This window comes from Vibrio japonicus (assembly GCF_024582835.1).
Lineage (GTDB): Bacteria > Pseudomonadota > Gammaproteobacteria > Enterobacterales > Vibrionaceae > Vibrio > Vibrio japonicus.
Window position 1 is genome coordinate 692,057 of record NZ_CP102097.1, and the last position, 57,671, is coordinate 749,727.

Annotated in this window: 44 protein-coding genes (2 of these 44 running past the window's edge); 28 read left to right on the forward strand and 16 right to left on the reverse strand. The window is 45.0% G+C overall.

Annotated features, from left to right (window positions below):
• From NP165_RS16310 to NP165_RS16360, 11 genes are all read left to right on the forward strand, one after another.
• Positions 1 to 680, forward strand: the end of a protein-coding gene (locus NP165_RS16310; RefSeq protein ID WP_257086807.1) for a hypothetical protein. Its footprint begins 805 nt before the window's first position; the window shows 680 of its 1,485 coding nt (coding positions 806-1,485); its start codon lies beyond the left edge, outside the window; it ends in the stop codon at positions 678 to 680.
• Complete coding sequence (locus NP165_RS16315; RefSeq protein ID WP_257086808.1) at positions 661 to 2,241, forward strand: GGDEF domain-containing protein; 1,581 nt, start codon at positions 661 to 663, stop codon at positions 2,239 to 2,241. The genes NP165_RS16310 and NP165_RS16315 overlap by 20 nt, the downstream gene beginning before the upstream one ends.
• 484 nt (positions 2,242 to 2,725) lie before the next feature.
• Positions 2,726 to 3,214: an IS630 family transposase gene (locus NP165_RS16320; RefSeq protein WP_257083891.1), complete on the forward strand. Its 489-nt coding sequence runs from the start codon at positions 2,726 to 2,728 to the stop codon at positions 3,212 to 3,214.
• Positions 3,114 to 3,761, forward strand: a complete 648-nt coding sequence (locus NP165_RS16325) for an IS630 family transposase (RefSeq protein ID WP_257085587.1) — start codon at positions 3,114 to 3,116, stop codon at positions 3,759 to 3,761. The genes NP165_RS16320 and NP165_RS16325 overlap by 101 nt, the downstream gene beginning before the upstream one ends.
• Before the next feature lie 556 nt (positions 3,762 to 4,317).
• Positions 4,318 to 5,409: a PfkB family carbohydrate kinase gene (locus NP165_RS16330; protein WP_257086809.1), complete on the forward strand. Its 1,092-nt coding sequence runs from the start codon at positions 4,318 to 4,320 to the stop codon at positions 5,407 to 5,409.
• Positions 5,406 to 6,344 (forward strand): pseudouridine-5'-phosphate glycosidase, encoded by a 939-nt coding sequence (locus NP165_RS16335; protein WP_257086810.1) that lies wholly within the window; start codon positions 5,406 to 5,408, stop codon positions 6,342 to 6,344. Before NP165_RS16330 ends, NP165_RS16335 begins: the two co-directional genes overlap by 4 nt.
• A 112-nt stretch (positions 6,345 to 6,456) precedes the next feature.
• Complete coding sequence (locus tag NP165_RS16340; RefSeq protein ID WP_257086811.1) at positions 6,457 to 7,728, forward strand: NupC/NupG family nucleoside CNT transporter; 1,272 nt, start codon at positions 6,457 to 6,459, stop codon at positions 7,726 to 7,728.
• Complete coding sequence (locus tag NP165_RS16345) at positions 7,725 to 8,225, forward strand: DUF1097 domain-containing protein (RefSeq protein WP_257086812.1); 501 nt, start codon at positions 7,725 to 7,727, stop codon at positions 8,223 to 8,225. Before NP165_RS16340 ends, NP165_RS16345 begins: the two co-directional genes overlap by 4 nt.
• 153 nt (positions 8,226 to 8,378) lie before the next feature.
• Positions 8,379 to 9,326 carry a pyrimidine-specific ribonucleoside hydrolase RihA gene (rihA, locus tag NP165_RS16350; protein WP_257086813.1) on the forward strand — a complete coding sequence of 316 codons (948 nt, stop codon included), beginning with the start codon at positions 8,379 to 8,381 and terminating at the stop codon, positions 9,324 to 9,326.
• A 405-nt stretch (positions 9,327 to 9,731) separates the two neighbouring features.
• Complete coding sequence (locus tag NP165_RS16355; protein ID WP_257086814.1) at positions 9,732 to 10,124, forward strand: DUF3302 domain-containing protein; 393 nt, start codon at positions 9,732 to 9,734, stop codon at positions 10,122 to 10,124.
• Positions 10,124 to 11,254 (forward strand): HlyD family secretion protein, encoded by a 1,131-nt coding sequence (locus tag NP165_RS16360; protein ID WP_257086815.1) that lies wholly within the window; start codon positions 10,124 to 10,126, stop codon positions 11,252 to 11,254. The genes NP165_RS16355 and NP165_RS16360 overlap by 1 nt, the downstream gene beginning before the upstream one ends.
• Positions 11,255 to 11,311: 57 nt before the next feature.
• Here NP165_RS16360 and NP165_RS16365 read toward each other — a convergent pair whose 3' ends face one another.
• Positions 11,312 to 11,617, reverse strand: a complete 306-nt coding sequence (locus NP165_RS16365) for an acyl-CoA synthetase (protein ID WP_371133756.1) — start codon at positions 11,615 to 11,617, stop codon at positions 11,312 to 11,314.
• 352 nt (positions 11,618 to 11,969) lie between these two features.
• Between NP165_RS16365 and NP165_RS16370 the strand changes: the two genes are divergently transcribed.
• Positions 11,970 to 13,403, forward strand: coding sequence for a methyl-accepting chemotaxis protein (locus NP165_RS16370; RefSeq protein ID WP_257086817.1), 1,434 nt, complete (start codon positions 11,970 to 11,972; stop codon positions 13,401 to 13,403).
• 42 nt (positions 13,404 to 13,445) lie between these two features.
• Here the strand turns inward: NP165_RS16370 and NP165_RS16375 are convergent, their stop codons facing one another.
• Positions 13,446 to 14,210 carry a ferredoxin--NADP reductase gene (locus tag NP165_RS16375; protein ID WP_257086818.1) on the reverse strand — a complete coding sequence of 255 codons (765 nt, stop codon included), beginning with the start codon at positions 14,208 to 14,210 and terminating at the stop codon, positions 13,446 to 13,448.
• 195 nt (positions 14,211 to 14,405) lie between these two features.
• Here NP165_RS16375 and NP165_RS16380 point away from each other — a divergent pair, with 195 nt between their 5' ends.
• Entirely contained in the window at positions 14,406 to 15,110 is a 705-nt protein-coding gene (locus tag NP165_RS16380; protein WP_257086819.1) for a DUF445 domain-containing protein, read from the forward strand.
• A gap of 55 nt (positions 15,111 to 15,165) precedes the next feature.
• On the opposite strand, the gene NP165_RS16385 is transcribed toward NP165_RS16380, so the two are convergent.
• The 7 genes from NP165_RS16385 to pdxH form a co-directional block, all read right to left on the reverse strand.
• Positions 15,166 to 15,642, reverse strand: coding sequence for an Lrp/AsnC family transcriptional regulator (locus NP165_RS16385; protein WP_257086820.1), 477 nt, complete (start codon positions 15,640 to 15,642; stop codon positions 15,166 to 15,168).
• A gap of 107 nt (positions 15,643 to 15,749) precedes the next feature.
• Positions 15,750 to 15,980 carry a hypothetical protein gene (locus tag NP165_RS16390; RefSeq protein ID WP_257086821.1) on the reverse strand — a complete coding sequence of 77 codons (231 nt, stop codon included), beginning with the start codon at positions 15,978 to 15,980 and terminating at the stop codon, positions 15,750 to 15,752.
• 182 nt (positions 15,981 to 16,162) lie between these two features.
• The gene (gene putP / locus NP165_RS16395) at positions 16,163 to 17,650 is read right to left on the reverse strand and encodes a sodium/proline symporter PutP (RefSeq protein ID WP_257086822.1); all 1,488 of its coding nucleotides are present in this window, start codon (positions 17,648 to 17,650) and stop codon (positions 16,163 to 16,165) included.
• Between the two features lie 100 nt (positions 17,651 to 17,750).
• On the reverse strand, positions 17,751 to 18,449 hold the full coding sequence (locus NP165_RS16400; RefSeq protein WP_257086823.1) for a 1-pyrroline-5-carboxylate dehydrogenase: 699 nt from the start codon (positions 18,447 to 18,449) through the stop codon (positions 17,751 to 17,753).
• Positions 18,450 to 18,471: 22 nt separating this feature from the next.
• A complete protein-coding gene (gene putA, locus NP165_RS16405) occupies positions 18,472 to 21,591 on the reverse strand; it encodes a bifunctional proline dehydrogenase/L-glutamate gamma-semialdehyde dehydrogenase PutA (protein WP_257086824.1) in 3,120 nt (1,039 codons plus the stop codon).
• Between the two features lie 190 nt (positions 21,592 to 21,781).
• On the reverse strand, positions 21,782 to 22,597 hold the full coding sequence (locus NP165_RS16410) for a helix-turn-helix domain-containing protein (protein WP_257086825.1): 816 nt from the start codon (positions 22,595 to 22,597) through the stop codon (positions 21,782 to 21,784).
• 516 nt (positions 22,598 to 23,113) lie between these two features.
• Complete coding sequence (gene pdxH / locus NP165_RS16415) at positions 23,114 to 23,749, reverse strand: pyridoxamine 5'-phosphate oxidase (protein WP_257086826.1); 636 nt, start codon at positions 23,747 to 23,749, stop codon at positions 23,114 to 23,116.
• 210 nt (positions 23,750 to 23,959) lie between these two features.
• On the opposite strand from pdxH, the gene NP165_RS16420 reads away from it, so the two are divergent.
• The 4 genes from NP165_RS16420 to NP165_RS16435 are packed head-to-tail and all read left to right on the forward strand — an operon-like array spanning position 23,960 to position 30,117.
• On the forward strand, positions 23,960 to 25,351 hold the full coding sequence (locus NP165_RS16420) for an HlyD family type I secretion periplasmic adaptor subunit (protein WP_257086827.1): 1,392 nt from the start codon (positions 23,960 to 23,962) through the stop codon (positions 25,349 to 25,351).
• A 55-nt stretch (positions 25,352 to 25,406) separates the two neighbouring features.
• Positions 25,407 to 26,069 (forward strand): transglutaminase-like cysteine peptidase, encoded by a 663-nt coding sequence (locus tag NP165_RS16425; protein ID WP_257086828.1) that lies wholly within the window; start codon positions 25,407 to 25,409, stop codon positions 26,067 to 26,069.
• Between the two features lie 5 nt (positions 26,070 to 26,074).
• Complete coding sequence (locus NP165_RS16430) at positions 26,075 to 27,985, forward strand: bifunctional diguanylate cyclase/phosphodiesterase (protein ID WP_257086829.1); 1,911 nt, start codon at positions 26,075 to 26,077, stop codon at positions 27,983 to 27,985.
• A 17-nt stretch (positions 27,986 to 28,002) separates the two neighbouring features.
• On the forward strand, positions 28,003 to 30,117 hold the full coding sequence (locus NP165_RS16435) for a type I secretion system permease/ATPase (protein WP_257085607.1): 2,115 nt from the start codon (positions 28,003 to 28,005) through the stop codon (positions 30,115 to 30,117).
• A 162-nt stretch (positions 30,118 to 30,279) separates the two neighbouring features.
• On the opposite strand, the gene NP165_RS16440 is transcribed toward NP165_RS16435, so the two are convergent.
• Entirely contained in the window at positions 30,280 to 32,832 is a 2,553-nt protein-coding gene (locus tag NP165_RS16440) for a glycosyl hydrolase family 18 protein (RefSeq protein ID WP_257085608.1), read from the reverse strand.
• Positions 32,833 to 33,182: 350 nt separating this feature from the next.
• A complete protein-coding gene (locus NP165_RS16445; protein WP_257085609.1) occupies positions 33,183 to 34,580 on the reverse strand; it encodes a tryptophanase in 1,398 nt (465 codons plus the stop codon).
• Positions 34,581 to 34,998: 418 nt separating this feature from the next.
• On the opposite strand from NP165_RS16445, the gene NP165_RS16450 reads away from it, so the two are divergent.
• From NP165_RS16450 to sstT, 5 genes are all read left to right on the forward strand, one after another.
• On the forward strand, positions 34,999 to 35,628 hold the full coding sequence (locus NP165_RS16450) for a DUF2057 family protein (RefSeq protein ID WP_257085611.1): 630 nt from the start codon (positions 34,999 to 35,001) through the stop codon (positions 35,626 to 35,628).
• Between the two features lie 128 nt (positions 35,629 to 35,756).
• Positions 35,757 to 36,185, forward strand: coding sequence for a hypothetical protein (locus NP165_RS16455; protein WP_257085612.1), 429 nt, complete (start codon positions 35,757 to 35,759; stop codon positions 36,183 to 36,185).
• The gene (locus tag NP165_RS16460) at positions 36,182 to 36,778 is read left to right on the forward strand and encodes an SCO family protein (protein ID WP_257085613.1); all 597 of its coding nucleotides are present in this window, start codon (positions 36,182 to 36,184) and stop codon (positions 36,776 to 36,778) included. Before NP165_RS16455 ends, NP165_RS16460 begins: the two co-directional genes overlap by 4 nt.
• On the forward strand, positions 36,775 to 37,218 hold the full coding sequence (locus NP165_RS16465) for a copper chaperone PCu(A)C (protein WP_257085614.1): 444 nt from the start codon (positions 36,775 to 36,777) through the stop codon (positions 37,216 to 37,218). Before NP165_RS16460 ends, NP165_RS16465 begins: the two co-directional genes overlap by 4 nt.
• Positions 37,219 to 37,443: 225 nt before the next feature.
• On the forward strand, positions 37,444 to 38,667 hold the full coding sequence (gene sstT, locus NP165_RS16470; RefSeq protein ID WP_257085615.1) for a serine/threonine transporter SstT: 1,224 nt from the start codon (positions 37,444 to 37,446) through the stop codon (positions 38,665 to 38,667).
• A gap of 101 nt (positions 38,668 to 38,768) precedes the next feature.
• Here the strand turns inward: sstT and NP165_RS16475 are convergent, their stop codons facing one another.
• A complete protein-coding gene (locus tag NP165_RS16475) occupies positions 38,769 to 39,899 on the reverse strand; it encodes a tetratricopeptide repeat protein (protein WP_257085616.1) in 1,131 nt (376 codons plus the stop codon).
• Positions 39,900 to 40,274: 375 nt separating this feature from the next.
• Here NP165_RS16475 and nagB point away from each other — a divergent pair, with 375 nt between their 5' ends.
• On the forward strand, positions 40,275 to 41,075 hold the full coding sequence (gene nagB, locus NP165_RS16480; RefSeq protein ID WP_257085617.1) for a glucosamine-6-phosphate deaminase: 801 nt from the start codon (positions 40,275 to 40,277) through the stop codon (positions 41,073 to 41,075).
• Between the two features lie 93 nt (positions 41,076 to 41,168).
• Here the strand turns inward: nagB and NP165_RS16485 are convergent, their stop codons facing one another.
• Positions 41,169 to 41,345, reverse strand: coding sequence for a hypothetical protein (locus NP165_RS16485; RefSeq protein ID WP_257085618.1), 177 nt, complete (start codon positions 41,343 to 41,345; stop codon positions 41,169 to 41,171).
• 180 nt (positions 41,346 to 41,525) lie between these two features.
• Here NP165_RS16485 and NP165_RS16490 point away from each other — a divergent pair, with 180 nt between their 5' ends.
• The 3 genes from NP165_RS16490 (at position 41,526) to NP165_RS16500 (ending at position 44,489) form a co-directional block, all read left to right on the forward strand.
• Positions 41,526 to 41,948, forward strand: a complete 423-nt coding sequence (locus NP165_RS16490; RefSeq protein WP_257085619.1) for a hypothetical protein — start codon at positions 41,526 to 41,528, stop codon at positions 41,946 to 41,948.
• Between the two features lie 230 nt (positions 41,949 to 42,178).
• Positions 42,179 to 42,976, forward strand: a complete 798-nt coding sequence (locus NP165_RS16495) for a Cof-type HAD-IIB family hydrolase (protein WP_257085620.1) — start codon at positions 42,179 to 42,181, stop codon at positions 42,974 to 42,976.
• Between the two features lie 190 nt (positions 42,977 to 43,166).
• Positions 43,167 to 44,489: an IS4 family transposase gene (locus NP165_RS16500; RefSeq protein ID WP_257085621.1), complete on the forward strand. Its 1,323-nt coding sequence runs from the start codon at positions 43,167 to 43,169 to the stop codon at positions 44,487 to 44,489.
• 52 nt (positions 44,490 to 44,541) lie between these two features.
• On the opposite strand, the gene glgB is transcribed toward NP165_RS16500, so the two are convergent.
• The 3 genes from glgB to NP165_RS16515 all read right to left on the reverse strand — a co-directional run bounded on the left by glgB (position 44,542) and on the right by NP165_RS16515 (position 51,610).
• The gene (glgB, locus tag NP165_RS16505; protein ID WP_257085622.1) at positions 44,542 to 46,725 is read right to left on the reverse strand and encodes a 1,4-alpha-glucan branching protein GlgB; all 2,184 of its coding nucleotides are present in this window, start codon (positions 46,723 to 46,725) and stop codon (positions 44,542 to 44,544) included.
• A gap of 161 nt (positions 46,726 to 46,886) precedes the next feature.
• A complete protein-coding gene (malQ, locus tag NP165_RS16510; RefSeq protein WP_257085623.1) occupies positions 46,887 to 49,067 on the reverse strand; it encodes a 4-alpha-glucanotransferase in 2,181 nt (726 codons plus the stop codon).
• Between the two features lie 89 nt (positions 49,068 to 49,156).
• Positions 49,157 to 51,610, reverse strand: a complete 2,454-nt coding sequence (locus NP165_RS16515; RefSeq protein ID WP_257085624.1) for a glycogen/starch/alpha-glucan phosphorylase — start codon at positions 51,608 to 51,610, stop codon at positions 49,157 to 49,159.
• Between the two features lie 554 nt (positions 51,611 to 52,164).
• Here NP165_RS16515 and malT point away from each other — a divergent pair.
• A complete protein-coding gene (gene malT, locus NP165_RS16520) occupies positions 52,165 to 54,873 on the forward strand; it encodes an HTH-type transcriptional regulator MalT (RefSeq protein WP_257085625.1) in 2,709 nt (902 codons plus the stop codon).
• A gap of 186 nt (positions 54,874 to 55,059) precedes the next feature.
• Positions 55,060 to 57,671, forward strand: the 5' portion of a protein-coding gene (locus NP165_RS16525) for an alkaline phosphatase family protein (protein ID WP_257085626.1). 268 nt of this gene lie beyond the right edge of the window; only the first 2,612 of its 2,880 coding nucleotides appear in the window; it begins with the start codon at positions 55,060 to 55,062; the stop codon falls past the right edge of the window.

Sequence of the window (57,671 nt, forward strand, 5' to 3'; positions counted from 1 at the left end):
TTCTAAACAACGCTGAACAGCTAGCAACAACCTTTGATAACGGAGAATTACTCTCTCAAATTTGTTATCAACAATCGGTTGTTGCAGAAGAGTGTAACGATAGCCAAGCCGCACTGCTCGCGTTTAAAAATTACCGTAAGTACTCAATAAGCATGCTGCGTGAACAAACGGAAAAAGTGAGTGGAGACAAAGCAAAGACGTCAAAACGCCAGATGGAACAACGAGCGCGTAAACTCATCAATCGTATTAGAGCGCAGCATGAATTCGATTCTGATAAGCCACTGTCTAAACTCGTATCTGAGATCTATTGGTGGGAGCAATTAGTTCTCTTCAAAACAGAGCTCAAGCAGTCCAACTATTCCGTCATCGTGATTCAACACAACGATCCGTGCTACTTGGAGGTGTGCGCAGAGCTTACACATGCGCTTTGCAACCAGAAAGACATTCTATCTCGCTTAAGCTCAGACAGACTAGGGCTACTTTTGGCAGACAAAGGGGAAGCAGCGGAAAACATTTATCGCATATTATGTAGCATGATAGAAAACTATCCTTGGCAACGTAAAGGATTGAATAAACCGCTACCTAGAGTGAGTTTACAAGATATTCTTTCTTTCCCATTCACTTTAGAACAACTCGACGAAGCGCAGCAGGAAAAGCACAATGGAAGCATTACTCAATAAGATCTCCGACTCAGGGTTAGATGCTTCCGCTGTCTCCGCTCAGGAAGCGTTGGCGTTTTGGGAGAACGTGCGTCAAAACATTGCATCAACCCCCCAAGAAGAAGCGCAGTGCCTTATCATCAGCTCGACATATAACAGTGACCTAAAATCCCTAAAGTCCAGTATCGACGAACTAAAGCAAGCATTAGATCTACTTACTTTGCCAGGCGACGCTAAACTTATCCTTGAAATTAAAAACAGCATCGCTGAAAAACTGGTAGAAAGTGGTCAATACAGCCGCGCGTTAAACGAATACATTGACTCGTGCAACATTGCGGTTGAACACAGCTTTATCGATGAATACGTTTTCTCGGTTCTTGGTATGGGCAACCTGTGCGATACCTATGGCGAGCACAATCGAGCCCTGCGTTACTATCAAAAAATCGACAGTATCGATCATGCCATTACAAGCCGTGCCTTACGATTACGTTATAAACTGAATAAACTCGCTTGCTACATTGATCTAAACCGTTTGAGCGCCGGAAAAAACCTCATCCGAGAATGCGAAGAATTAAGTATTCTTGTCAGCGATAAAATCTTAACTGCCCAAGTTTTACTCTATCAAGCGAAAATACATCGCCTTGAAAGGAATCTAGACTTGGCAATGCAATCGCTTTGTGGAATTCAAAACGCATCAAGAAATGCGAACTCTACTTGGCTTTCAAATATGATTCGTATGGAACTTGCCTGCTTCCTGAGTGAGTTTAACAAGCCGCACTGGGCAAAGTTGTTATTAGAAGCAGCAGATAAACGGATCCAAGTATCTGGTCCACCTATTTTGAATTTAAAAGTCTGTGATACGTTAGCCGCTGTTTGCGAGCAACAAGAATCTTATCAAGACGCTTTAAACTACCAGAAGCGTGCCTATGATGCAGAGCACCTGCTGATCAAGCAAATACCAATTGGAGAGCTTGGGGCGAGCCAGTTAAGGCGCTTGTCACGTTTTGAGCCCCAACTGAAGCTCATTCTTTCTGAAATCGAAAACAAAGAGCTGAAAGAGACGACTGAAAATCAAAAGCATACCGTAGAGAAACTCCAACAAGATGTGTTCACCGATCCGCTGACACAACTGCATAATCGTCGATGGTTAGAAGCTAAGCTAAAAGACCTTCTTATAAACGAAGTGCAGTTCTCGCTTATGGTCATTGATATTGATCACTTCAAATCGATCAACGATGAATTGAGTCATTTAGTCGGTGACAAAGCCATTGTAAATGTTTCGTCTGAATTAGCCTCGTACTTTAATTTTCATGATGCATCATGCGTTCGATTCGGGGGAGAAGAGTTTCTTGTCATCCTTGAAAATACAGAAATAGAACAAGCGGAAGCGCACGCGGAGTCATTTAGAAAACAGATCTATAACTTTAATTGGCAAGATATCTTAGGCGAACGAGGGTTAACGATCAGCATTGGAATAACGCTGCATAAAGATGCCGAAAACACGCAACGTACGTTCTATCGAGCAGATAAAGCACTGTATCGAGCAAAAGCAAACGGCCGAAATCAGGTATGCACTGAGTGATCTCTCGCATAGTGAGATCGAGTCTGAATTCTATCTATCTGCTCTGCAGACACTACGTAATTGGATAAGAGCCATATATAATGGTTTTAATTAACACTACCCCAAGTTTTGATAGTGTGGTTCATACTAGCAAGGTATATCTGTCCTGCTGGTTCAAACCAATCCTAGCGAAAATCAAACCAACCTGCGCGTTTACTGGATCGTTAAGACACATCCAATGGTGAAATAGTGACTATCAATAAGCAGAGTAGTGGGTGGACAGATTCCATTACGGAGGGAGTTGCCAGAGAGGACTTTGAGGAGATCTGTCGTGTGTAAGTAGCACGGGCAAACATACGGCAATGCGGTGTGTTTGTTGACTCACTTCAAGATCCATTATTAGTGTCTGTTTTGAAAAAAGAGTATTGTCAAATTAACTTCTAATACCAATCTAAGAAAAAATATGATCTAATTTAAGGCCATTCAACAATAGAATGTATTCGCTATGGATAGCCTCAAGAATATTGATTTTAAAAAGCTCGCAAGCCAGCAGAAATCCATCCAGATGAAAATGAGATTGCTCGCACTTGCTCATTTCAAAGATGGACACTCTCGTACCCAAATCGCCAAGTTTCTTAAGGTGAGCCGAACCAGTGTTAATCGATGGGTTCAAATCTTTCTTGAAGAAGGATTAGAAGGGCTGAAGGAAAAGCCAAGAACGGGAAGACCACCATTATTAACTTCTGAACAAAGGGAGCAATTGAGCCAATACATCAAAGATAAAGCTCATGATACTCAAGGTGGGCGACTGACCGGCGCCGATATCCATGCCTATATTGTGAAAGAATTTGGCCAGCATTATCATCCTGATTCTATCTATTACCTACTCGAGCATATGGGTTTCTCATGGGTCACTTCCCGTTCAAAACACCCACAACAATCCCAAGCGATACAGGAAGATTTTAAAAAAACTCCAAGACGAAACGATCCTTAAGATCCCAGGTCATGTCGCTTTAAAGCATGTCGATATCTGGTTTCAGGATGAAGCTCGATTTGGGCAACAAAATACAACAACACGGTTATGGGCTGAAAGAGGCACACGTCCCAGAGCAGTGAAGCAACAACAGTTCGAATATGCGTATCTATTTGGTTCTGTCTGTCCTCAAAAAGGTATTGGTGAGGCTATCGTTGTCCCATGGGTCAATAAAGACCTCATGATTGAGCATTTAAAGCAAATATCGGCGGTCACTGAAAAAGGACGTCATGCCGTCATCATTATGGATGGCGCAGGATGGCATACAGAAGATATCGCTAATGGCTTTCAGAACATCAGTGTCATCAAACTTCCCCCCTATTCTCCAGAGCTAAACCCTATAGAACAAGTATGGAGCTGGATGAGACAACACTATCTCGCCAATCAGTCTTTTGCGGATTACGAAGACATTGTCTCCAAAGTGTGTAGGGCTTGGAATCGTTTTTTGGCATGCTCCAACAGAGTCACCAAGATGTGTTCGAGAGAATGGGCAGACCTGACCAGTTAATTTTCCAGATTGGTATAACCTACTTATGTTGTTTTTAACCACAAGAGTCAACTCTCATCACTTCGCAACTCCGGTATTTAATCTGTCACCATTTCGCTCAGCTTGACTCCTTTTTTATGTTTCCAAATGAGCACCATGGTGCATATTAAATTACACCTAAATATTAATTTACCTCCCTATCAATGTAATGTCTTTCATCTCGAATTTTAATGAAAACTTCGTCTTTATAAGACTCATACTTTATATCACTCATTAAAACAAACATGTGTTTGCCTGGTCATTGATATCATGTAAGCATATGAATAAAAAGAGTTTTCTACAACATATAATTCTTCTTGATTTTTTCCTTTTTTTGATTAATTTATTTTACTCTGAATATTTTTAATTTATAAATTTTTATTCTTTATTTTTAATTTAATTAAAATAAAAAACTGGAAAATAAAGTATCGATCATGTTCACGATGTTATATTTAAGACTATTAGTTTGCTTTACTTTATTAATCGTCAGGCGTAAAACAAACAAACGTTGAATAACAAACATATATTTGGTTTTTATATGACTGGTCGAGAACGGGAAATATTACACCTACTTAGGCGGGATCCACTTATTCAGCAGCAAGAAATAGCTGAGATGTTGGGTATTAGCCGTTCAGGTGTTGCGGGGCATATTATGAATTTGATAAAGAAAGGATACATCAAAGGTAAAGGCTATATTTTATCTAATCATAGTTATGTTGTAACTGTGGGCTCTACAAATATGGATGTGTGTGGATATGCAAAATCCAAATTAGTTTATGAGGATTCAAACCCTGGAATTATTAAATGTACGCCTGGTGGTGTTGGTCGAAATATTGCTCAAAACATTGCTTTACTAGGTTATGAAAGTCACCTAATTTCTGTTATTGGCAATGATTTTTATGGTGATACTTTATTAGACCAGATTAAGACATCCGGTGTTTACATTGATAACATTCACCGTTTACATGGCGAAAATACCTCAACTTATCTTTCTTTACTTGATGATAAAGGGGAAATGCTCGTTGCTGTTAATGACACTAGAATTATTGACAAGTTAACACCTTCATTATTATCGACGTCTAAAGATCTTATTCAGCATGCAGGCGTGTTAGTAGTTGACTGTAATTTAACAGAAGATGCACTGGCCTGGATTTTTAGCAACTCGGGTAATGTTCCTATATTTGTAGATACTGTATCTGCATTTAAAGCTCCTAAAATTCGTCACTGGCTTTCCCATATAAATACATTAAAACCGAACCGACTGGAAGCCGAAGTATTAAGTGGTATATCTATCCGTACTCCACAAGATCCCCCCTCTGTAGCGGACTGGTTTCACGAGCAGGGAGTTCAACGACTGGCGTTAAGTATGGGGAAAGAGGGAGTCTATTATAGCGAGATGGACGGTCAGCGAGGCTGGTCAAAACCATTAACCATGGACATCGTAAATGTCACTGGAGCTGGTGATGCCATGATGGCAGGTTTGGCAAGTGGCTGGCTGGATGATCTGTCTCTAGCTGAAAGTATCCGTTTTGCTCAAGGATGTTCTGCTTTAACCATTTCATCCGAATTCACAAATAATCCTAATCTGTCAAATGACAGAGTTCATCAACTGTTGGAATTACAATCATGAAAAAAGAACTGACGTATAACGAATACCTAGACGTGTCACCAGAAGTATCAAAAGCTTTGGAAAACAATCAGCCGATCGTCGCCTTGGAATCTACGATTATTTCACACGGCATGCCATATCCTCAGAATGTAGAAACAGCATTACAGGTTGAGCAAATCGTAAGAGAAAATGGTGCAGTACCTGCCACGATTGCAATTATAAATGGTCGGATGAAAGCCGGTTTGTCAAGGGAAGAGATTGAGCTTCTGGGTCGAGAAGGCCATACAGTCACAAAAGTCAGTCGTAGGGATCTTCCTTTTGTTATGGCAGCAGGAAAGCATGGTGCAACCACCGTTGCATCAACGATGATTATTGCGGCTATGGCGGGGATTTCAGTATTTGCGACAGGGGGTATCGGTGGTGTCCATCGTGGAGCAGAGAAGACGTTTGATATTTCTGCAGATCTTCAGGAACTAGCAAAAACTAGCGTAGCAGTTGTCTGTGCAGGTGCCAAGTCTATTCTAGATCTGGGGCTTACAACAGAATACCTAGAAACACATGGCGTACCGCTAGTTGGTTATCAAACTCAAGTTTTACCAGCATTCTTCTGCCGCACGAGCCCGTACTCTGTCAGTATTCAGCTTGATAAATCGCATCAAATTGCAAAAGCAATGGTTACTAAATGGCAGTCTGGTCTGGACGGGGGAATGGTTATCGCCAACCCAATCCCTGAAGAATTTGCGATGTCGGAAGACAAGATCAACACTGCAATTAATCAGGCTGTACAGGAATCCGTTGAGCAAGGGATCCACGGTAAAGAGAGCACACCGTTCTTACTGGCTCGTGTCGCAGAGCTGACCGGAGGAGACAGCCTGCATTCTAATATTCAGCTGGTATTTAATAACGCACAGTTGGCAGCAAAAATTGCCTGTGATTACCAAGCATTGAAAGCATAATAGGCTTGCTTTCGATTAGGAATTGATTCTTTATTTATTAACACTAAACCTGAAAGGTAAAAAATATTTTATAAGAATATCCTTTCAGGTTTTATTTTTAAAGGGATTATATATGGAGTTATTTCGTAGTGTTATAGGTATCGCTATACTTTTATTTATTGCTTATATTTTTTCCAATAACAAAAAGTTTATCAGTTTAAGAACCGTGGGAGCCGCCTTATTTCTTCAATTAATGTTAGGTGCATTTATGCTCTATATTCCTGCGGGGAAATGGTTAGTTAATGCCGTAGCAAGTGGTGTTAACCGTGTCATATCATATAGTGAAGTTGGTAGCTCATTTATTTTTGGTGGACTAGTTAGTCCAAAAATGGATGTTATTTTCGATGGCGCAGGGTTTGTTTTTGCATTTCGTGTTTTACCTGCCATTATTTTTGTCACCTCCCTTATCTCAATTCTTTATTACTTGGGGGTAATGAAATGGATGATAAACATATTAGGGTACTTTTTCCAAAAAGCGATGAAAGTCAGTAAAGTTGAAGCTTTTGCTGCAGTGACGACAATATTTCTTGGTCAGAATGAATTACCTGCAATCCTTAAACCTTTTATTGGAAAAATGAACCGCAATGAACTCTTCACTGTAATATGTAGTGGTATGGCATCGATTGCGGGGTCTATGCTGATTGGTTATGCCAGTTTAGGGGTTCCGCTCGAATATCTTTTGGCTGCATCATTAATGGCTATCCCGGGAGGACTGCTTTTTGCCCGGATACTGAGTCCGGCTATGGAAGACTCTAAGGTTGAATTCAGTCATATTTCATTTAGTGAAAAGCAACCCGCCAGTATTATAGAGGCGGCCGCAAGCGGCGCTATGCTTGGGTTAAAAATTGCTGTCGGGGTAGCAACAGTAGTTATGGCTTTCGTCGCTCTAATTGCACTGGCCAATGGGATTATTAGTGGTGTCGGAGAGCTCTTTAATCTTCATGATTTAAGCCTTGAGAGATTATTTGGCTACATTTTCGCACCCCTAGCTTACTTAATGGGTGTCAGTTGGGACAGCTCAACGTTGGCAGGCAGTTTGATGGGGCAAAAGCTCGCAATTAATGAATTTGTAGCTTACGTTAGCTTCAGCCCATACCTGACTGATAATACTAGCATGATTGAGCCAAAGACTATTGCCGTCATTTCATTTGCTTTGTGCGGTTTTGCAAATTTTGGCTCGATTGCTGTTGTTGTTGGAGCTTTTAGTGCTGTTGCCCCGGATCGTGCGTCTGATATTGCTCGTTTAGGGCTACGCGCTTTACTAGCGGCTACGTTATCTAATTTGATGAGCGCCACGATTGCCGGCCTGTTTATTGGTTTAGGCGCCGTCGCAGTTATGTCATGAATACACCTGATCGCACATTACTCATTTCCCTAGCACTTACGACAGGATTATTATCCGGTGCTTGGGTTTGGTTGTCAGAGCAGCTTCAGCTGATTAGTTGGGTCGGGTTCTTAGGCTGTACAACTTATTTTTCAATTCCCCGTCAAGGGCTCTTGGGCTTGATAAGATCAATGGCTGCAAATGTGAGCGGAGTGTTATGGGCAACTTGTGCTTCCTTATTTACGCTATTTAGTGACCCGCTTTATAGCGCGGTAATAGGCACTGGGCTTGTTTCATTCGTAATGTGTATACAGTCACGCCTGCGTTTACTTTGCTACGTTCCCGGAAGCTTTATCGGGGCATCTGCTTTATTCGGTGCTCAGGCCGAAGAAGTGGAAGTGATTGCAACCCTTTGTCTGGGAGGCGTAATGGGTTTTATGATGCAAAGTAGCGGACAGCTACTGGTCGATCTCTATCTACGCCTGACAAGGAGATACAAGCAGGAAAGAGTGTATTAAAGAGCAAAGTTTAGGAAGGCATTAGGCTTGATGTAGGCCTCACCCTGACTGATACATTTCTTTGTTATTCACTTAATATTAAACCTCATAAGCACTTTATTGGGGAAAACGAACTCAAAACAGGTCATCTAATTAAACAACAAGGAGTACTAAATGAGCCGACCTATTATCATTGATTGTGATCCAGGACACGATGATGCCATCGCCTTGATTCTCGCTTGCGCTTCTCCTGAGCTTGATCTCAAAGCAGTCACTACAAGTGCTGGTAATCAGACCCCAGATAAAACTTTGCATAATGCTTTACGTATCCTCACTTTGTTGGGTCGGGTAGACATCCCAGTTGCTGGTGGAGCGAAGCAGCCTTTGGCTAATGATCTTATCGTTGCTGATAATGTTCATGGTGAGAGCGGATTAGATGGCCCAAACCTTCCTGAACCTGAATTCCAATCAGTCCATAAGCATGCAGTCGAATTGATGGCTCAAGTGCTGCGGGATAGTGACCAGCCGGTGACTTTAGTACCGACCGGACCGCTTACTAATATTGGGCTGTTACTCTCCACTCATCGCGATCTAATCAATAAGATAGAGCGTATTGTCCTAATGGGAGGGGGTGCTGAAACCGGGAATTGGTCCCCTGCTGCGGAATTTAATATCTACGTGGATCCGCAGGCTGCAGATATTGTGTTTAAGTCAGGGGTACCTATCACAATGTGTGGACTGGATGTCACCCATCGAGCGCAGATTATGAATGAAGATATCAACCAAATTCGGGCTATTGGCAACCCGGTCTCAGATGTCGTCGCAGATTTACTTGATTTCTTTATGATCTATCATCGGGATCCCAAATGGGGTTTCGATGGGGCGCCTCTGCATGACCCGTGTACAGTCGCCTGGTTATTAAATCCGGGACTTTTTACCGCTCAGGCGTGTTGGGTTGGTATTGAAACACAAGGAGAGTATACGAAAGGCATGACGGTTGTTGATCGTTACCATTTGACTGGTTATGAAGCGAATGCGACAGTCTTGTTTGATCTCGACCGTCAGGGGTTTGTTGAGTTATTGCTTAGTCGATTGAAATTTTACAGTCATACTGAGTCTTAATGGCTTACCCTTTATAAGTTATCCAATGATGACCTCTTGAAGAGGCCGTTTTATTGCACAAAGGTGTTTTGGGGAAGAAGTAAGTTTCTTCGCAAAACACTTTTGCATGAACATTCATATTAATTGAATATCGACCACTACTTGCAACAAAGCGATATCCAACTGCAAGATGAGCACGGTCCTCACTTAACTCAATGCCTACAGTTTCTGGTAAGGCTCAGATCAAGCATAAATCAGCCTCCCTGGTAGTCACACCTGAAGATCTAAGCATGGCTTCCCCTTAAATCTCGGTTCGTTGATGTAAAAACCGGATTAGGTATGCACCTAGTCCTTTGTTTTCTTTCTATACTTTATCTTGGTTTCATCTCCTTACTCTCTTCATTCATGAACCAAAAGGATATAAGTATGTTCCTAGATTACTTTGCCCTCGTTCTGCTGGTCTTTGTCGCACTGGTGATCTTCTACGGCATTATTGTGATTCATGACATCCCCTATGAGATAGCGAAAAGCCGTGAGCACCCTCATCAAGATGCCATTCACTACGCGGGGTGGGTTAGTCTGTTTACCCTTCACGCGCTGTGGCCGTTTCTTTGGATCTGGGCGACGCTGTGGCGAAAAGAACGGGGGTGGGGTTTTCAGAAGCTGCAAGCAGAACAACACGATATTCACCATCGCGTTGATGTGTTAATCGATCAGGTGGAGCGATTACAAGCTGAAGTTAAGGCACTAAAAGCCCAACAAGCGACGCCAGAGCGCGCACCGAACCCAGATGCTGAACGTGGCGAGGAGGAAAACTGATGGATCTATTGCTCATACTGACTTATGCCGCCATCTGTATCACCATTTTCAAAGTTTTTAAGATCCCCTTGAACAAATGGACTGTACCTACTGCTGTGCTCGGTGGCGTGGTGTTGATTGGCACCTTAATCCTTTTGATGAATTACAACCACCCTTTTACTCAACTCGGCAACCAAGTCTTTTCATCCACACCGATTGTCTCGGGTGTGCGTGGACGTGTGATTGACGTGCCAGTGAAACCCAATCAAGCACTGAAAAAAGACGATGTGCTATTTAAGATAGACCCTATCCCTTACGAGGCGGAAGTCGAGAAAATTAAAGCGCAGATTAAAGAAGCAAGCCAAAGTGCGCTTGGACTCGAATCGGAGTTGCAGGCCGAGATAGCGCAAGAAGCGCAAGCCGTGGCAGAACGCGACAAAGCGAAACGCGAGTTCGACCGCTACAGACGAGGCTTTGAGAAAGGCGCGTTTACTGAACAGCAACTCGATACCAGAAGACAGGCGTATAAAGCCTCTCAAGCTGCGCTGGAAGCCGCCAAAGCTCGAGTCGAGCTGGCTCAGTTGTCACTGGATTCAGAAATTGGTGGTGAAAACACCACTGTTGCACGCCTGCTGGCCGAACTGCGCCAAGCCGAGTTCAACCTTGAGCAAACAGTGGTTTACGCTCCTACCGATGGTTTTGCGACTCAGTTAGCGCTCAGACCTGGGGTGATGGCCGTTCCCCTACCACTTGCTCCGGTCATGACCTTTGTTCATACAGAAGACGTCATTTACGCTGCTGCGTTCAGACAAAACTCACTGCAACGACTGCAACCCGGTTTTGAGGCAGAGTTCCTGTTCCGTGCCATACCCGGCAAAGTGTTCAAAGGGGAAGTGATTGACGTACTGCCAGCAATCGGCGAAAGCCAGTTTCAGGCCAGAGGCTCGCTGGTTGGGACAGAAGCCCTGAGAACCAGTGGCCGCGTATTTGTCACCCTAAGAATTAATGACGACTTATCCCAATACCATTTGCCATTAGGGACGGCAGTAGAAGTGGCCGTCTATTCCGATCAATTCAGCCACGTCTCAATTATGCGTAAAGTACTGATTCGGATGAAGAGCTGGCAAAACTATCTCTATTTGGATCACTAGACAAACACAGCCCTACCCTCCCGACTGGGAGAGTGGGGCAAACCGATACCGGGTGGGTTAAGCCAAATTAAGAAAGAGCTCGTCGTCGGTCATGTATTTGTGTTTAGGACCTAAGTTACGCAAATGCATAAACATAAAATCGGGAAAACCTGGCGCAAGCAAATCGTTAGGCAGCCAAACAATGCCCCCAACAAACACGTACTTCCCTTGCTTTTCCTCACTATGAAGTGGATTATTTATCTCCGTTGACAGCTCGGGTCTCACCCCTTCAACCACACAGACGATCTGCCCTTTGGCGACCCCAACAACCCGTTTGACTAAGTTTGCTTTGATGCCACACTTCCATGCCTGACGAGTCGCCATCTCAAATCCATACTTTCGGACATTTTTGTGGATATTTACGATCAAATTCACTTGTGTGTTCCTAATTCAGGATCGGATGCGATCAGAGTAATTTTCCTGCTCCGCGATTGCGAGGGAGCGATGACGGTCTATTCTCGCTCGGTGAAAATACATAAATAGACAACCCCTTCAGTCTCGCACGTCATTTACCCATCAATATAGATCAATATCTCACAATTGATATTTACAACCCGAGCAATTACAAATTTATTTGAAATAAATCTCATAAAAACACAACATTTAGCGATAATTTTATATAGTCATAAATACCTTATCTGACTTTTGTGATAGGGAACACACATAGGATGTACACATGAAAGAAGTAGACTTTCGAACGATCGACAGGCTGTTTATTAAAATGTCGATTAACGACAAGTTTTGGGTCATTCTGGCCCTATTCCTAGTTACGGTGACTTTTCTCGCTGGAAGCCGCTACATTTCAACTGTCGATCATGCCAATTTATCTGCAATACAAAGCGCAGAATCCAAACTCGAAGGTATGCTCGCGACGGGAACCCCAGCAACCCTAGGGTCACAAAGCAATCTATCCGTGGTTTCTAGCATTCAAGACTCAGGCATCAAAAATGGCCTGGTGACGGTTTTCAAATCCTCGCGTGACGGCACTCGCTATCAATTGACGCACAATGCGCAGTCAGAAATCGATAACATCCAAACCCAAGCCCGAAACACCTTTTTACTGAGTTACCTTTGGGCTCTCCCATTTGCCCTGTTTTGCTACTGGGTTTCAACGTTCATCGGCGGTGCATTGTGGGTGCTATACACAACGACTCAACGCATCGGGGAAGGCGATTTAACATCTCGACTCGGATTTCATCCAGGACGTGATGAATTCGGCACGATTGGTTGTGCATTGGACAAAGCGATGGATACGCTTAGCGATTTGGTGGTTAACGTCAAACAGAATACTCAAACCTTAACCGATACCTCAGCCTCTTTTGAAGAAGAGATGAAACACAGCGAGTCACAAGTGCGCAACCAGTACGCGTCATTGGACTCTGTAGCGACCGCGATGGAACAGATGACGGCATCAGCGAGAGAAGTGTCAGTGATTTCACAGCAAGCAACGCAGCAAACCGAAAATGACTCACAACATATTGAAGGCAGCCACAAACGTGTGCAGTCCGCAATTCAAGAGATCGACACACTCTCAGACTACATCGCTCAAACGTCCAGCTCTGTCACCAGTCTGAACGAAAATACGACCCAGATTAATGAAGTGATCACCACTATTAATGCGATTTCAGAGCAAACCAACCTGCTGGCTCTCAACGCGGCCATTGAAGCGGCACGCGCTGGTGAGCAAGGCCGAGGCTTTGCAGTAGTGGCTGATGAAGTGCGAACGCTCGCAAGCCGGACTCAGGCCGCGACGGTCGAAATTCAGACGATGATTGAGAAGTTACAGACTGAGAGCCACAACATCGCGTCGATCACGTCAAAAACCGTCTCTCAAGCACAAACCAGTAGTGAGCTTGTCGCCGAGATCGGCCGCAATGTGCAGGCGATTGCCGAATCGGCTCACGCGCTGACAGATATGAGTATTCAGATCTCGACCTCTGCGGAAGAGCAAAGTGCTGTGGCCAATGACATAGCCGCAGAGCTCACCGACATTCGAGCTCACTCCAACGCGTTAAGAGCTGGGGCCGAGCAATCATCATCAGGTATCGCAGAACTGACTCAGACTGCTAAATCGTTGTCTGAAATCCTCAAACAGTACCGCACTCAATAACCTAGGATCAGTTGACCTAGCAAATTTGTACGAACGTTATAACTACCAATAACGTTCGTACAATATATTTCCACCCGTCGCTTGCCGATATTTCTCTAACCCACTTTCCGTCAGCACTGCTATGGTTTCTTTGATCATATCGGGGTTACCACACAGCATTGCGAAACTGTCTTTCGGGCTTAACGCCACACCTGATTTTTCCTGCAAAGTCCGCTGCTGCAACAGCTGTGGAATACGGCCACGCAATACATTAGGAATTTGCTCTCTGGAGACGATGGGGAGATAGGTCAATCTGCCTTCATATTGCTGGATAAGCTGCTCAATCAAATACTGGTAAACGAGTTCGCGTTCACGCCGAACAGCATGGACCAAAACAATGTTCTCGCAACTTGGGCGAAAGTTAATATCGTCCAGCAAGGACAAAAACGGCCCGATTCCCGTTCCGGTTGCGAGCAGCCACAAATTCTCGGTCGATTTAGGAATACTGCGGAAGATAAGATCGCCATGCGCACGTTCGCCCACGTAAATCTCATCGCCTTCTTTAAGATTCTGCAAGCGGTGAGACAATACGCCCTCTGGATGGGCGACGATAAGAAACTCAAGCATGTCGCTACTGTTTAACGGAGCATTAACGATGGAGTACGGGCGGCTGACCAGTTCACCATTTTCGCTCAGTAACGCAAGCTTAGTGTATTGACCCGCTTCAAAACTCAAAGACGCCCCTGTTACTCTTAAGCTAAACACATCGGCAGTCCAGTCGATACGACGCTCCACCTTAGCCATGGTAAAACCTTTGGGTACACTCATCACAGTTCCTCCAACCGTTCATCTTGCTTTAAACGTTACGCCTACTGCTTGAGTATGTAAAATCCCTTGTTTACCAAACCATTGTTGGTCACATTTTTCTAACATTAACCACTCTAACTGTAGTAGAAACTGTTTTCTCTATTCCTAACCATTTGCGATATACTGCGCGCTTTCTATCTAATCTAATTATTAGCAATGAATAAGAGCTTACTGACGAATATCATCGCCCTTTCTCTCCTTGCGGGCGGCTACCAAACGGACAATCAAATCGCTTTCTATGCCGGTCTATTTGCCTTTTCCGGAGCAATCACTAATTGGCTTGCCATTCACATGTTGTTTGAAAAGGTACCCGGTTTATACGGTTCAGGTGTTATCCCTGCACGTTTTGAAGAGTTCAAGCGAGCGATTAAAAACTTGATGATGGAGCAGTTCTTCACTCAAGAAAACATCGATAAGTTCTTAAGCCAAGAGATGTCGAGTGGTAAAACATTAGAGCTAGAACCGATTATCAACAAAGTCGATTTCAATCCAACATTCGACTCATTAGTCGATGTTCTTGCGGCGTCTTCGTTTGGGGGAATGCTGGAAATGTTTGGCGGTGCACAAGCACTTCAACCGTTAAAAGAGCCCTTTGTTGATAAGATGAAGGAAGCAATGGCAGAGATCAGCCAAAGCGAAAACGTGAAACAAGCACTTAAAGAGCAGCTAGAATCACCAGCGATGATGAGTGAGATTGAATCAAACATTGAAGCGATCATTGACCAAAGACTGAACGAGTTAACGCCTCAGCTCGTGAAAGAAATGGTGCAAAAAATGATTAAGCAGCACCTTGGCTGGTTGGTTGTTTGGGGTGGTGTTTTTGGTGGCTTAATTGGTATCGCGTCTTCGTTTATCGCTTAATAACAATAACCACAACACAAACTTAGAGGGAAGCCACGGCTTCCCTTTTTAATTATTACAACTTCGCAATTAAATCTGCATTCACACCAAAGCTGGTTTTATGCTCTTCGATCACCACTTCACTACGTGTCTGGATAACACCTGGAAGCGTGCCTAACTTGGCAGACATAAAGTTCTGGTAGGCTTTCATATCTTTGACTCGGACTTTAATCATTGTGTCGAAGTCACCAGACAACGAGTAACATTCTTCAATTTCTGGCATGTCTTCAACGGCCTTAGCGAACTTATCAAAGATAGAAAAGCTGGTTTGATCCAAACGAATATGAATAAATACCTGAACATCCAAGCCAAGCTTTTCAGGATTGAGTTCGGCGTGGTAGCCCTTGATGTAGCCTTCTTTTTCAAGGCGTTTTACTCGGTCTGAACAAGGGGAAGTGGTCAAGTTAACTTGTTTCGCTAACTCAACAATAGGCAATCGGCCTTTGAGGTTTAGAGTTCGTAAAATTTCGCGGTCGATTCTGTCTAAGTCCATTTAACGCTCTTGTGATTATCTTTGCTTTTCCGCTAATAATAATCCAAAAGCACTAGATACACCTAGCGCCAATTCGTATCAATATTGGGGCAGTTTTCGAGTCCCGATTAAGCGACTTCAACATCAGAGAAAGAGTTTGTACTCACTAACTCTGACTGCGTATTGCATACACGGCAAAAGCACTGCTTTTCCATTTTCATGTAATGAGCGCCCTGAAACAGCGTTGAAAAGAAACAAGCCATGCTTTTGACCATTGAATGATGTTCTTCTTCACATCGCTTCATCACAACCTTGTGTGCAGTGACTTTTTCGCAGCAATGGCAGTACACCTGTGGCATGTCGTTCTCTCCCTAAAAATTATATGGTCTTTATAACTGACACATTTGTAAGCGTTTGGTTCTCCAGTCTCAAACTTTAGTTAATTATTTGTGACACTGTTCCAAATTAGCCACTACCAAACAAAAAGCCCCTGAAACCTTTTTGGCTTCAGGGGCTTATCTTTCACGTCGTTTAAAGCATTTTAGTCTAGTTCAGCTAAGTGCTTTTTGTATGTTACGTGCTGCGCTTTCACGCTTTCTTCTGGCTCACCAGTCAACAAACTGACTGAGATAATAGCGATCGTTGAGAAGATAATACCCGGTACGATTTCGTACACATCAAACCAACCGCCAGAAAGCTGTTTCCAAACCACGATAGTCACACCACCGATGATGATACCCGCCAGTGCACCGTTACGGTTCATACGTGACCAGTAAAGGCTCAGAATAAGTGCTGGACCAAATGCAGCACCAAAACCAGCCCAAGCGTAAGATACAAGGCCAAGTACGGTACTATCTGGCGTCATCGCAAGAATAAGTGCAACGATAGAAATGGCGATTACCGCAATACGGCCAACCATAACAATCTCTTCAGAGCTCGCGTCTTTCTTGAATACTTGCTTATAGAAGTCTTCCGCTAGAGCCGATGACGATACAAGTAGCTGAGAATCCGCTGTACTCATGATTGCTGCAAGAATTGCCGCAAGAAGGATACCAGCAATAACTGGGTGGAACATCGCGTTCACAAGTAGCATAAAGATCTTCTCGCCATCATCTACTGACACACCAGTGTTAGTCACATAGATTAGCCCCACTACACCCACAAGAAGCGCGCCAGCCATTGACAATGCAGTCCAAATAACCGCAATACGACGTGCCGTCGTAAGGTCTCTGTTTGAACGTGCAGCTTTAAAACGGGCTAGGATATGAGGTTGGCCAAAATAACCTAAACCCCATGCAACCAATGAAATAATCGCGATTGCAGATAGAGGTTCGCCTTTTGAGTCATTCCATAGGGTGAGCAGCTCTGGGTTAATGTTTTCAAGCTGTTGAGCAACATCACCAAAACCACCTTCCATCGCAGCAATTGGCACTATCATAAGTGCAGCCGCCATTAGTAGACCTTGAACTAAGTCAGTCCACGAAACCGCTAAGAAACCACCAAACAGAGTGTAAGAGACAACACAAACCGTACCGAGAGTAACGGCGATTGTGTAATCTAAACCAAATACTGTTTCAAACAGCTTACCGCCTGCTACTAAACCCGAACTTGTGTAGAAAAGGAAGAATAAAAGGATAAAGAAGGCTGAAATAACCTGAATGAATTTTGAATTATCGTTAAAACGACGTGATAGGTATTCTGGCAGTGTTAGTGCGTCTGTCGTGATACTGTAAGTACGTAGACGTTTCGCATTCACCAACCAGTTTAACCATGTCCCCACTAATAGGCCACCAGCGATCCAAACTGCTTCAACACCTGCAACGAATGCATAGCCTGGAAGACCAAGTAGCAACCAGCCACTCATGTCAGATGCACCCGCTGAAAGTGCCGCAGGCCAAGGACCAAGAGAGCGGCCGCCCAAGAAATAATCTGATGAGCTTTTCGTTCGCTGATAAGCAATTACGCCGATTGCAAGCATCAAAATGAGATATGCAATAAACGTGGTAATAATAGCAAAGCTATTTTCCATGTGTTTGTCCTCTTATTAATAATATACCTTCCTTAGATGTCCTCACCTGTAATAAGACGAGTGTTGGTGAGGACATGTTCCTAATAGGAAAAAGAAAGGATTAGTGAGCTTCGCTTCCTAGCTCAAGCAAGGTCGCGTTACCACCCACTGCTGTAATGTTTATTGTTCTCGTGCGCTCAGTAATAAAGCGAAGAGAAAGGTGTGGATCAAGCGCAACTGGCAGCGCAACAAGATCCGTTTCCGAAACAAGGCCTACAATTGCGCCCTCTCGTTTCGCTAACTGACGGTTGATACTCATTTCAACGTCAGAGTTGCCTATAAAACCAACACTACGTACATCTTGTCCCAATAGCTGTTGATACGCATCTAAAGGAGCAAACTGTACTAAGTTCATAGGCAGTGAAGACTGTTTATACGCAGCTTCTAACTGTTGGCTCAACTGAGCATCGTCACTACAAAATACGATACTGTTTCCAGCAATAAGCGCAGCGGTAAGTTGCGCTACGGCCGATTTTTGAGCCTGCTCTGATGTATCACCTTGGATGATTAGAGCAACACCACGACCTGCGGTATAGAGTTCATTCGTTTCACCAGTCGGGCCTACTAAAAGATGAGTTTCAGCCAGTAGCGTTGAAGCTCGTTCAAGATGGTAAGACACAACAGATGCCAACGAAGGTTGTGCTTTTTGCAAAGCCTTTTTGAACGCAAGTAAGCACTCGCTTTTTGCTTCAAAACTTGTCAAATTCCAGTTTTCCCATGCCGAAAATGCATCAGAAAAACGAGTTACTTGATGAACCATAATATTTCTCCTCGCCTACGGATTAAGAAAAGTGAGTTTGAGTAAAGCGGAATAGGTAGTGTGGACCACCTGCCTTCGGACCCGTACCAGACAAGCCCTGACCACCAAATGGTTGAACACCAACCACGGCACCCACTTGGTCGCGGTTAATGTAGCAGTTACCTACTCGTGCATGTTTTTCAATCCAGCGATACGTTGTTTCGTTACGGCTGTGAATACCCATTGTTAGACCAAAACCAGTGTTGTTGATTTGATCGACAATTTGGTGAAGTTCACTCGCTTTGAAGCGAACAATATGCAGGATTGGACCAAACTGCTCTTCTTTCAGGCAAGAGATATCACGGATTTCAAACGCGCTTGGCGCAACAAAATCACCATACTGATGCTCTTCACCAAGTTTAAGTTCAGCAACTTTTTTCTCTGTCGCTGTCATGTGCTCGATGTGTTTAGCCAGCTTCGCTTTCGCGGTTCCATCAATCACAGGACCAACGTCTGTAGAGTGTAAGTAAGGTTTACCTACTTTTAGCTCTTCCATCGCACCTTGAATCAACGCAATGATGCGATCAGCGACATCTTCTTGGACATAAAGAACACGAAGCGCACTACAACGTTGACCAGCAGACGCAAATGCCGAGCGAATAACGTCACGCACCACCTGCTCAGGAAGTGCTGTACTATCAACGATCATCGCGTTTTGGCCACCTGTTTCCGCAATAAACGGTACAGGTGCTGCATCGCGCTCAGCCAGAGTTTGGTTGATACGTTGCGCTGTGGCTGTTGAACCTGTGAACGCCACACCAGCAATCGCAGAGTGAGACGTCAGTGCGGAACCAATTTCTGCGCCGCGACCTGGTAGAAGCTGAATCGTACCCGCAGGGAAACCTGCATCATTCATTAGCTCTACAGCACGTGCAGCAATCAGGCTGGTTTGCTCAGCAGGTTTCGCCACAACAGTATTACCCGCAACTAATGCAGCCGTTACCTGACCAAGGAAGATAGCCAGAGGGAAGTTCCAAGGGCTGATACATACGAAGACACCACGACCTTTACGAGAGACGATGCGCGCCTTACGATCAAAGCCATTAACTGCCAAGTCACCAAGCTCATCCACTTGCTTCGCGTAGTAACGACAGAAATCGACCGCTTCACGGACTTCATCAATACTATCGTGAATTGTCTTACCCGCTTCTTGGTGGCAAATCGCGACAAATTCAGCCAAGTTTTCTTCAAGCAGATCAGCAAGCTTGTCTAGTTTCTCACCGCGTACCGCTGCATCAGTTGCTTGCCAATCAGCAAAGGCTTTTTGCGCGCCTTCGATAGCTTCGGAAACATGATCAAGAGTAGCAAAGGCAACCTGACCCACGTGGATACGACGGTCATAAGGTGCTTTCACCTCTTCAACATTGATGTTTTCCTTGATCATGCTTTCGGCATAAGATTTACCATTGATGATCGGAGCCGCGACCCACTGCTTCTCCATGAAACTTTCAACTTGCGCTTCAAATGCGGCAGCTTCGCTTTCAATATCAACGTTCACACCAATCGAGTTTTTACGATTCGGGAAAATAGCCGACGGTAGAGGAATGCTGGCGTTGTTAAGCGTGTCGAATGCGTTCAGCATGTCAACCGGGTGCTGAGTCAACGTCTCAACCGGGCAACGAGCATCCACTAAGCGGTGTACAAACGAGCTGTTCGCGCCGTTCTCAAGCAAGCGACGAACAAGGTACGGAAGCAAGTCTTTATGACTGCCTACCGGTGCATAAATACGAACTGGTTGTTTGTGCGTTTCCATCACGTGGTTGTACAGAGAATCACCCATGCCATGTAAACGTTGGAATTCGTAATCTTTGTGCTGTGCCATTACAGCAATAGACGTAACAGTTTGAGCATTGTGGCTAGCGAACTGTGGGAAGATATTGCCACGAACATTTTCGCTTAGTAGGAAACGGGCACACGCAAGGTAAGCAACGTCTGTTGCTTCTTTACGGGTGTAAACTGGGTAGTTATCGTAACCGGCTTGTTGTGACCACTTGATCTCGCTGTCCCAGTACGCGCCTTTAACCAAACGAAGCGGGATAAGATCGCCCTGCTCTTTTGCTAGGCCATTTAGCCAAACAAGAACAGGTAATGCACGTTTAGAGTATGCTTGAACAACTAGGCCAAACTTGCCCCAACCTTTTACAAGGTCGCTGCGGTATACTTTTTCAAACAGCTTTAGAGACAGCTCTAAACGGTCAGCTTCTTCTGCGTCAATGGTAATTGCCACGTCCAGCTCTACCGCACGGCGAAGAAGCTGCTGCAACGTATCGTAAAGCTCAGTTAATACGCGCTCTTCGTTTGCCACTTCGTAGCGAGGGTGCAGAGCAGAAAGCTTGATAGAGACCGATGGCGCTGGGCTGGTGTCTAAACCGTAAGTATCACGACCGACCGCTTCTATCGCCATCAAGTAATCTTTGAAGTACTTGTTAGCATCCGCGGTCGTCAATGCCGCTTCACCAAGCATGTCGTAAGAGTAAGTGAAGCCTTTGTCTCGCATTGTGCGACCATTTTTCTGCGCTTCAGCGATGCTGCGACCAAGAACAAACTGGTAGCCCATCACTTTCATCGCTTGGTGCATCGCCTTGCGGATCACAGGCTCAGACATCTTGTTAACCAAACGGTTTACAGCGCTAACTGGGCTTTGAGTCTCTGATTCTGCCAAGCCTACCACTTTACCAGTGAGCAATAAGCCCCAAGTAGACGCGTTAACAAAGACGGAATCTGAACTCTTCAGGTGAGATTTCCAATCGGCAACACTGAGTCTGTCCCGGATGAAGGCATCAGCGGTGGCAGTGTCAGGAATACGCATTAACGCTTCAGCCAGACACATTAACAAAATACCTTCCTGAGTATCCAAGCTGTACTCAAGCAGTAAAGCATCGATCATCTGAATCGATTTCTTATCTGCTCGGATAGCTTTAATCAGTTCAGTGGTTTTGTCCGTAATTTGTGCCTTCTCAGCATCAGTAGGCTTCGCCAAAGGGAGTAATTGGTTAAGCCATTGTGATTCATCCACCATATAGAGTGGAGAGATCTGTGACCAAAGTACATCAAGCGGTTGCTCAACAAACTCGGTTTTCAACACATCAGTTGCTGTAAACATGCGTTTTCCTCAATCTCATACCTGAAAAAAAAGTGATCAGGTTTTTTACAATGACATGCAGTGTATTTTGAGCTTGAGTTGATTACTTGTCAAAAACTCCGAGCTTTTTACTAAAAACTCCGGTTTTTAACAAAACAAACACAGAGTCACACATAAAATGGCGAAATATTGTATGGTTCTGTTTTCACATTTAACCAACCTGTTTCTTATACTGAGAAGGAGAAATACCTTGTAGGCGAGAAAATGTGTGGGTAAAGATGCTTTGACCCGAGAAACCCGTTAGCTCCGCAACTTGCCCAAGTGATAAATTCCCCTGCGCGATGAGCTGTTTTGCCATATCAATACGCTTGCCCAGCACATACTGGTGGGGAGTGATACCCATTTGTTCTTTGAACAGATTGTGAAATTGGCTTTCTCCCAGAAAAACACAGCCAGCTAACTGCGCAACGGATATTTTATGGCCAAGGTGCAACTCTATATATCTATCGATCACTTCAAGATCGAATCTTGATTCTTTTCGAACGGTAGCAAACGCAGACATGTGTCTTTGCAACAATGCGATTACCGTGTCATTACATGCACGACTTAACAGCTGATCTTCAGGGCTTGATTGCATCTCGGCAACCAGCATCCTAATTAACTTTTGAATCTGTCCATCCAACTGAAAATAAGTGTCACGCTGGTTGATCTCGTTAAGCTTTTTCAGCATTAAAGGGTCACCATCATCAGGTGTAGGCAAATTAAGGACAAGAATGTCGGATTGCCCGACCACACCACCAAATGCGTGCCCACTTCCAGATGTCACCACACACCCCTGCCCCGGCCCAACCAAATTTCCATATCCGCTGACTTCAAATTCCGCCTGACCTTTTAATCCGATAACAATTTGTGTGTAACTATGATCATGGCAATCCATGTAGGAAGGCAAAGTCACCAATTCAGCTGGTCTTGGTAATCGAAGCTCGGAAGAATCTGGCGTTGCTGGTGAGTTAGGAGGAAGATTCATTGTGACCTGCCCAAGTGGATTGTGTTCAAGAGTAGATGGTATAACAAAACTATCGATTATCGAAATGTTCCATTCGGAGGCTCTTAGAACTCTCTCGATATAGAAATGAAGATGACATCTTGTCTCCATTCTTCAGATCAGCAACATGATCAAACTTCCGGAAGAATGATCAAGAACACATTATTTACGGCCGATGTCCGTTCTAATCAAGCCACGTCGCGTACCTACACTATCAACTAGGTTGACTTTTCAACTCAAGCTTTTCAAAAAAATCCATCTATAGTTAACAACAACTTACCTTGGGTACAACGCATAGTGCAGGCAAACTCCAATGTTTAACAGGCAGCAATACAACCAGTCGGTAAGATGATTCTTTAAGCTTTGAAGACCCATCAGACAGGAACAAAAGCAACAATGATCAAGAAGACCCTTGATCATGCTTTCGAGTTTGTTGTAAACGAGTCGAATAAAAAACGCCGCATTGTGCGGCGTTTGTGTATTCATATTGTATTAGTACTAAGGTGCGAGGCGATCTATATGCCAGCCCTGATTTTCTTTCGAAAACAGGAAGCGATCGTGCAGTCGGTGCTCTCCACCTTGCCAGAACTCGATGGATTCTGGCTTAATTCGAAAACCACCCCAAAAGCTTGGTACTGGGATTTCCCCTTTCTCAAATTTCTGTTTGAGTTCTAGAAACTTGCCTTCTAACACACCACGAGCAGAAATTCGGCTGCTTTGTTTACTCGCAATCGCCGCCAGTTGGCTTTCTTTTGGACGAGAAGAGAAGTACTTCACGTTCTCAACCATCGACAACTTTTCGGCAACCCCAGTAATATGAACCTGTCGTTCCATTGGGTGCCAAGGAAAGTGAAGACTTACTTTTGAGTTGCCTTCTATCTGCTGCGCTTTGCGGCTACCAAGGTTGGTGTAAAAGACAAAACCGTTTTGATCGACGTGTTTGAGAAGAACGATACGCTGGAAAGGCTGACCTGTACTGTCCACAGTCGCCACTGTCATCGCTGTTGGGTCGGTTAGCTCTGCTTCAACTGCTTGCTTTAACCACAGATCAAATTGCGCAATTGGGTCTTCGAGCAAATCTTTTCGTCTCAGTCCACCTTTTGTGTATTCTCGACGAATATCTTTAAGTTCCATCTTTTCTCCTCGCGAATTTTTTGCTGATTGTGCGCCCAAACACCACAGAACTCAAGCAGAAGCCACACGCTGAAAGACTCAATCAAACTATTAATTACACTGTTTAGTGACTTTATCAGCTCCAAACCGCGATTCTAACAGCAAGTTCTTAACATTTTCGGTTGGCAGTAATAAAATCAATCAAATAACTTAAATATACAAGGATCATCAATGGGTAAGAGCAGCTATAACAAGCTTACTCCAACCGAGCTAGAGTATGTCGATGATAAAACGGCAGCTTTACTCCTAAATACACCAAACAACGCACGAATCATGCTTTGGGTTATGGTGATCTTTTTTATTCTCGCGGGTGTATGGGCATCTTGGGCACAAATTGACAAAGTAACCGTTGGCCAAGGTAAAGTGGTCCCCTCTTCCCAAATTCAGGTGATTCAGAACTTGGAAGGTGGACTAGTCAAAGAAATTCTTATACGAGAAGGGCAACAAGTCGAGAAAGGACAACAGTTGCTCTTGATCGACGACACCCGTTTTCGTTCCGATTTTCGTGAAAGAGAGCAACAGGTCTCGAACCTCAAAGCCAACGTGATACAGCTAGCCGCGTCCATCAAGAGTGTGACTATCAGTGAAGATTTTGACGAAAGCAATTGGCAAGACAGCGTAAAGCTGGATGCAGATAAACTCGCGTTCCCAGAAGAGTTTAAAAAAGCGCATCCTGAGCTGGTTTATCGCCAACGAGCCGAGTATCGACAAGACTTAGACAAACTGAAAAACCAATTATCTCTGACTGATCAGCAAGTAAAGCAGAAGCAACAAGACTTAATAGAGATCCAAGCGCGTGTTCGTAACCTGCGCGCCAGTTACAACTTTGCGCTTAAAGAACTGAACATTACCAAGCCTTTAGCTGATGAAGGTGTCGTACCAAGAGTAGAGCTATTGAAGCTTCAGCGTCAGGTGAACGACACGCGTAGAGAAATGACCTCCAGCCAGTTGAAAGTTCCTGTTTTAGAGTCGGCGATTCGTGAAACCATGCTCAACAGAATCGATGTCGCACAAAAGTTTCGCTCGGAGCAGCAAGAAAAACTCAACCAAGCGGAAGACAAGCTCTCTGCAATGTCTGAATCTGCGGTTGGCCTAGAAGACAGGGTTAACAGAACCATTGTCACTTCACCCGTTACCGGTACGGTCAAAACGCTCAACATCAATACCGTAGGTGGCGTTATTCAACCCGGTATGGACATCGTAGAGATTGTCCCGACAGAAGACACACTCTTAGTAGAAGCCAAAATTGCCCCGCAAGATATTGCCTTCTTACGCCCAGAACTGCCCGCTATTGTTAAGTTCAGCGCGTATGACTTTACTAAATACGGGGGGCTCGACGGGGTTCTGGAGCACATCAGCGCTGATACCACAACTGATGAAGAAGGCAACAGCTTCTATTTAGTCAGAGTTAGGACAAAAGAGACTGGTCTGAGTAAAGATGATTCGTTACCGATCATTCCCGGCATGACAGCATCAGTCGACATTATCACCGGTAAACGCACGGTCATGGAATATTTGCTAAGACCAATTTTAAGTGCGCGAAACAATGCACTTAAGGAATAAGCATAGAGACATGTGGATATTTTCATTGACTACCACCTCCGCGAATAGTGACTGAATGAAATACCTTTTCGCAGCACTGCTGCTGATCGCGAGTTCAACCACATCGTTTGCTCTGAAAACTCAAGAGCAACGATGGGTTGATGCCGTACGCCAAACTTATGGTGATAGAGCAGGAAGACGCGTCGAGACCTGGCGACAAAAAATGTCGGATTATGCGTCCTTTGATGAACGCGAAAAATTAACCAGAGTGAACGACTTCTTTAACCAGCTTTATTTCGTTAATGATGACAAGCTTTGGGGAAAAAAAGACTACTGGGCAACACCCTTAGAATTCTTGGGCAGTAATGCAGGAGACTGCGAAGACTTCACTATCGCTAAGTACTTTTCATTACTGGAACTGGGTGTCTCAGACAAGAAACTCCGCCTGGTGTATGTTAAAGCCATTGATTTAAATCAGTTTCATATGGTACTTGCATACTATTCAACACCAAGCTCTGAACCTATCTTGCTCGATAACATCAATCCAGAGATAAAACCGGCGTCGCAAAGACGTGACTTGCTGCCGATCTACAGCTTCAACGGTCAGAATCTTTGGTTAATGAAATCAAAGCAAGGTCAATTGGCCGGAAAGTCATCAAGACTCAGTCTTTGGAACGACCTCCGTGCCCGTGAAAAATCACTCAAACTAAACAAACCATTGATCAATTTTGATGAGTAGGCAATATGACTTTATATAAACAACTTGTCGCGGGTATGATTGCGGTTTTCTTAATGTTACTGATTTCGGTCTTTATCATTGAGTTCGACACCACTCGCGATAACTTAGTGCAACAGCAACGATCTGAAGTAACCAACACGATTAACACGGTCGGGCTTGCACTTGCTCCATACTTAGAAGCCAAAGACCCGGTTGCCGTTGAGTCTGTCATCAATGCTCTGTTCGACGGGAGCAGTTACTCCATCGTTCGACTCATTTTTCTTGATACTAATGAAGAAATACTTCGCACCTACCCTGTCCAACCAATCAATGTGCCAGACTGGTTCATTAATCTGAATCTGTTTGAAAAAATCCATGATAGCAGAGTGGTCACAAGCGGGTGGATGCAATTGGCAGAAGTAGAAATCGTTAGCCATACTGGGGATGCCTACACCCAGTTATGGTCGGCATTTCAGCGCCTACTCATCGCCTTTAGTCTGATTTTACTTATTGGTTTATTCGCGATTGCATTCATCCTACGTCGCGCTTTACGCCCTCTTCAACTCATCGTTAAAAAGATGGAGCAAGTGGCGCACAATCAGTTTGGTGAACCACTTCCGCGTCCTGCTACTCAAGACCTTATTTACGTTGTTGATGGCATCAATAACATGTCGGAACAGCTAGAAAAGTCTTTTAAAGCTCAAGCTAAAGAAGCCCAACAACTCCGCGAACGGGCTTATATTGACCCTGTATCTTGCCTAGGGAACAGAGCCTATTACATGAGCCAGCTTAATAGTTGGCTCAGTGAAAGCGGCATGGGTGGCGTTGCAATACTGGAAGCGAGTTTTATTCGAGAGTTGTATGAAGAAAAGGGATACGAAGCAGGTGATGGTATGGTGCGTGAACTGGCTGACCATCTTAAAGTTTCTCTTACTTCGCCAGATTTAACTTTAGCTCGGATTTCTACAGAAGAGTTCGGCTTTATTCTTCCAAATATGGATGAAACCGAGCTAAAACTGATTGCGGATAGCATTATTACGTTTGTGCAAGACATCAACGCCGATCCTACTGGAATGGCGGCAGCTAACGTCGCACTGGGTGTTGTGCATAATGAATCAAGAAAAAATGCGAGCGAAATTTTAACCATGCTCGATAACGCATTAGCTAATGCGAAGTCTAACCCAGAGCGAGCTTACGGCTATGTATCTTGTGCGAGCAGCTCTACGTTAATGGGTAAACAGCAGTGGAAACACTTAGTCGAAGAAGCGATCAGTAACGATTGGTTTAACTTTAGGTTCCAAGCTGCAAACAACACATGGGGCCAAACTTACCACCGTGAAGTATTCTCTTCGATCGAGAAAGATGGCGAACGATTCAGCGCGAATCAGTATCTGTTTGCTTTGGAGCAACTGGGAGTCAGCCACCTTTTCGACGAGTACGTTATCGAATCCATGGTTAAGCGCCTTAAAGAAGGCAGCGTCTCTGAACCCATCGCAATTAACATTGCGCAGAGCAGTATCTCTCAACCAAGCTTTATACGCTGGGTAAGTCAGTTACTAAACAAGAACAAACATATTGCGGGACTCTTACACTTTGAAGTGCCTGAGAACTGCTTTATCAGCTCTCCTCACCATACAGCCCTATTCTGTAATGCAATACGTGCCGCCGGTGCAGATTTTGGTGTTGATAATTATGGGCGTAACTTCCAATCTCTGGATTACATCAATGAGTTCCGCCCAGCGTATGTTAAGTTGGATTACCTCTACACTCACCATTTAGATGATGAGAAGCAGAAATTCACCCTAACCTCTATTTCGAGAACAGCCCATAATTTAGGTATTAAAACCATTGCGTCTCGTGTAGAAACCCAGACTCAGCTTGATTTCTTGTCTGAGCACTTTATTGAAGTCTTCCAAGGCTTCATCGTAGATAAATAATCACTAAAAGGTATAGCATGCAGGATCCGCTATTAAACTCTCTTATCTACGTTAGCCGTTATTACGGTTTAGCTAACTCTCCAGAAGCGCTTATTAACGGCTTGCCACTGACGGATGGCAAGCTCACTCCGTTCTTGTTTCCGCGTTCTGCTGAACGTGCGGGGCTAGTCGCAAAAGAAAACCGTTCCGACTTACAATCGATTTCTCAACTTGTCCTTCCAGTGGTACTGATTCTGAAGGGTGGTGATGCCTGTGTTTTAAACAGCATCAATAAAGAAAATGGCGATGTCGAAATTGTCACAGGTGACACAGGCCTTGTGCCCGTTTCCATCACTTGGGATGAACTTGAACAGCAATACTCTGGTCGTTACTTTCTCGTCAAGAAGCAATTTCGCTATGACGAGCGATCACCAGAAATTCTTAAGACCAAGCAAGGGCACTGGTTTTGGAGCACCATTTGGCAGTCTAAGAGTATTTACCGAGATGTGCTCATTGCATCTATTCTGATTAATTTGTTTGCCGTCGCTGCCCCCATGTTTACCCGTATCGTTTACGATAAAGTGGTGCCAAACCTCGCCTTTGAAACTCTCTGGGTACTGTCGAGTGGTATCTTTGTCATATTCCTATTTGACCTGTCTTTGAAGCTACTTAGAAGTTACTTCATTGATGTCGCGGGTAAAAAGTCGGATATTATTATTTCCTCAAAACTGTTCAGCAAAGTGCTGGGCATTCGCATGGAAGCAAAGCCCCCATCGGTAGGTGCGTTTGCTCGTCATTTGCAAGAGTTTGAGTCGATCCGAGAGTTCTTTACATCCGCAACGATTAGCTCTCTGATCGATCTTCCGTTTGCGTTCTTATTCCTGCTCTTGATTTGGTTGATGGCAGGTAATCTCGTCCTCGTGCCAATCGTCGGTGTCTTGATACTTATCGTATACTCACTTCTGATTCAGGGGCCTTTACGCCATACCATTGAAGAAGGTTCCCGCCTTGCCTCCCAAAAGTACGCAAACTTAATTGAGAGTTTAGCCGGGCTTGAAACAGTGAAGCTATTTGGCGCGCAAAGTCAGTTTCAGTTCCGCTGGGAAGAAGCCGTTGCTCACATGGCAAACTGGAACATTAAGAGTCGTCGCATTACTGATGGTATCCAAAACACCGCAGGGTTCGTCCAGCAAGCGTCGAATGTTGGTATGATCATTCTTGGTGTGTATCTCATTGCCGAAGGTGAGCTAACCATGGGTGGGTTGATTGCGGCAACCATGTTAAGTGGCCGCGCAATTGGTCCTATGGTGCAGCTTTCACTGTTGTCGACTCGATACAATCAAGCAAAATCATCCATGACTATTATCGAGCAAGTGATGTCGATGCCTGACGAGCAAGAAGAAGGGAAACGCTACATTCACCGCCCTATTGTTCAAGGTAAAATTGAGCTAGATAAGGTGACGTTCCACTACCCTGATTCACCTGTTGCCTCGATTCGTGATTTGAGCTTAACCATCAACCCTGGTGAGAAAGTGGCGATTATCGGTCGAATTGGTTCTGGTAAAACTACACTAGAGCGCTTAATCATGGGCTTGTACAAACCCACGGAAGGCCACGTACGTATTGATGATACAGATATCGAGCAACTTCATCATATTGATATCCGACGTAACATCGGCTGTGTTCCTCAGGACAGCCAGCTTTTTTACGGTTCAATCAGAGACAACATTACATTAGGTCGCCCTCTTGCTGATGACCGTGATGTGATGGATGCCGCCAACCGCGCGGGTGTGACAGTATTTACTCAACAAGATCCTGCCGGCCTTGAGCGTCAAGTCGGTGAGGGTGGATTGCTGCTCTCTGGCGGCCAACGCCAAACTGTGGCTATTGCACGTGCCATACTTGGTCGTCCACCCGTTTTGCTTATGGATGAACCAACCAGTGCGATGGACAACCGTTCTGAAATGCATATTAAGCAGCAACTCGCTCAGCTGAAATCAAGCGAAACGCTGATATTAATCACACACAAAACGTCCATGCTGGATGTAGTAGACCGCGTTATCGTCATGGAAAAAGGTTGTGTGATTGCAGACGGTCCGAAAGCTGAAGTGCTCAATAACCTTAAGCAAGGTAAAGTAAAAGCAGTAAATTAACCTCAGGTCGGAATTGTTTAAGCTACACAAACAAGACTTTACCGTTGAATTTACAGGCTTACCCAAGCCTAGCAGTTTTACCCGATAACGCATTAGAAATAGAAAAGCCATTCAGGTTAATCTGAATGGCTTTGTTTTTACTTCAAGATTGAAGGGGGAATATTACTTAGTTGAACAGCTCGCTGCGCCAACTTCTTTCCACACACCCCAAGCGCCTGATTTAGTCGGATCGTCGTTACGAGTCCACCACTTCGCTTCCCAAACTTTACCAGCCCAAGAAACTTGGTTGCCGCCAGTGTACACCGTGCCTGCATCCCATAGGTTGCCACACACTTCACCACCGCCATTGGTTGGTACTTTTGTTACAGAAACTGCCGCAGACGCCGTTGCTGTCGCTTGACCGTCGCTGACTGTTACCGTAAATGCTAGTGGAGTATCTTGCGTGTATTCAGGAGCAACAAAACTTACTGATGCGCCGTTAACCGTCGCGTTGATACCAGCCGGTACATTCCACTCAAACGTTAGTTTGTCGTTGTCTGCATCTGTAGACGCTGACGCATCAACAACCACAACGTCACCCGCTTGTACTGAAGTCGGCGCATTGATTGCCGCTACAGGTGCAGTGTTCACTGGCGTCGTCGTGCCTTGAGGCTTCACTGTTACAACCACAGTGTCTGATGCTGTTGCACCTTTGTTGTCAGTAACGGTTAGCTTGAATACCAACTGTTCCGCCTGAGCCACTTGTGGTGCATCAAAGCCCGCAATTGCACTTGTCGCAGAAGTTAGTGTTACTGGAGTACCCGATACTTGAGTCCATTGGTAACCCGCAATCGAACCGTCTGTATCTTTAGAAGCGCCGCCATTTAGCTGAACGGCTTCATGACCAACAACTGCAATGTCTGCACCAGCATTTGCGCTAGGAGCACGGTTAACTGGAGTAACTGGACCACCCGCTAGACCTTCATGCATTGCATTTAGGATGTCGCCGTTGTCCGCGTCAATTTCCCAAGAGAACAGACCCGCTAGACCAAGTTCACGTGCGTAAGCACCTTTTGCTTTCACAGAGCGATCATCGTCAAACGTGATTAGCTCACCCGTTGTACGGTTCCATACCCAAGGTGCTTCTGCTTGTTCATCGTAGCCATACTCAAAGCCATTAATGCCTTGGTGACTTGCACCTAGCATGTTTGCTTTAATGCCTTTGTAGTCGATAACGCCAGCTTCCCAGATACCTTGCGCTGAAGTGCCCTTCAGTTTACCCGTTGCTGTACCTGTCATTGGATCGCTTGGATCGGTTAGTGAGCTTGGCATTACACCTTCCCAACCACGGCCATACATTGCTGTACCAAGAACCAGTTTGTTCGCAGGAACACCTTGCGCTAGAAGCAACTGGATACCGTTGTCTGACGTGTAAGCTGGGCCTGTAAACGGTTTACCGTTCGCATCTACGCCTGTACCGTCACACTGACCTGGTGCCATAAAGCTACCACAGTAAAGTGCAGTTTGGTGACCAGGAACATTGTTCCAACCGCCGTAGAAGTCGTAAGTCATCGCAAAGATGTAGTCCATGTACTGAACTGCTTCGCCATAGTTCACGTCTTCAATCTTGTCGTGACCAACACCAATCGCAGAGGTCAGCTCGTAAGTACGACCCGTTTCTGCTTCAAGCTTATCCAGCATTGCACGCAATTCACGCATCAAAGCGATATAAGCTGGACCATCATTTACTGGATCACCTAGGTTCGCGTTTTCACCGCCGCCACCCGGGAATTCCCAGTCAATGTCTACGCCGTCATAGAATTTCCATGTTTTTAGGAAACGCTCAACCGATGCAACAAAAGTGTCGCGGTTTGCTTTCGTTGTGAAATCAAAGAATGGGTCTGATAGCGTCCAACCACCGATAGATGGGATGATTTTCAGATCAGGGTTACGCTGTTTCAATGCCATCAGCATCGCGTAGTTACCTTTGATCGGCGTGCTGTATTCATGACCAGCGTGAGGGAAGTTCTTCTGGTAAGCTGCCCACGGGTCGTGGATAACCACTTCGTAATCATTCACACCGTTACACGCTGTTTGTAGCGCATTAAAGCTGTTGCCACCTACCGATTTCAAAGATTCATTTGGACCACAGATTGGAATGAAACCGTATAGTACGTGCGTTAGGTTATCCGCTGGCATGTTATCAACCGTGTACTTACGATCGTAGATGCCCCATTCAACAAAGTAAGTACCCACAACCGTGTTTGGATCTGTGTTAAATGTCTTGTTGTTTGGATCAACGTTCATCGTAAGTGGCGGTAAGTGAGAACCATCGGTATCAGCAATCACAATTTCCGCAGGGCTGCTGGTGCTACAACCAGTCGCGTCACACGCTTCGATGGTCATTTGGTAACGACCACCTTGACCATAAGTAAAGCTTGCTGCTGTTTGGCTGCCCGTGATTGGTCCTGTGGCAACTTCTACACCATCAAACAAAATGCGGTAAGTATCGCCCGGAGTTCCACTCCATTGGTTAAACTTAACGGTAATTTTTGCTTCGTCGAAGTATTTCACCATCTGGTTGTAGCCAGCGGTGGTTTCCATTGACAGTTCGATTTTAGAGAACTGTAAATTGTTAGAGCCATATACATCAACGCTTGGAGTCGCTGGTGCTGCGATTGCCGCTCCAGATAACGCCATAGCAATACTTGCGGCACATAAGGTAATACGATTCATATCTAATCTCTTATTCCTTGAAGTTTACTCTGCTGTCAGAGTTCGGTCTGTTCCTCTAGAGACACAAGAAGAACATCCACCACAGTATTTAAGAGACTGATAAGTAGATAAAAACAATAAAAAATGCTTTACGAGTCAAAACCAAAAATCACATGCTTTATAACAACTTGTTGCATGACAAGTCTGACATTGAGTCAGGAATCGATCTATTTTTAAGAGAAAAATAAATTTGTGTTAATTAGGCTTATTTTGAGTTAAACAAGAAGAAAATAACGAAACAAACCAAAAAAAGCCCCATTTCCAAGAAATGAGGCCATCAAATATCAATATTTACCGAAGGTAGTTATTTTTCATTTCGAACGGAATCGTGCGGTAAAATGGCGTAAAACAGGTGGCTCATATTCAAATGTGAGGCCTGTTAACTCATGTGCACGCTCTTTTAACGCAATGATCGCGTCAGCAATGTAATCCATATGGTCATTGGTATAAACGCGGCGTGGAATGGTTAGACGCATAAGCTCTAACTCAGATGCTTTCTGTTGTCCTGTTTCTGGATCTCGTCCTAGCAGCAGCGAGCCAATTTCTACAGCTCGAATGCCTGCTTCAAGGTAAAGAGCATTACATAGAACTTGCGCTGGGAACTGTTCTGCTGGGATATGAGGCAAAATCTTCGCAGCATCGACAAATACCGCATGGCCACCTGTTGGGTACTGAATCGGAATACCTCCTTCACGTAAACGCTCGCCCAAATATTGAACTTGGCTAATGCGGTAGTGTAAGTAGTCTTCATCCGCTGCTTCATATAAACCCCTCGCTAACGCTTCCATATCACGACCCGCCATACCACCGTAGGTCACAAAACCTTCCATTGGTACACAACGTGTCTGCACTGCTTGGAACAGTTCTTTGTGATCGCGAATACAGCACAAGCCACCGATGTTCACCATAGGGTCTTTTTTCGCCGACATCGTTAGCATATCGCCATACTGGTACATCTCACGAATAATCTCCAGAATCGATTTGTCCTGATACCCTTCTTCGCGTTGCTTGATGAAATACGCATTCTCGCAGTATCGAGCCGAATCAATCACCACAGGGATATCATTCTTGCTGGCTATCTCATACACCGCGCGCATATTTTCCATCGAAACAGGCTGACCACCTGAACTGTTACAGGTGATGGTTGTAATGATTGCACAGATGTTTTGTGCGCCATGTTCTTCAATCGTCGCAACCAGTTTTTGCAGGTCAAAGTTACCTTTCCAGTCGTACGGAGTGGTCGTATCAAAGGCGTGCCTATCAACCACGTTAATCGCCTTACCACCGTTCAGCTCAATGTGACCTGCTGTTGTATCGAAGTGATAGTTTGAAATGAACACGGGATCGGTACCGCCACGAACGGTTTTCATACGTTCAATTAACGCGGGAAACAGGATTTGCTCTGCGCCACGACCTTGGTGAGCAGGCACTGTCAATTCGTAACCGAAAAAGTGTTCTACGGCTCTACACAAGTTGTAGTAGTTTCGGCTACCTGCGTAAGACTCATCGCCCAGCATCAAACCTGCCCACTGATTGTCACTCATTGCGCCCGTGCCTGAGTCAGTCAGCAGATCGATATACACGTCATCACTTCTCAACAAAAACGGGTTAAGCCCGGCTTCATTTAGCGCTTCAACTCGATCCTGATAAGTCGTCATCTTGATCGGTTCAACCATTTTGATGCGGAAAGGTTCTGGGATTCGTTTCATTTTAATTTCCTATAGATGTGCGTCTTCCTGCATTACTATGCACAGAAGTAAAAACTTAGAGATAAACATTGACTGGGCATGGCTGCCCTAAAAGGAAATTAAAGAGAAAGTGATTCTTTGCTTTGAAGGGATAAGCAATAGTCTAAATTAAACCATGACGACAACACTAAACGGCTGTCGCGCATCCATATGCATTGCATAGCGTTATCCTTATCGTTGGTATTAGACATCGCATCAATATAGTGACATTTTTTTAGCTTTACCGTGAAACGTAGCGCAATTTTTTGATTAATTTAGATCTCAATAAAATAGAATAAACCGGAATACTGACGTTAGAAGCCCTAATATAGGGAATGGCTTCATAGTGAAAACTAAGGTTGCTACGCAACGTACACTCACATAGAAAAAGGCACACGATATGCAACTAAAACACCTACCTTTTGCTTTCATGATTCTGGGGCTTAGCGGCTCTGCAGTCGCTCAGGTTACAATGGACATTCCAGACAGCATTGAAGTCATCGTGGCAAATGGCTCCTCTCCTGAACTGAAAGGAGGCATGTTTGATGCGAACCAAACGCTGGCTCTCCAAGATGGTGAGAACCAAATTCTATTTCGTTACAAGCCCTACTTTCATCAGGGTAACGATCGCATTATCGTTGAGAGCCAGCCAATCATCGCCACATTCCACGCGAACGATATGGATCTAAACTTCGATCTGCCAAAGTATCGCAATTTGAGTGAAGCTAAGAAAAATATTAATAGCGCTAGCTGGCAACTGCGAGACAAAAGTCATCAGCCTGTTGAGGCTGAGTATGATCAGCTGGTCATCGAAGGTATGCAAATCGGCCGTAACTACCAGCAAGAGCTGCTTGAGTACAACCGAAAAGGTGGTGTCGCGGCGATTTATGTGAACGGCATGGCAACGGGCAAAGCAGAGTTCACCTCACAAGAAGGTGCCAATACCGCAGAAGAAATGCTGCATTTTTGGTACAACAAAGCAGATGAAAAAACCAAAGCTCGCTTTAAGCAGTTTGTCCAAAACCACTAATTGTGGCACTGGCTGGGCCTAGTTTCCAGCCAGTTTCTCACGATACAAAGCATAGAATTTTAAGCGGCCTCATGGATTTACATCCTCATAATGTTAGGATGACCCTTTCAAAATATTGAGAGATTACCGTGTCCTCGCCAGTAAAACTTTTAGCCATCGCATTGGCATTAACCGTCGGTTTTTTTGCAGGCGACCTGTATGAAACATTCCAAAATAGGTCGAAAAGCACGTCACTTAGCGACTATTGCTTACTGTCTACCAAAGCGTGTCTACAAGATGACATAAAAGTCACCGTAGACCGCGATATCAGCCAACCACTTATTCCCACTCAAGTCACCGTTGAATGGCCTCAATCTGAAGCTAATGAATTGTTCTTAAAGCTGGAAGGTCATGAGATGGAAATGGGAGTAGTCATTTTCAAACTTCAAAAAAATGCACAAGGTTCGTTTAGCGGTGAAGTCATCTTACCGGTTTGCACGACGGACTCCATGACTTGGGTTGGCGAGCTTTCTGATGGTCAACAATTAATGAAAACATCTCTGAGGATGGAAAGATGAGTAAGAAATGGTCCCTAATCTTAGTGGTCGCTTTCGCGTTGGGCTTTGGTCTAAAAACGTACCTAAATTCGGAAGCACCAGCGCCGACTCCACAAGCACAACAAACGGTGCTTTTTGGTCAAGATAACCAACCGGTAGACATCTTTGATCAACAAGATACTCGAGTTCGCGTGGTTTACTTTGGCTTTACTCACTGTCCTGACGTTTGTCCAACCTCGCTCGCTATGCTGGCAGGTGCTTTAAATCAAATTGATGACAAAACCAAAGCCAAACTCCGCCCGATGTTTATTTCGCTGGATCCCGAGCGTGACGCAGCTGCTGATTCTTATAAGTATGCGCAGTATTTCCACCCTATGATAGAGGGGTTATCGGCACCTTTGGATGTGACCACCCCATTAGCCCATCGCTACGGTGTGATATTTCGCAAAACAGAACTCGAAAACTCAGAATTGAAATACACACTTGATCACAGCTCCTACTTTTATTTCCTGAAGCCGGATGGCACGCTCATCACTAAAGTGCCGCACACGCTTACACCTGCACCACTTGTAGAAGCATTCAAAACGATCACATTAGAAGGGAATGAGTCATGAAATTGAAAATAGCATTGTTAGCGACATTAGCCCTAAGCCCAATCGCATACGCAAAAATGGATGTGATGGCTCATCACGCGTACGCCCGTGCGACGCCACCAACGGCTGCCACCAGCGCGGTATTTGCTGAGATCGTCAATACAGGCAGCGATGACCGCTTCATTGTGTCTGCTTCGACGGAGGCAGCTGGAAAAGTGGAACTTCATGATGTAATCAAGGACGGTGACGTCATGAAGATGCGCCAAATTGATAAAATTAAAGTACCCGCCAACAGTACAGCAGTTCTAAAACCGGGCAGCTTACACATTATGTTGTTCGATCTAACCAAGCCACTGGTTGAAGGTGACAAGATTGACGTTGAAATTTCTTTTGCGAACGGAGAGAAACAAACATTCAGCGCACCGATCAAAAAAGTGATGAGTGGTATGAAACACCACTAATAGCATCAATAAGTGTCAATCAAAAGGAGCGTATTGCTCCTTTTTTTATTATGAACAAAGGGATAAATACGATACAAAAACCAGAGGTTTACTATCCGATTAATTTATCCTACTAATTAAAAATAAATTCTAGACACATTATTTCAACACGATAGTATATTTCGCTCAGTTTATACTAACTGAAGTAACAACAATTCTATAACACTACTCATTGCAGGGATAACTATGCAACACAACTCTATTATTGCCCGTTTTGCGCGTGGCAATCTGGTTTTGCAAATCCTAGCCGGCATCATTCTTGGTGTGGGTTTAGCGACTATTGCACCAGAATACGCCAAAAGCGCAGGATTACTTGGTAGCCTTTTTGTTGGAGCATTAAAAGCTGTCGCACCTATTCTGGTTTTTATTCTGGTCGCAGCTTCCATTGCGAACCAAAAGAAAAACCAACACACTTATATGCGTCCTATCGTAGTTCTTTACCTTTTAGGTACGTTTGCAGCCGCTCTGGTTGCTGTCGGACTTAGCTTCTTATTCCCTACTACGTTGACACTCGCATCTGGCGCGGAAGGTGCTACACCTCCTCAAGGTATTGCGGAAGTGTTAAACACCCTGCTATTTAAACTGGTAGATAACCCTGTTAACGCACTCATGAGCGCGAACTATATCGGTATTCTAGCTTGGGCAATTGGTTTGGGCTTAGCTCTACACCACGCATCAGGCACAACGAAAGCCGTCTTCGAAGACCTTAGCCACGGCGTTTCGCAAATCGTGCGCTTTATCATTCGTCTTGCACCGTTTGGTATTTTCGGCCTTGTATCTGCAACACTAGCAACGACTGGTTTTGACGCTCTGTCTGGCTACGCGCAACTTCTAGCGGTACTGCTTGGTTCAATGGCGATTATTGCTCTAGTTGTAAACCCACTTATTGTTCTGGCAAAAACGGGCGAAAACCCTTACCCACTTGTACTGCAATGTTTGCGTGAAAGTGGCGTGACAGCATTCTTCACACGTTCAAGTGCTGCCAACATCCCAGTAAACATGGCGCTTTGTGAAAAGCTTAAATTGGATGAAGATACTTACTCGGTTTCCATCCCTCTTGGCGCAACCATCAATATGGGCGGTGCGGCAATCACGATTACAACACTAACACTCGCAGCGGTTCACACGTTGGGAATCGAAGTCGATCTGCTAACAGCAGTACTGCTTAGTGTTGTCGCTGCGGTATCTGCATGTGGTGCGTCAGGTGTTGCTGGTGGCTCACTACTGCTTATCCCACTGGCGTGTAGTCTGTTTGGTATTCCAAATGAAATTGCGATGCAAGTTGTCGCAGTTGGCTTTATTATTGGTGTAATTCAAGACTCTGCTGAAACAGCACTAAACAGCTCTACTGACGTTGTCTTTACTGCGGCTGTGTGTAAAGCCAAACACAAAGAAGAACAAGGTTCTTAGTTCTAAGATATTGACTGAAACGGCCTCACAGTGTGAGGCCGTTTTTATTTGTGGCGATACTGCGCCTAATGGATTACCTAATGAATTGATATTGAGTGATCTTAATAAACCTGACGAAAATCTAGCTTGTCAGGTTTATCCTCCAGATCTGGCAGGTTGTTACTGTTTTCAAGTACTTGCTCTGGAGCAACCACTTGGTCAACATCACCTTCCATGGGTTGCTCGGATTCCTCTAGCGGAATATTACGTTTATATAGTTTATTCAATGCTTTAATAATTGAGTGCTTACCCACTCTATTTTCATTGATTTTTCTTAGCATCGGCTTGCTTAAACCTTGTAAACCGACAACCGTATCAACGCCAATATTCATGGCAACCTTATCTCTGAGTAATCTCGCTGGCGCGTAACCCAATTGGCACGCTAGAAATAGCCAAATATAGGCAATCGCATTTCCACTAGGTCGCTGGTCAATCCATGCCTCTCCTGCGCTATACATCGCCTTTACATCGCCCTTTTCTGCCGCTCTCTCAATCCAGTAACATCCTTTTTCATGGTTTGGTTTAACACCCAGTCCATTCAGATAACTGAGACCCAACTTCATACGACCTTCATTGCTTTTTAGGTAAGCGGCTTTACGAAAACACTCGAACGAAAATGCAGGATCGGGTTTAGGGTTGTTGTCGGAAATCCACCAGTCTCCAAGAAAGAGTAACGCTCCAACATGATTATAATTCGCGGCAGACTCTATAACTTCGATAGCCTTATGCTGATCCGCGTCTATGCCTCTGCCATAAAATAGCGCAACACCCATTTCAAACTTACTGTCTAGGTTTCCATCTTGAGCCGCTATGCAGGTTTGCCAAAATTTCGATTGCTCCTGCAACACTAAGTCCGTCGTCATTGTATTGCTGATACGCACCACACCGTACATGCCAGTGACATTGTCTAATTTTGCTGCTTTCGTGTACCAATAAAGGGCTTCTTTAGGTTTCTTGCGTTCCACCTCTTTCGCCAGAAACAGAATAGAAGGCACATCGCCATTTTCTGCCTTAAGCAAGCGTTCCTGACGCTCTTGTTTACGATTTTTTTCCATCGCTTTTCGATATGCGATCTCTCGCTCTCGACGCTCATGCTCTAAGCGCTTTTTACGAACAGACAGCACAAACATCCACATAAACATGGCGAGAAGCAAAAGCCCAGTAATCCCTATCGCGATCCCAATAATATTCATTCAGTTTTCTTTTTCGTGACTTAGCTTGATCTTTATCGGCAGAGTTCCGAAGGAGTTGAGCCTGATAATAGAACTCTATTAAACAGCATTCTCTGTTCTTTAACCTTACCAACGCCCATATTTCAGACTCGTTCTCTGCTCCGCTCACACTTTTTGTACAATACCGTAAAAATTAACGGCGAAAATTAATGGGCATGAAACAAACAACAAGTAGAATCAATAACGCTAAAACTCAGCTTTTTCACCCTACTATCCCGATTGAATCAAAATTAATTATTAAATTTTGACCAAAAACAATGGCAGACCGCTTACACTTATTTTATAATGCGAATTAATGTTTCAGAACATCATGGATTTCAATAGTAGGGGCACACAATGAGACTTATCCCGTTAAAACAATCAGCACAAGTAGGTAAATGGGCTGCGGCTCACATTGTTAAACGTATCAATGATTTTAAACCAACGGCAGAACGTCCATTTGTTTTGGGCCTACCAACTGGTGGTACACCACTTGCGACTTACAACGCACTGATCGAATTGCACAAAGCTGGTGAAGTGAGCTTTAAGCATGTTGTGACATTTAACATGGATGAGTACATCGGCATCCCTGCGGATCACCCAGAGTCATACCGCTCTTTCATGTACAACAACTTCTTTAACCACATTGATATCCAAGAAGAGAACATCAACCTTCTTGACGGTAATGCAGCAGACAACGACGCTGAATGCAAACGCTATGAAGACAAGATCAAATCTTACGGTAAGATTAATCTATTCATGGGTGGTGTAGGGAACGATGGCCATATCGCATTTAATGAGCCAGCATCTTCGCTATCTTCGCGCACGCGCATCAAAACACTGACTGAAGATACTCGCATCGCTAACTCTCGTTTCTTTGATGGCGATATTAACCAAGTACCTAAATACGCACTGACTATTGGTGTAGGCACGCTACTTGATGCGGAAGAAATCATGATTCTGGTTACTGGTCACAACAAAGCGCTCGCTCTAGAAGCCGCTGTCGAAGGGTCAGTCAACCATCTATGGACAGTCTCTGCACTTCAGCTTCATCCGAAAGCCGTTATCGTGTGTGATGAACCTGCAACTCAAGAGCTAAAAGTGAAAACGGTGAAGTACTTTACCGAGCTAGAAGCTAAGAACATCATCGGTTTCTAACTAAGCGACTAACACGTAAAAATCCGAGTATTATCACGCGACTCAAAGTCTTTGATAAACTCGGATTTTTGATTTTTCTCAATCACTTAGAGATTACTCTTCAGGGAACTCGCCTCTGTTTCCTTGATTGTCACCGCTAGCGTGCCAATGCTCATTAGGGTCATAAGCTTCATCACACAAATCGATGGTATAGCCCATTTCCTGAATTTCTTTGATGGTAAGATTATCTGCCAATTTGGTGATCTCACCTCGTTCATTGCGCAACTCCATACACCCTCCTTCCATCCAATCTTTACGAACATCCAACACAAAGTATAGATAACATTTTGGGGTTGGTTACATCACGCAAGCCGCGTATTTTACAGAAACCTAACATAGGTTCACATTAATCGAACATTGTTTTTAACAACGGCAACTACTCTTTACTACATAAAGATTAGGAGTAGTCGTATGAAACTTAGACTCAATGATAACCAATATTGTCCAAACGGTTCGAATACACTCGGGCGATCATTTGCTCGAGGCAGTGCGCTAGCAACCATGATTTTAGCCGTTGGTCTGGCAACACCAAGTGGTGCAATGGCGAAGGGACGTCATGATCATGATAGTTCTTACTATGGCCACTATGATGACCACCGCGGTCACCACAAACATCATAAACCCCGCAAACACTATTATAAAAAACATCACCACCATCATCATCGGGATGTTGTCGTAATAAGAGAGCGACCAAGATATGAGCACTACCACCGTAGCAGCCTACCAGAACTCGTGACTTTTGCGGTCATAGCAGGCGCGACCTACGCAATTAATGATAACCACTACTACAAACAGCGCGGTGACAATTACGACTATGTACCCCGCCCACGCTAGTTTTTTCTGAGTTAATCTCTTCCCCCTAACTTAGCGCCCTGCAAATCTGGGCGTTTTTTTTCTTAAGGCCCTATGAATGCTCCATTAGGCACTCACCTTTGGATGAAGGCCCATGGCCTTACTTTAAATCCGCATGAATTGATGAAAATCACTTGAGTCATTGCCAAACTCATGTAACGTATTTGTCGTCACTTCCCCGATGCCTTCGAACTCAGAGAAAAATCGCAACTATGTCAAAATCTGATATCAAATTTATTGCCGCCGATATGGATGGCACGCTTCTCGATGAAAACAGTCAGTTAAATCCTGAATTCTTCGACATCTACCATCAGCTGACCGAAAAAGGCATCATCTTTGCCGCAGCGTCCGGTCGCCAGTATTACAGCTTGGTCAATACATTCGCGCCAGTAAAAGATCAAATGATGTTTATTGCTGAAAACGGCACCTTGGTCATGCACGAAGGGGAAGAGTTATATAGTTGCGAGATCGACAAGACTTCCATCCAAGAAATTATTAAACAAACTCGCGCTATTGAAGACACGCAAATCGTTCTGTGTGGTAAGAAATCAGCGTATATCGAGACCCAACATCCAGACGCACTAAAAGAGTTTGCAAAATACTACCATCGTTGCGAATACGTTGATGACCTTCTAGAAGTGGAAGATGATTTTATTAAAGTCGCAATCTGCCATTTTGGTGGGACTGAAGAGCTCGTTTATCCCCACATCAATAAAGTATTCGGTCATTCACATCAAGTGGTCGTCAGTGCGAAGATCTGGCTAGATGTAATGAACGCGAAAGCCTCGAAAGGTGCGGCAATTGAGTACTTGCAACAGTCTTTAGGTTTTAGTTTTGAACAAACCATGAGCTTTGGCGACTATCTCAATGACATGGAAATGCTGAAAGCCAGTAGCCATTCTTACGCGATGGAAAACGCGCACCCAACGGTTAAACAAACTGCCCGATTTTTGGCCCCAAGCAACAAAGAATCCGGAGTTCTCACTGTTATCAAACAGCAGCTGCTGTAAACGAACACATTAGAGATATGTATGAGAAAAGCTGTTCAGTCTATCCTGTTCAGCGGCTCCATATCCTTTGAGTACTAAAATGCTTAACCTAAAAAAGCCCGGTTTTATCCTAATGCCGATCGTTTAGCTACTTGAACGATCCTACAGAGGCTCCATAATCGGTCGTAACGTAAGTTACGGCCGATTTTTTATGTCTGAGTTTTCAAAAGAGTTACAGGTTACCGCAGAGTTTTGCCACGAACGTCCAATCGATGTTTTTAATAAACATATTCCTTTGGAATGGGTTGAAGAAGCTGCTCAACAAACTGGGCGAGTATCGCTCAGAAAACGTCGTCTACCCGCTGAACAAGCTGTTTGGTTAGTACTCGGTATTGGGCTTCAACGTAATCGTTCCATTCAAGATGTTTGCGATAAACTGGAGTTAGCATTCCCTGATGTAGAGGGGGAACTTACGCCTATGGCAACTAGTAGTATTATCAAAGGGAAAGAACGCCTTGGAGATAAACCGATACGTTATTTGTTTAAAACTACAGCTCAACAGTGGGAGCAACAATCAGAGTTTGACGAAGTTTGTGGCTTGAAGATTCTTAGTGTCGATGGCACATATTTCAAAACTCATAATACAGCAGAAAATCAGCACTTTGGCTTTGCTCAAAAAGGAGCATCATTCCCGAGTGTGCTAGCTGTAACATTAATGTCAACACGTAGTCATCTTTTATCTGACGCTGCTTTTGGGCCAGTAACAAATAGTGAAATCTCCTACGCTCAACAACTTGTGGGTTCCGCTCCTGATGACTCATTAACACTCTTTGATAGAGGGTTCACTTCTGCAGAGCTATTTACCAGTTGGCGTGGCGCTAGCAGTAACAGCCATTGGTTAACACCAATCAAAGCTAAAATGCGTTATGAAATCGTTGATAGCTACACTGAACATGATCATCTCATTGATATGCCTGTATCACCACAAGCTCAAAAGCTTGCCCCTTATCTTGGAGAAAAATGGCAAGCTCGCCTGATTCTTATCCCAACACCTAAAGGTGAAATCAAAGGCTTTATTACTTCTTGCTTATGCCCTGAGCGCTATCCGTTTGATGCTCTAGTTAAAGTGTATTGGGAGCGTTGGGAAATAGAACGCAGTTACGGTGAACTCAAGCAGTATCAGTTGCAGAACAAGCCAACATTACGAAGTAAGAAAAAAGTCGGGGTATATCAGGAGCTATGGGGGATATTAATCAGCTACAACATTGTGAGGTTGGAAATGGCAGAGATGGCTAAGCAACACAAAGTAGAACCTCTGCGGATCAGCTTCATTAATGCCTTGTTTTTAATTATGGATGAAATGATTTGGGCGAGCGATACGAGAAGCCCAGGAGCGATACCAAAAAACTTAAAGATACTCAGGGATAGTGGGAAACGGCTTATTCTCCCAAAAAAACGAAACCGGAAACCCTATCCCCGAGCGGTTTTGAAAAAGCCAGCCCGATATCCTAATAAACATGCTACTCGCTCTTAAGCGAGTGGCATTAGGTTTTATCCGGGCTTCTTTCGATATCGATGTTGCTCAACTACTTCAGTTTGTAAAACACCGTTGACAGCGGCGGTACACTCAGCAGTAACGACTGAGCTAAACCCTCACTCGCTTTCTTCTCTGTCTTCACGGAAGTTTTCACTTTATACCCACTACCGTGGTACTTGTTATCATCAGTGTTGAGAAGCAATTCATACGTACCAGAATTTGGCACACCGAGACGGAACTTATCATGAGGCACTGGCGTGAAGTTAGAAATCACTAAGATGCGTTCCCCGTTTTCACTAATACGCTCATGTGCCAGTATCGAGGCTTCGGCTGAGTCTTGTAGTCGCCATTCAAAACCAGCAGGTTCGCAATCTTGATCGTGTAACGCGCTCTCTGATCGGTAGAGATTATTCAAGTCACGAGTCAGCGACTGCACGCCCTGATGACGTTCGAACTCCAATAAGAACCATTGCAGTTGATCATCATGATTCCACTCGGCTGTTTGGCCGATTTCCGCACCCATGAAGTTGAGCTTTTTACCCGGTTGAGCATACATGTAACCAAGGTATGCACGTAGGTTCGCCGTTTTTTGCCATTCGTCGCCCGGCATTTTATCGTGTATAGACCCTTTCCCGTATACAACTTCATCATGGGAAAGTGACAGCACGTAGTTTTCACTGTGCGCATAAATAAGTGGGAACGTGATGGTATTGTGGTGATATTTGCGGTGAATAGGATCTTCTTTGATGTACGATAGCGAGTCATGCATCCAACCCATATTCCACTTAAAGCCAAACCCAAGGCCTCCCATAAAGGTAGGCGCCGATACTCCAGGGAAAGCGGTCGATTCTTCTGCGATAGTCATCGCATTCGGGAAGTATTTGTACACTTCCTCGTTCATCCACTTCAGTGTCGCGATCGCATCGTAGTTCTCGTTGCCACCATCCACATTCGGGATCCATTGGTCATGGCTACGTGAGTAATCTAGGTACAACATAGACGCTACGGCATCCACTCGTACACCATCAATATGGAACTGTTCAAACCAATAAAGGGCATTGGATACCAAGAAGCGGCGTACATGCTCGCGTCCCATATCATAGATAAATGAACTCCAATCCTGATGCCAACCACGACGAGGATCTGGGTCATGGAACAAAGGGGTTCCATCGAAGTTAGCCAAACCATGATCATCTGCGGGGAAATGCGCTGGAACCCAATCCAGAACAACACCTAACCCCGCTTGGTGACATTGATCAACAAAGTATTTGAAGTCATCTGGCGTACCAAAGCGACTCGTCGGAGCAAACAAACCGACTGGCTGATAGCCCCATGAACCATAGAATGGGTGTTCTGACACAGGCATCAACTCAACATGGGTATACCCCATATCCACAAGGTAAGGGATGAGCTGTTCTGCCAATTCTCGGTAATTTAAAAAGTCGCCATTTTCATCACGACGCCAAGACCCGACATGAAGCTCGTAAAAAGAGAGCGCTTCTTTGCGCTTTTCCGTCACAGGACGAGTTTGCCACTTCGTATCTTGCCACTGATAACGGCTATGATCGTAAGTCACAGAAGAAAATGATGGGTGCTGCTCTGCGTATGCGCCCCAAGGATCGGCTTTATGTGGTAACCCTTCACCATTTGGCCCTTTCAGCTCAAACTTGTATTGGGTACCTTCCGGAAGGTTTGGAATAAAAATACCCCAGATTCCGTAATCTAAACGTTGCATTGGTGTGCGACGGCCATCCCATTGGTTGAATGCACCAATAAGGCTACAAGCACTCGCATGCGGCGCGTAAACCAAAAATCGCGTGCCTGAGATTTGTTTACCATCACGCTCTAACGTGATGAACTGCGATCCCATGTGCTTGTACATCTCTTTAGGCGTATGAAGATCATCATATTCCGCATAAATTGAGTGATACTGATATGGGTCATCCACCAGCTGCTCGGTACCATCCCAATCAACTGCAAGGGAATAGTGTGTAAAGTGGAGATTTCTCTCCTGCTTTAAAACAAAACCAGATTCATCTTCTCGTTCCAATTCCACACGCTCTTCGCCTTCAATCACCAGCGATACCTTATCAGCGCCCGGCATCCAAACACGAAGAGCGACACCTTTCTTAGGGTCAATATATGGGCCCAGAAATGCAAACGGATCAGCAAACGCAGCTTGAGAAAGTTGGGTATATGCTTCTATTTTTTTGTCCAGAGTTTTCATTTTCAAATACTTCTCTCCTAACCAAACTTTCAGTCTAATTATGTTATAAAAAAGCCCGCTAAAAAGTGGGCGGGCTTAAAATTAGCGTTCTAAAAAGTGTACAGAATTCTACTGTTATATAGAGTGACTCACTCTAAACTTTCTGTTTCAGCTTAGAGATTGCAGCTCTATTTACTTGCTTTGGAACGAACTTCCGTCAGTTTTTGCGCAACGCGATTCACCCCGGCTTGAGCGAAAACTTCGTCCAAGTTCATCGACAACTTACGACGCCAGTTCGGATACTCGTTAACTGTGCCTGGAATGTTGACGGGTTTGTCCATTTCAAGCCAGTCTTCCAACTGCACACTCAATAACGTAGAAGCACCAGCCGCGACATGAAGCTGCAACGCCTCGGCTAAGAATGAATCCATTGGAACGTATTGCGCATCGCGGCCGACACCTTCCGGTAAATAACCATGCCACGCTACAGAATCCAATATACCTTGCTTGCATTCCAAACGATCCGCGAACAGGCCTTTTAGCTGTTCTTCATTTGGATATAGGCCAAGCTCCTGACCCATTTTCAAGTCATCACAGTGCCAGAATCCTCGTAGAGTCGGCATATCGTGAGTACAAAGCGCGGACATTGATTGCTCGGCATAATGTGCTGGCGAAATAAAGCCGCCGTCGTCTTCAGACGTTTCAAAGAAGAATACTTTGTACGAATGCACACCCGCATCACGCAGGATATCAACGATTTCATCCGGCACAGTACCCAAGTCTTCACCAATCACGCTACATTGATGACGGTGAGATTCCAGCGCTAAAATCGCCAGCATGTCTTCCACAGGGTAGTAGATGTACGCCCCTTTGGTCGCGTCTTCACCTTTTGGAATCCACCAAAGGCGTAGAAGCCCAAGAACATGGTCGATACGCAGTGCGCCGCAATGTTTCATGTTTGCACGAAGCAGCTGAATGTAAGCGTCGTAGCCTGTCGCTTGCAACACTTGAGGGTTGAGCGGTGGTAAACCCCAGTTTTGACCAAGAGGACCTAAGACATCTGGCGGAGCACCGATACTTGCGTCAAGTATCAGGTTACCTTCATCTGCCCACGTTTCAGCACCAGAATCTGCGACACCGACCGCTAGGTCACGGTACAAACCAACCGACATGCCTTTTTCTTCCGCTAACGCCTGCGCTTCTTTAATTTGAGTATCGGCAACCCATTGAAGGTACATGTACAAATGAACCTGATCTTTGTTTTGCTCAATAAATTTACGAACAGCAACACTGTCAAATCGGCGGTATTGCTCTGGGAACACTGGCCAACCCCACACGCTGCTGTCTTGCGCGTGTAAGTCTGTGTGCAACGCATCAAAAGCGGCTTGATGCAGCAGGCTTTCACCACCTTGTTCCACAAACGAAAGGAATGCCTGTGCACGCTCACTGTTTTTATCAAGATGACGCTTCTTAAACTCAGCAAACAGCATTGGCAACACGCTGAGTTTCAAGTCTGCCACTTCGGTGTAATTTACCCAGTGGGAATCGCGCGCTTTTTGTAGACGCTGCTGGAATTCAGCGCTGCCCACTTTTTGTTGCGCTTCCACGCTTAATGCAAACTCAGGAACAGAGCTCACATCAATGTAAAGAATGTTTAGCCAACGACGCGAAGAAGGGCTATACGGGCTCGCGCCTTCAGGGTTTGCTGGAAACAGTGAGTGAATCGGGTTCAGGCCAACAAAGTCGCCGCCACGAGACGCAATCTCAGCCACTAGCTGTTTCAAATCACCGAAGTCACCCATCCCCCAGTTGTGCTGGGTGCGCAGCGTGTACAATTGCACGCTCGGGCCCCACATTTTTTTGCCTTTCTCGATTTGATCCTGCTTGTAACACGCTTTCGGCGTGATAATCAGAGTCATTTCGTAAGGCGATTTACGACGCTTACGAGTCACCGTTAGCTTGTGGTAACCCCAAGCCAGATCACCCGGAAGCGAGAACACTAGAGGGCCACCCTCTTTACGCTCATCGCGTACAATTTGAGATTGAAGATAGCCTTCAAGTACCTCTCCTTGCTCGGTATCCAGTCGCCAGTTAAATTCACTTTCGCGCGCGCTCACACCAAGGTTTAGCGCGATTTCAACTGGTTCACCGTCGCGGATCACACAAACAGAGTCTAGGACATCTTTCTTGTGTTTTTTCTCCGCCGATTGCAGAAGAGTGTCATCGTTTTTTGTGTCGTAGCCTAGTGACGCTAGCAAGCGACGAATAGTTTCGTCTTCAACTTTAGCTTCATCTCCCCAAGCGCTCACGTAGCTGTCGGCAATTCTTGCCATTTCAGCGACTTGTTTTAATGCGTTTTGTTCTTTCATCGCTCTCTCCGAAGGGATGCTTACCTTCAAAATGTAGGGTGTCGATAATTAGAGCCAAGGCGTAACGCCTTGGCTTTTATTAGGTGAAATTAGCGCTTAACTGCTTCCAATTTCCAAATGTTGTTCACGTAATCGCGAATTGAACGGTCTGAACTGAATTTACCCACCAATGCGGTATTCAGAATCGCTTTTTTCGCCCAACCCGCTTGATCGCGGTACTGCTTGTCCATATCTTCGTGCGCTTTGACGTAAGAAGCAAAGTCAGCCAAACATAGGTAAGGGTCACCGCCATCTAACAAGCTATCGTAGGTTGCGCGAAGCTTACCCGGTTCTCCCGGTGTAAACTCATCACCTAACAACAGGTCTAGCGACGCTTTCAGTAGTGGGTCCGCATGGTAGTAATCGAACGGGTTGTAGCCCTGAGCACGCAATGCTTCCACACCATCCACTTCAAGACCGAAGATGTAGATGTTCTCATCGCCCACTTCTTCGCGGATCTCGACGTTTGCACCATCCATCGTACCTATCGTTAGCGCACCGTTTAGTGCCATCTTCATGTTGCCGGTACCCGATGCTTCTTTACCCGCTGTTGAGATTTGCTCTGATACGTCGGCCGCTGGGATGATGATCTCCGCCATGCTGACGCGGTAATCAGGAACAAACACCACTTTCAGCTTGTTGCCGATGCGAGGATCGTTGTTGACCTTGTCAGCGATCTTGTTGATTGCGTAAATGATCTCTTTCGCTAGGTGGTAACCTGGCGCCGCTTTCGCTGCGAAGAACACCACGCGAGGAGCCATATCAAAATCAGGATCGTTCAACAGACGGTAGTACAGTGACAAGATGTGCAGCATGTTTAGGTGCTGACGCTTGTACTCGTGCAGACGTTTGATCTGAACATCAAAGATCGCATTGGTATCTAGCTCGATACCCATGTTTTCTTTCACCCAGTCTGCCAAACGTTGTTTATTCTGCTTCTTCACCGCCATGAATTCTTTCTGGAATTTCGCATCATCAGCATATTTTGCGATCTGCTCTAGCTGCTCCAGTTTAGCTGGCCATTCCGTACCTACTTTCGACGTGATCAGCTGAGACAAGTCTGGGTTACAGAACTTCAGCCAACGACGCGGTGTAATACCGTTGGTCACGTTGTGTAAACGTGTTGGGTACAACTCGTGGAACTCTGGGAACAGGTCACGTTTCACCAACTCTGAGTGAAGTGCTGCTACGCCGTTGACTGCGTAAGAGCCGATCACACTTAGGTTGGCCATACGAACCATGCGGTGGAAACCTTCTTCGATGATCGATAGTTTTTGCTGCTTCGACACATCCCCTGGCCACTTCTCACGCACTTCTTTCAGGAACAAGTAGTTGATATGGTAAATAATTTCCATATGACGAGGCAGTAAGCGCTGGATTAAAGACTCGCTCCACGTTTCTAGTGCTTCAGGCAGTAGTGTGTGGTTGGTGTAAGCGAAGGTTTGCGAGCTGATTTCCCACGCCTCATCCCAGCCTAGGCCTTTTTCATCAATCAGGATGCGCATCAATTCAGGGATAGCGATCGTTGGGTGCGTGTCATTAAGCTGAATAGTTTCGTACTTAGGCAGTGATGCCAGGGTGTGACCCGCTTGTTCGTGGCGACGTAAAATATCGCGTACCGATGCTGCACTGTGGAAGTACTGCTGCATTAGGCGCAGCGTTTTCCCTTTTTCATGGTTGTCGTTCGGGTAAAGCACTTTGGTGATGTTACCCGCGTCGATCAATGAGTGCTGCGCTTCAAAGTAATTGCCGTTGTTGAAGCTTTCTAGTGAGAACGGTGCAATCGCCTGACACTCCCACAAACGCAGAGGGTAGACTGTGTCTGACTCGTAACCAACGATTGGCAGATCCCAAGGCATCGCTTTTACTGTCATACCTGGAACCCAGCGACGCTTCTCTTTACCGTTTTCTTGGTACACTTCAACGTGGCCGTAGAAACCGATCTCCTGCGCTAAATCTGGGCGAGCGATTTCCCAAGGATAACCTTCAACACAGCGCCAAGCATCCGGTGCTTCTTGCTGATGACCATCTTTAAAAGACTGCTTAAACAGGCCGTATTCATAGTGAAGACCGTAGCCTACCGTTGGAAATTCTTGCGCGGCTAAAGAGTCCATGAAACACGCTGCCAAACGACCCAGACCACCGTTACCCAGTGATGGATCGCGCTCTTCTTCAAGAAGATCCGTTAAGTTTTGGCCAAGTTCAGTCATTGCCTCTGTAATTTGCTCATACAGGCCCATGCTGATTAAGTTGTTGCCGGTTAGGCGGCCAATAAGAAACTCTAAAGACAGGTAGTTAACGCTTTTTGCGTTGTGGATTTTGCTGTCTTGCTCGGTTTCAATCATATCGAACGTTGTAAGCTCTGCTAGCGCACGACCCATCGCCAGATACCAAGCACGGCTATCTGCGTTTTCTTCTGTTTTTGCGTAGGTCGCTGTTAGGTGTTTTTTAACGCTTTCTTGGAACGAAGCTTTATTAAAATTTTTCAGTTGCGTAGGTTTCATTAGAGAAATCTCACTTCTTGGGTTTAATCCATCTGCGACTATCGTGCATCGGCATGACAATCGGTACATCCTCCTACCCTCTTGGCGTATTAGGAGGAGAAGTTAGGGCGTAGAAGGTGTACAACCAGGAGCTCAGTGATCTAACTCTCATTAAACTGTCATTGAAACTAAGCACCGGTGACTGAGATCACACCGCAAACGAAAACACCCTACACTTGGTGTATGAAACTTACGTGTACTAAAAAACCACCAATCTCTGAATATGTTTATCTGATCACACTAAGATTTCTTCAATTACGTATTTTTCATCATTCTTGGTGCAATAAAGGGCGAAAGTCCCACTTCAATAAAGAACGAATGGTGACTGAAGTCACAAAAAAGAGGCGTAGACAACGGCAAAGTGTGAAATACACAAAAAACTCGTTGTTGATCAATAACTGTAGCCCTGCTTTCCAAGTAACATCCTCGGAAAATGGTCACTGGTGACCAACATTCAAATGACAACGCTCGACTTTCAACTGTCATATAGAGCGGTTTAGAACAGGGAAAAGAAGATGTGGATTCCTTCGAAATTAACCCGTCCGGGACGTTTACATAACGCGATTGTTCGCCCGAGAGTTCTTGATTTATTGCAACAAGCCCCTTGCTATAAGCTGATCCTCTTTCGCTCACCTGCCGGTTATGGCAAAACAACCATGGCTTCTCAGTGGTTGGCAGATAAAATCAATGTCGGTTGGTACAGCATAGATGAGAGTGATAACGACTCCTTTCGATTTATGAACTACCTGCTTCAGGCACTCAACAAAGCGACAAACAACGCATGCCCTAATGCGCAAAAGCTTGCAGAAAAGCGCCAGTTCTCGTCTCTTCACTCCCTTTTTGGCGAAGTGTTTGCGGAACTGTCAGCATTTCACCAAGAGTGTTATTTAGTGTTAGATGACTATCACCTGATCAGTGACGATGAGATTCATGAAGCGATGCGGTTCTTCCTAAAGCATATGCCAGAAAATCTCACGCTTGTCGTCACCAGCCGTTCCGCACCACCACTTGGCACCGCCAATTTACGTGTCCGTGATCTGATGATAGAGATCGGCAATGAAATGCTCGCTTTTGATACCGAAGAAACAACACGATTTTTCAATCAGCGTGTTGCCGATGGCATTGATGATTCAACCGCAAACAGTCTGAGAAATTACGTTGAGGGGTGGCCTTCTGCACTCCAACTTATTGCCCTTCAAGCTCAGCATCAACACAAGACGTTAGCCCAATCCGCGGAATCGTTTTCTCAATTCAATCATGCCCACTTATGGGATTATTTGGTTGAAGAAGTGTTTGATCTGCTTGATTCAGAAACGCGTCGATTCCTGTTGCAATGTTCCGTGCTTGATCACTTTAACGACACACTCGTGTCAGCATTAACAGAGCGTGATGACGCGCTGAGCATGATAGAGTCGCTCAATCGTTTTGGTCTGTTTATCTCCCCATTGGAAGGCGAGCAAAACTGGTATCGCTTCCACAACCTGTTTGCTGAATTTCTGACTCACGAGCGCTTCGCACGTATCCCACAGCAAGAGAAAGATCTGCACCAAAAGGCGGCGCAGGCGTGGCTAAAACTATCTTCCCCACATCAGGCATTGCACCACGCGCAAAAAGCGGACAACAGTCAGTTAACTGCAGACATCATCAGTCAATATGGCTGGAAAATGTTTAACCGCGGCGAACTGCAAACACTAGAAAAAGCCATTGAGACATTAACGCCAGAGCAACTTTATAGCGACCCTAAACTTTGCATGTTGCAGGCGTGGCTGGCGCAAAGTCAGCACCGCTACAACGATGTCGGCGATCTGCTGTCTAAAGCCGATGAGCAAATGAAAGCATTTAACGTCGTATTAAGCAGTCAGGAACAAGGCGAGTTTAACGCACTACGCGCTCAGGTCGCGATAAACCAGAACGAGCCAGAAAAGGCGCTAGAGCTGGCAGAGTTGTCGCTGAGTCAGCTCAATACCACCGTGTATCACAGTCGTATTGTGGCAACCTCGGTCGTGGGTGAAGTGAACCACGTTCTTGGTCACCTGAGCCGCGCACTGCCAATGATGCAGCAGACAGAAAAGCTGGCACGTCAATATCAGGTTTATCACCAAGCACTGTGGGCGATGCTACAACAGAGTGAGATTCTGATCGCACAAGGGTACGTTCAGGCCGCGTTTGAAGTACAGGATAATGCATTTAAGTTGATTGAAGAGCAGCAATTGCAACAAGTTCCTCTACACGAGTTTTTACTCCGTGTCAGAGCGCAAATCCTGTGGTGTTGGAATCGCTTAGATGAAGCCGAAGAGTGCGCGTACAAAGGGCTCGACATTTTAGGCAATCATAGTCCGAGTAAGCATTTGCACAGCTATTCAATGCTGGCCCGTATTGCCATTGGTCGCGGTGAACTGGACAAAGCGGGCAAATTTATCGAGCAGATCAGCCATTTGCTTAAGCAATCCACTTATCACGTAGACTGGACAGCCAACGCGTCGCTGTCGCTACTCCTTTTCTGGCAAGCGCGTGGGGATTTAGAATCGATCAAACAGTGGTTAAGCACCACGGTCAAACCCGATCAAGCGTGCAATCACTTTACTCAGTTACAGTGGCGTAACATCGCTAGGGCGAAAATCAATCTTGGCTTGTATGAAGAAGCCACGCAAACGCTTAACTTCTTGCAAGAGAAAGCGCGTGAAAACCACTTGCTGACCGACATCAACCGAAACCTCATTGTTGAAACGGTGCTGGCCGTGTCGATGCAAGACGAACACAAAGCGCATCAATGCCTTAAGCACGCTCTAGAGCTAACCAATCAAACGGGCATGTTGGGTAACTTTTTGGTCGATGGGGCGAAGATCGGCCCTGCTCTGGAAAAACTCAACCACAAGAATGAACTGGGTGATTTAGAACGCCATCGCGCTCAACAACTGCTAAAAGAGATCTCCACCACTCAGCGCAGCCGTTCAGTGCACTTTGATGAGGATTTTGTCGAAAAACTGGTTAATCATCCGAACATTCCTGAGTTAGTACGCACCAGCCCACTGACTCAGCGTGAATGGCAAGTTTTGGGGCTGATCTACTCCGGCTTTAGTAACGAACAAATCGCTCAGGAGCTGGATGTGGCGGGCACCACAATCAAAACCCACATTCGTAACCTCTACCAGAAGCTGAATATTGCTAACAGAAAAGAAGCGGTCAAAACCGCCGAAAATCTGTTGCAGTTAATGGGCTTTTAATTCCAAAAGCAATAATAAAAAAGCGCAGCCAGAACAGCTGCGCTTTTTTTGTGTCACGACACTCTGCGCCCTTAAATGAGCATATTATTAATTTATCCGAATACTATTCAATAAGATAGGTTATTTATTGCACTCAGTAGAATTGATGCCAAAATAGACGCATATTAAGTATAAGGAATATCATTAATGGCTTGGTTTAAGAAAAATGCGCTCACCGCAGTCCTCATCACTGCCCTCTCACCTGTAAGTTTAAGTTACGCAGACATTGGAAATACACCTGTGGTAGGGGGCATTTTTAACTCTTCAGAAGTGTTAAAAAACCAAATCACCAATTCACTGAGCTATTCGACCCGTTTCGCTCGCGACATGACACTTTTCACCATTGGTGGAATGACGTTAGAAGCTTATTTACTCACGTTGCCACTGGATTCGAAGACAAAAACCAAGGTGATGGCACAACTGGCAGACCCGACTTACGCAATCCCACTGGGCTATTTTCTTTACCAGTTTTATGACCGCTATACAGGCATCAGCGATGAAGACCAGTTCAAAGCGTATTTAAAAACCGTTTATGACGATATGGCCTTGAAAGGGTTTGAACACTCACTCTTTTCAATCCAAGACAAAGCGGTAGAAGACGTGAGTAAACACAACAAGGATCAAGCGCATCAAGAAGGATTAAAAGTCGATGGTGATTTTATTGCTTCCATGGTGACGGTTTATGATGCCCTATTCCAGGTGGGTGAATGGCAGGATATGGATCGTTTGCCGGATCAGTACACGTACCTGACCAAAAGCGACAATGATCTGGCGCTTGTGAAAAAGATTCAACCGATCGTTGTCGGGATCTTAGCGCAAGTTGCCAACGGCATGGATGACGGTGACATGAAGAGTGCCGTATTAGCAATCATTGATGACCACCAGCCTGAGCATGCTGATAAGATCAACAATCGAGCACAAGCAATCACAATCAGCTTAATCGACTTTGTACGCCTTAACGTGTTAAAAGCGTATCGCCAATTTGTCTACATCGACGAAAGACAAGATAGATTAAACCGCTGGCTTCAAACCACTTTCGATTCAGACCCAGAGCAAGTCATTAAATTTCTTAAGTCTCAGCAAGATCGCCGTTTCGCGGTGCAAATTACCGTTGACGGTTTACAACAAGGATTGATGGAAGGCTTAGTTGATCCGGGCAAACCATTCATAAAAACTGCGTATCAAGCTCATCTGGATCACCAGAGAATCACACCACAATTTGAACACGCTCAACCAGAACACGTTCAGGACACGCGATTTTTACAGATCCTCTCCGAACAGATTTACAAAGATCCACACTATCTGCCGTTCTTTAAACGACTTTACGCTGAGCACACAGATTCCATTGCCCGGGTTGGCGTCTCCTCAACACCGACCATCAGTGTGCGTAATCTTCCGATTATAAAGACTGGCGCGAAAGTGTCGGGGGAACTCGGCACAGGTATTCCCAACTTCCACTTTGTTGATCGTCACGAAGACAGAGCTTACTACTTCTTTGGCAACGACGCGTTGCAACTTGATCGTCTGATGCAAAGCAACAAAGTTCAGACGATGTTTGACCGGCTCACCCACCTAAAAACACTCAACTGCAATGCACAGTACGATTGGAATGCGCAGACAAGTTACGATGCACTGGTCAATTTAGGGGCCGGAGAAGCGTTACGTGATTTTGGAGAAAAGCGCTGCTTACGCGAGTTAAATGAACGAGCAGAAGTAGAACAGGAACTGACGAAACAGCGCCAGTCACTCATTAACAACATTGATAGCTACCAAAGCCTACCTGTGTGGGACTTCTACACACGTGTCACACGTAAATGGAAGATTGAGCAAGATCTTCAGTCCTATGCCAAGTTAGATGGCAAAGGGATGCCCGACTACACCTTGATTTATAACCCTTGGCCGGATCACTTTGCGCATTTTGTAGGGCCATTCAGTGATGAAATCATTATGCCAACTGGTGAGCTAAACCGCCTCGATTACTGGATTGGCGAAGTGGAAAAGAGTTTCCAGAATGCAGGTATCTACGAAAATACGCTCTTCGGTATGGCGGGCGATCATGGCTTATCACCTGTCTATCATACTCTGAATCCGGAAAAAGCCATTTTTATTCCACTTGAGGCAAAACTCGGCTATCCACTGATCATCAGCAAAATATCTTCTGATGAAGGCGAAGGGCCTAAGATTACTAACGCTTTGAATTACCCTAGCAACAAAAATATTGATGTCGTGGTTGCCTCGACCGCTGGCGGTAACTTCATGTTAGATATGTTTAATTCGAAAAAAGGTTGGGCAACTCAACCAACTTATGAAGAGTTGATCCAGTGGGAACCGCTCAGCAGCCCCGCGGGGAGCAAAGTCGATATCATCGCAGAAACGCTGAACTATTTGGATGAAAGCCTCGATTACATGGCTGTTCGAAACGCTATTTGTGACGAGAAGAATTGTGAGGTTCGCATAATTGCCAACCGAAATGGACAGCGCCAAGACGAAGTGATCCGCAAGCAAGGCGATCGATATTTCTATCAATCACTGACTGGCAAGGAAACCCTGTTAGGCGTACAAACTCTCAACCCTTACCTACCCGAGCCTAATAAACAAGAGTTTGAGCAGTTTGGCCAACTCATCGATAAGTGTTTACACAAACCTGAACAATCTCAGCCAGCAACTTGGTGTAACAGCGCTGAATGGCGCGAGTTAACACGATTTACAGCAAGGCCAGATTCGGTTGTTGAACTGGCGCAGCTGTATGCAGAAGATCG

Coding starts and splice junctions, on each gene's coding strand:
- NP165_RS16315 (WP_257086808.1), top strand. CDS start 661: ATGGAAGCATTACTCAATAAGATCTCCGACTCAGGGTTAGATGCTTCC.
- NP165_RS16320 (WP_257083891.1), top strand. CDS start 2,726: ATGGATAGCCTCAAGAATATTGATTTTAAAAAGCTCGCAAGCCAGCAG.
- NP165_RS16330 (WP_257086809.1), top strand. CDS start 4,318: ATGACTGGTCGAGAACGGGAAATATTACACCTACTTAGGCGGGATCCA.
- NP165_RS16335 (WP_257086810.1), top strand. CDS start 5,406: ATGAAAAAAGAACTGACGTATAACGAATACCTAGACGTGTCACCAGAA.
- NP165_RS16340 (WP_257086811.1), top strand. CDS start 6,457: ATGGAGTTATTTCGTAGTGTTATAGGTATCGCTATACTTTTATTTATT.
- NP165_RS16345 (WP_257086812.1), top strand. CDS start 7,725: ATGAATACACCTGATCGCACATTACTCATTTCCCTAGCACTTACGACA.
- rihA (WP_257086813.1), top strand. CDS start 8,379: ATGAGCCGACCTATTATCATTGATTGTGATCCAGGACACGATGATGCC.
- NP165_RS16355 (WP_257086814.1), top strand. CDS start 9,732: ATGTTCCTAGATTACTTTGCCCTCGTTCTGCTGGTCTTTGTCGCACTG.
- NP165_RS16360 (WP_257086815.1), top strand. CDS start 10,124: ATGGATCTATTGCTCATACTGACTTATGCCGCCATCTGTATCACCATT.
- NP165_RS16365 (WP_371133756.1), bottom strand. CDS start 11,617: ATGGCGACTCGTCAGGCATGGAAGTGTGGCATCAAAGCAAACTTAGTC.
- NP165_RS16370 (WP_257086817.1), top strand. CDS start 11,970: ATGAAAGAAGTAGACTTTCGAACGATCGACAGGCTGTTTATTAAAATG.
- NP165_RS16375 (WP_257086818.1), bottom strand. CDS start 14,210: ATGAGTGTACCCAAAGGTTTTACCATGGCTAAGGTGGAGCGTCGTATC.
- NP165_RS16380 (WP_257086819.1), top strand. CDS start 14,406: ATGAATAAGAGCTTACTGACGAATATCATCGCCCTTTCTCTCCTTGCG.
- NP165_RS16385 (WP_257086820.1), bottom strand. CDS start 15,642: ATGGACTTAGACAGAATCGACCGCGAAATTTTACGAACTCTAAACCTC.
- NP165_RS16390 (WP_257086821.1), bottom strand. CDS start 15,980: ATGCCACAGGTGTACTGCCATTGCTGCGAAAAAGTCACTGCACACAAG.
- putP (WP_257086822.1), bottom strand. CDS start 17,650: ATGGAAAATAGCTTTGCTATTATTACCACGTTTATTGCATATCTCATT.
- NP165_RS16400 (WP_257086823.1), bottom strand. CDS start 18,449: ATGGTTCATCAAGTAACTCGTTTTTCTGATGCATTTTCGGCATGGGAA.
- putA (WP_257086824.1), bottom strand. CDS start 21,591: ATGTTTACAGCAACTGATGTGTTGAAAACCGAGTTTGTTGAGCAACCG.
- NP165_RS16410 (WP_257086825.1), bottom strand. CDS start 22,597: ATGAATCTTCCTCCTAACTCACCAGCAACGCCAGATTCTTCCGAGCTT.
- pdxH (WP_257086826.1), bottom strand. CDS start 23,749: ATGGAACTTAAAGATATTCGTCGAGAATACACAAAAGGTGGACTGAGA.
- NP165_RS16420 (WP_257086827.1), top strand. CDS start 23,960: ATGGGTAAGAGCAGCTATAACAAGCTTACTCCAACCGAGCTAGAGTAT.
- NP165_RS16425 (WP_257086828.1), top strand. CDS start 25,407: ATGAAATACCTTTTCGCAGCACTGCTGCTGATCGCGAGTTCAACCACA.
- NP165_RS16430 (WP_257086829.1), top strand. CDS start 26,075: ATGACTTTATATAAACAACTTGTCGCGGGTATGATTGCGGTTTTCTTA.
- NP165_RS16435 (WP_257085607.1), top strand. CDS start 28,003: ATGCAGGATCCGCTATTAAACTCTCTTATCTACGTTAGCCGTTATTAC.
- NP165_RS16440 (WP_257085608.1), bottom strand. CDS start 32,832: ATGAATCGTATTACCTTATGTGCCGCAAGTATTGCTATGGCGTTATCT.
- NP165_RS16445 (WP_257085609.1), bottom strand. CDS start 34,580: ATGAAACGAATCCCAGAACCTTTCCGCATCAAAATGGTTGAACCGATC.
- NP165_RS16450 (WP_257085611.1), top strand. CDS start 34,999: ATGCAACTAAAACACCTACCTTTTGCTTTCATGATTCTGGGGCTTAGC.
- NP165_RS16460 (WP_257085613.1), top strand. CDS start 36,182: ATGAGTAAGAAATGGTCCCTAATCTTAGTGGTCGCTTTCGCGTTGGGC.
- NP165_RS16465 (WP_257085614.1), top strand. CDS start 36,775: ATGAAATTGAAAATAGCATTGTTAGCGACATTAGCCCTAAGCCCAATC.
- sstT (WP_257085615.1), top strand. CDS start 37,444: ATGCAACACAACTCTATTATTGCCCGTTTTGCGCGTGGCAATCTGGTT.
- NP165_RS16475 (WP_257085616.1), bottom strand. CDS start 39,899: ATGAATATTATTGGGATCGCGATAGGGATTACTGGGCTTTTGCTTCTC.
- nagB (WP_257085617.1), top strand. CDS start 40,275: ATGAGACTTATCCCGTTAAAACAATCAGCACAAGTAGGTAAATGGGCT.
- NP165_RS16485 (WP_257085618.1), bottom strand. CDS start 41,345: ATGGAGTTGCGCAATGAACGAGGTGAGATCACCAAATTGGCAGATAAT.
- NP165_RS16490 (WP_257085619.1), top strand. CDS start 41,526: ATGAAACTTAGACTCAATGATAACCAATATTGTCCAAACGGTTCGAAT.
- NP165_RS16495 (WP_257085620.1), top strand. CDS start 42,179: ATGTCAAAATCTGATATCAAATTTATTGCCGCCGATATGGATGGCACG.
- NP165_RS16500 (WP_257085621.1), top strand. CDS start 43,167: ATGTCTGAGTTTTCAAAAGAGTTACAGGTTACCGCAGAGTTTTGCCAC.
- malQ (WP_257085623.1), bottom strand. CDS start 49,067: ATGAAAGAACAAAACGCATTAAAACAAGTCGCTGAAATGGCAAGAATT.
- NP165_RS16515 (WP_257085624.1), bottom strand. CDS start 51,610: ATGAAACCTACGCAACTGAAAAATTTTAATAAAGCTTCGTTCCAAGAA.
- malT (WP_257085625.1), top strand. CDS start 52,165: ATGTGGATTCCTTCGAAATTAACCCGTCCGGGACGTTTACATAACGCG.